The following is a 45709-nucleotide window of genomic DNA, read 5'->3' as shown; positions in this document are numbered from 1 at the left end:
GTCGCCATCGTTGTTACAGGTCTGCCGCATTCGCCAGCAAGCCGGCTCCCACGGCCTTCGGCCAGAATCAGAAGCGCCGGCGCACCACCCAACCTGTAGGAGCGCGCTTGCTCTGGGCGGCATTCCGACGAATGCGGTGTGTCAGTCGATGCTGGGGTGTCTGAACTGACGCTTTCGCGAGCAGGGCTCCCTCCCACGGATCGCGTTGATGCCCATCTCCTGCGGCTGACAATGATCCTGTAGGAGCCGGCTTGCTGGCGAACCGGGGTGTCAGTCGCCATCGTTGTTACAGGTCTGCCGCATTCGCCAGCAAGCCGGCTCCCACGGCCTTCGGCCAGAATCAGAAGCGCCGGCGCACCACCCAACCTGCAGGAGCGCGCTTGCCCGCGATGGGCGCCGACGCCGGCAAGCCGGACTGCTACGGGGAAAGCGCCCGCCGCATGACAGGCGACGGGCAATCGACCACAGACCTCAGTGCAACTTCATCCGTGGCTCGGTTCCACGACCGATACGGCTGCCGAGCATCAGCATCAGGGTGCGGAAGGTGCCGTACAGCGCCATCTGGTGCATGCGGTACAGCGACACGTAGAACATCCGCGCCAGCCAGCCTTCCAGCATCACGCTGCCGGTCAGGTTGCCCATCAGGTTGCCCACCGCCGAGAACTTCGACAGCGAGATCAGCGAGCCGTAATCCTGATAGCTGTATTCCGGCAGGGCGTTGTTGCCTTCGATCCGCAGCTTCAGCGACTTCACCAGCAACGATGCCTGTTGGTGCGCGGCCTGGGCCCGTGGCGGCACATTGCGGTCGGTGCCTTTCTGCGGGCAAGCCGCGCAATCGCCGAACGCAAAGATGTTGTCGTCGCGGGTGGTCTGCAGCGTCGGTTTGACCTGCAACTGGTTGATGCGGTTGGTTTCCAGATCGGCGATGTCCTTAAGGAACGCCGGCGCACGAATGCCCGCCGCCCAGACTTTCAGCGTCGCCGGAATCACCTGGCCGGTGCTGGTCACCAGACCTTCCGCCGTGACTTCGCTCACCGCCGAGTTGGTCAGCACGGTGACGCCCAGCTTCTCCAGGGTTTTATGCACCGGGCCGCCGATGCGTTCCGGCAGCGCAGGCAGCACCCGTGGACCGGCTTCGATCACGGTGATGCGCAGGTTTTCCGGCTTGATCCGGCCCAGGCCATAGGACGCCAGTTCGTGGGCGGCGTTGTGCAGTTCAGCGGCCAGCTCGACCCCGGTGGCACCGGCGCCGACGATGGCGACGTTGATCTCTTCGCTGGCGTCGATTTCGCTGGCGTGGGCACGCAGATAGCGATTGAGCAATTGCTGGTGGAAGCGCTCGGCCTGCTTGCGCGTGTCGAGGAACAGGCAATGCTCGGCCGCACCCTTGGTGCCGAAATCGTTGGTGGTGCTGCCGACGGAAATCACCAGCGTGTCGTAGTCCAGCGTGCGCGCCGGAACCAGCTCGGTGCCTTGCTCGTCGTAGGTCGCCGCCAGTTGGATGCGCTTGGTCTCACGGTCCAGCCCGGTCATGCGCCCGAGCTGAAACTGAAAGTGATTCCACTTGGCCTGCGCCACGTAGTTCAGCTCGTCCTCGTAGGAGTTGAGCGAACCGGCGGCCACTTCGTGCAGCAGCGGTTTCCAGATGTGGGTCAGATTGGCGTCCACCAGCGTGACGCTGGCCGTGCCTTTCTTGCCCAGGGTTTTACCCAGGCGGGTCGCCAGTTCCAGACCGCCGGCGCCTCCGCCGACGATCACGATACGATGAGTCATGGGGATATCTCATAAGGCTAGGGAATTCTCATCAGTGCCATCCGGGCGAGCGCAAGGCAGCTCATAGCGCCAGATAACTCAATAAACGGCTCAACAGACCGAGTCCGATCACCACTGCCAGCACGATCACAAGGAGCAGCCAGGGCCGGAAGGGCCGGCGCTCGACTTGGTGCTGGGGGGCGCGAAGGTACTCTTCGACACGCTTTTGGTCGTCAGGGTTCAGGCGACTGGTCATTCGAGCCTCGTCTTGAACATTGATCGGTGTCAGTAAACGACAGGGTCTGTTGCTTTAAGGTCGTAGACGGTCGACGGCGAAGATTCGTTACACCGCATGTCGACCGCGATAAGGCGCTTTGTAACATTCGCCGGGGAAATCCGCCATCACAGGCTGATGCCGACGTCGAACACCACGCTGCGGCCGAGGTTGGTGCGCAGAAAATCCGGCGCGTCCGGGTGGGCAAACAGCACCCGGGCAAAGGTCGGGCCGACCAGCGACAGTGAACGCCAGCCTTGGCGCAGATATTCGGTTGGCGGCGGGAAATGGCTGTTCAGGTCCAGCACTTCGCGCTTGAGACTGGCAAAGGCGATGATGTCCAGCTCGCCCAGGTCCAGCCCGCGTTCCTTGTAGTTGTGCGCCTTCTTGCGCAGGGTCGGCGCCAGCCGACGCAACAGTTCGGCCGCCGGAATTCGCCGTGGCCGGGCTTCGCGGCGCACCAATTGGCTCAAGGAAAACGCGCTGCGCCGACGCTGCAATTCCTCGCGCCATTCGTCGTTGAGACGGCGACCTTCGTCGAGCACGAAAAACACTTCAAAACAGGCATCGCGAAACAGTACGTCCGGCGGCTCCTGCCCGGCGGGCAGGAAATCGTCGGCGCGGTGAGCAATGTTCAGGCCCTGCAGCAAGCGCTGGCATACCCAGCGTTCACGTTCCCATTTACGTGCATTGGACAGAAACGTATTGGCTTGCTCGGCCTGGATCGTCAGTAGACGCAGATAGTCGGAGTCATCCATGGGGGAGAGCTTAGCTGTCGCAGGGAGAAAGAAAACCCGGATTCTCGTGATACCCCTGTGGGAGCGGGCTTGCCCGCGAAGGGGCGGCGCTGTCCACACATCTTTGGCGGATGAGCTTCCTCTTCGCGGGCAAGCCCGCTCCCACAGATTCAACGCAGCAGCCTGGCTTGCCAGCGGTGGCGCTCGTGAGGTGTAGGAGCTGGCTTGTCCTGCGACCGGCTACGTAGCAGTCGTAAAATCGGTAAACGCGGTGTTTCAGGCAAACCGCGTTTGCCGGGTTTGCTGCCGCTCCGCGCCAGGTCGCGGGACAAGCCAGCTCCTACAGGTAGCGCGGCGAACTCATAAATCCCGCTGCTTCCTGAACTGCCCCGGCGGCATGCCGTGGGCGTGGCGGAAGCGTCGGGAGAAATACGCCTCGTCGGCAAATCCACAGAGCCGCGCCACTTCGCCCACCGGTTTGCTGCCATTGAGCAGCAGCGTGCGCGCCAGGTGCATGCGCCGTTCCAGCACCAGCTCGCTGAAGGTCTTGCCGACTTCCTTGCGCAGCCAGTGGGTCAGGTAGTTGGGCGACAGAAACGCCGCCGACGCGGCCTTCTTCAGGCTCAGGTCCGGGTCGCTCAAATGCTTGCGCACGTATTCCGACATCCGCGCCAAAGCATCGCGACGACTGCGTTCGGCGGCGTTGTCGTCGGCCAGCAATTTGATCGGTTCGGCATACAACTGGCAGACCATGCCGATCAGCTGCAACAGACAGCCCTTGAGAATCTCGCGGGTGCCGAACTGGCGGTTGCGGTCCAGCTCGCGCATGCGGTCGAGCAACTGCTGCACTTCGGCAAAGTCGTCGGCACTCAAGGTGAAATCCAGGTGCTCCTGAAAACGGAACGGCGACAGCTCCGGAGCCAGGGCGATGGCGACGTCTTCCAGGTCCAGCGGGTCGCACTGCAACTGCGGCAGCAGAAAGGTCTGGGCGAAGTTGATCAGCAGGAAATTGCCTTCTGGCGGATGCGGGATCAGGTGCAGTTTGTGCGGCAGGATGAACGCCAGGGTGTTGCGCGGAAAGGGCCGCACCACGCCGCCGATGTGCTGCACGGTGTCGCCGCCGAGGTTGATCTGGATCTGGAAATACTCATGACGATGGGGCGCCGTCTCGCCTTTGCCCTCGGTCTTGTCGCGGATGTAGAAGTCCGGTCGTTCGCTGCGTTGCTGCATGCCGTAGGTGGGGATGCGGTGGGCAGAATCCATCATGCGGTCCTCGTTTCTTGTTCCTTATTGTCGGTTGTCGTATGACTGTATTCAAAACCTTTCTGCAGGTGAGCGCCAGTTTTCATGTCCAAAAAAGCGCGGCGCCTCTCCATAAAGTTGCAGTGCTCTAGAACGGCATTTACAGAAAGAAAATCCGGCAGATTGAGGCGCTTTGGCGCTGCCGGATTTCTTGGACAAATACTGACGCCGCAGGCCTGAAATTTAAAAACGTTCTAAGCAGCGGCTTGTTTAAAACCGGTCGTACGATAACTTAAAGGTGCGCTTCATCACTCGATTCCAATAAAAACAACGAGGAATTCTCATGTCGAGCAACCCTGACATTCAGGCGATCGATGCGGTCGTGGCCGCACCTGTTGCCGCCGCTCCGGCTCGCCCCACCTCTCACCGTCGCTGGTTCATGCTCTCGCTGTTGTTGATCGCGACGATCATCAACTACGTCGACCGCGTTAACATCTCCATCGCTGCACCGTTCATGGCCAAGGACCTGGGCCTGGACAAAGTCCAGATGGGCCTGATTTTCTCCGCATTCGCCTGGACTTACGCCTTCGCTCTGGTGCCGGCCGGTTTCATCGCCGACCGTTTCGGCTCGCGCCTGACCTACGGCGCTTCGCTGATTTCCTGGTCCGCCGTCACCGTCTGCCAAGGGCTGGCCGGCGGTTTCGCTTCGCTGTTCGGTTTGCGTCTGGCCATCGGCGCCATGGAAGCGCCGGCGTTTCCGGCCAATAGCCGCGCGGTGACCGTGTGGTTCCCGGCCCGTGAACGCGGCATGGCCAGCAGTATCTACGTCTGCGGTCAGTACCTGGGCACCGCGCTGTTCACCGGCCTGCTGCTGTGGCTGGCGACCACCTACGACTGGCGCCACGTGTTCTACAGCACCGGCATCGTCGGCATCCTGTTCGGCATCGCCTGGCTGTACCTGTACCGCGATCCGCTGAACTGCAAGAAAGTCAGCAAGGAAGAACTGGCCTACATCGAAGACGGCGGCGGTCTGGTCAAAAGCAGCCAGGAAAAGAACAAATTCAAGTGGGCGCAGATTGCCGAGTTGATGAAGTACCGGCAGGTCTGGGCGATCTGCCTGGGCAAGTTCGCCAGCACCTCGGCGCTGTATTTCTTCCTGACCTGGTTCCCGACCTACCTGATCGAAGAGCGTCACCTGACCATGGTCAAGGTCGGCATCTTCGCCGTGCTGCCGTTCATTGGCGCCACCGTCGGCGTGCTGCTGGCCGGAGTCATCGCCGACATGATGATCCGTCGCGGCTACTCGCTGTCGTTCTCGCGCAAACTGCCGCTGGTGGTGGGTTCGGCGCTGGGCATGTCGATCATGCTGGTCAACTTCACCGACTCCAATGAACTGTGCATCGCGCTGCTGACCATCGCCTTCTTCGCCCAGGGCATCGCTTCGTCGTCGTGGGCCGCGGTATCGGAAATCGCACCGAAAGAACTGATCGGCCTGACCGGCGGCATCACCAGCCTGGCAGCCAACATCGGCGGCATCGTCACCCCGATCGTCATCGGCCAGATCCTCCACGTCACCGGCAACTTCGCCTGGGCGTTCTGGTTTATTGGCGGTGTGGCGTTGATCGGAACCCTGTCTTATTCGCTGTTGCTCGGCAAGATTTACCGGATCGAATTGAAAGCGAAATAAACAGCCTCGAAAAGTCGGCGAGCGAAAGCCATGCAAGGCAAAAAGAGGCGAGGAACGGCCGGGGTCGCGTTCGACTTTAGGTACCTAAATGAGCATTCCGAGCCTGTTTTTAACGCAGCATGGGTGCGTTACGCCGAAGGCGTCCAGCCCGCAGCCACTTTTCAAAAGATGTGTGTGTGAACTTGAGCCAACTTAGGCAGGGCGTATGCAAATACGCCTTTTTTGTGGGCGAAAGATTGAGTGCTTTAGTCCAGCGTGAACACGGTTTTGTCCAACTTTGGCGAAGTTCGATCCCGTAGTCTCTGGATGAAACGGCCCTCTTTTTTGTAGGCCTTCGCTTGCTCGCGATCGCGGTCTTTCTGCGACGAACACACCTGATGACACACCGCTATCGCGAGCAAGCTCGCTCCTACAGGAGTCTGCGCAAGCCGTGAGACATGCATCACGCCTCACCGAACTGAAGGACATTACATGAGCAACTTTGTATTCGAACCCGCGCAAATCCCCAGCCTGCCGGTCAGTGGCAGCGATGCGCGCTTCCCCGTTTCCCGGGTGTTCTGTCTGGGCCGTAACTACCACTGGGGCGACTCGGCGAATGCAACCCGCGAAGTTCCGGCGTTTTTCATGAAGCCGGCGACCTCGGTGATCGATGCCACGGGCGAGCTGGACTTTCCGCCGCAGACCGAACAGTTCTGCCATGAAATCGAACTGGTCGTCGCCATCGGCAAGGACGGTTTCCAGATCGATGAAGACGACGCGCTGGCGCACGTCTGGGGCTATGCCGCCGGGCTTGATCTGACCCGCCGTGACCTGCAGATGGCAGCCAAGGCCGTCGGCAATCCGTGGGAGCCGGCCAAGGCGTTCGACGGTTCGGCCCCGATCACCGCCATCCAGCCGGCCAGCCGCGACGGTCATCCGCAGCAGGGCGCGATCTGGCTCGCGGTCAACGGTGTGGAGCGCCAGCGTTCCGACCTGGACAGCCAGATCTGGTCGGTCAGTGAAGTCATCAGCCAGCTGTCGCGTTCGGTCAGCCTGCGTGCTGGCGACCTGATCATGACCGGCACACCGCCGGGCGTTGCCGCGCTTGAAGCGGGCGACGTGATCAACGGCGGCATCAGCGGTATCGGCGAATTCGAAGTGCGCATCGGCCGCCGTCGCGCCGACTGACTTATCCACAAGCACAGCATTCAGACCCGCTACAGGAGAACAACAATGACAACTCAAGCCCTTTCGAAAATTGCCCTGGTCACCGGCGCCGGTAGCGGTATCGGTCGTGCCGTCGCCCTGACCCTGCTGGCCGACGGTTACAAGGTGGTGGTGACTGGCCGCCGTATCGAGCCGCTGGAAGAACTGGTGACGCTGGCCCGCGAGCAGGGCGGTGAAGCACTGGCGGTGTCCACTGACGTGCGTGACCCGGCCAGCGTCGATCAACTGTTCGCCACCATCGAAGAGGTCTACGGCCGTCTCGACGTGGTGTTCAACAACGCCGGCGTGAACGCCCCGGCGGTGCCGATGGACGAACTGCCCATCGAGAAATGGCTGAGCGTGATCGAGACCAATGTCACCGGCGTTTTCCTGTGCAGCCGAGGCGCCTTCGGCCTGATGCGCAAACAGTCGCCGCAGGGTGGCCGGATCATCAACAACGGTTCGATTTCGGCCCACGTGCCGCGCCCGTTCACCGCGCCGTACACCGCCAGCAAACACGCGGTGCTGGGCCTGACCAAGAGCCTGGCGCTGGACGGCCGCGAGTTCAACATCGCCTGCAGCCAGATTGACATCGGCAACGCCCTGACCGAGCTGTCGGTGCGGATGACCAAGGGCGTACGTCAGGCCAACGGCTCGATTGCCGTGGAACCGATGATCGACGTGCAGCACATCGCCGATGCCGTGCGCTACATCGCCGCGCTGCCGCTGTCGGCCAACGTCCTGAACATGACCGTGATGGCGACCAACATGCCTTTCGTGGGCCGTGGTTGAACGTCTTCCGAATCTGCCAAGAGTGATACCCAATGAAACCTGAAATCCTGCAGCTGAGCCCGATCCTGATCCCGGCAATCAACGCCCGTCTCAACGAGCTGTACACCGTGCGCCCGTACTTTCAGCAGACCGACAAGGCCGCTTACCTGCGCGAGCACGGCGCCAACATCCGCGGCGTGGTCACCGGCGGCCACACCGGCATCACCCGTGAAGTGCTGGAGCAACTGCCGAAGGTCGAAGTGGTTGCGGTCAATGGCGTCGGCACCGACGCGGTGGATTTGGCCTATGCGCGGGATCGCGGCATTCGCGTGACCGCAACCATCGGCGCGCTGACCGAAGACGTGGCTGACCTGGCAATCGGCCTGCTGATTTCGGCCTGCCGTGGCCTGAACACCGGCGACCGCTTCGTGCGTTCCGGCCAGTGGGCAACCAGCCCGACACCGCTGGCGCCACTGCCGCTGGCCCGCCAGTTCAGCGGCATGCGCATCGGCATCGTCGGCCTGGGCCGGGTAGGGCGCGCCGTCGCCACCCGTGCCGCCGCATTCGGCTGCCCGATCAGCTACACCGACCTCAACCCGATGAGTGATGTGCCGTACACCTTCGTCGGCGACCTGGTGGAACTGGCCCGCAATAGCGACGCGCTGATCGTCGCGGCGGCAGCCGACAAAGCCAAGGGCATCATCAACGGCAAAGTGCTGGAAGCGCTGGGCGCCGACGGTTACCTGATCAACGTCGCCCGTGGCAGCGTGGTCAACGAGCCTGAACTGATTGCTGCACTGGAAGCGGGCAGCATCGCTGGCGCCGGCCTGGACGTGTTCGTCGACGAACCCCGCGCACCGGAAGCGCTGTTCGGCCTGGAAACCGTAGTCCTGCAACCGCACCGCGCCAGCGCTACCGTACAGACCCGCACGCGCATGGGCGAAATGGTCCTCGCCAGCCTGGCAGCGGTGCTGGACGGCAAGGAGCCGGTGGGGGCGGTGGTCTAAGGATTGAGGTACGCGCCCCCTGTAGGAGCTGGCTTGCCCTGCGACCGGCTGCGCAGCAGTCGTAAAATCAGCAAATGCGGTGTATCAGACAGACCGCATTGGTAGGTTTTACGACGGGTTCCCCGCCGGTCGCAGGACAAGCCAGCTCCTACAGGGGTAAGGCAGCGCGACGTGTCGTAGGGATCAAATCCGCGCCGTGTCGATCGACAACCGCTCCACCAGAAAATCGATGAACGCCCGGGTCTTCAACGGCACCCGGCGTGCCGACGGATACACCGCGTTGACCGAAATCGCCGGGGCCTGCCATTCGCACAGCACCGGCTTGAGACGACCATCGGCAATCGCCCGTTCAACGATGAAATTCGGCAGCAGCGCAATGCCCATGCCGGACACCGCCGCCTGGGCCAGAATGTCGCCGTTGTTGGCGTGCAGCGGCCCGCTCACCGTCACCCGCTGGGTTTCCTTGCCGTTGCACAGTTGCAGGCTGACACCGCTCTGCAGATAGCCATACGTCAGGAATTTGTGATCAGCCAGATCCTTCGGCGACTGCGGCACACCCTCGCGCGCCAGATAGTCCGGCGAAGCGACCATGAACCGCGGTGCCGGTGCCAGCGAGCGGGCGATCATCGACGAATCCGGCATGCTGGCGATACGGATGGTCACATCAAAACCGCCCTTGACCGGGTCAACCTGCTGGTCGCTGAGCACCACCTGCAATTCCACATTGGGATGCCGTTCGTTGAACGCGGGGATCAGCGGCCCCAACCGACTCAAGCCAAACGACATCGGTGCGTTGACCCGCAACACCCCACGGATCTCGCCCATGCCGGTACGCGCCCGCTGCTCGGCTTCGTCCAGCGAGGCGATGACATCGCGACAAGCATCGTAGTACTCGGCCCCGGCTTCGGTCAGATGCAGGCTGCGCGTCGTACGTTGCAGCAACTGCACGCCAATGGCTTCTTCCAGCGCCTGAATCTGTTTACTGACTTTCGAGCGCGGTACGTCCAGTGCGCGGGCAGCTGCGGCAAAACCGTTGGCGCCGACCGTGGCGACAAACGCGCGCATGCATTCAATGCGATCCATGAGTGTCCCTGTATTGGAAACAATGAGTCTCAAGTTTAGGGAATTGTTCCTTAAACGGCTAGCCCGTAAATTTACTCCCAAGCCAGCAAACAACAGCCCAGAGCTGAACGCGGCGACCCATACAGACCATTATCAAAGGAACACACCATGTCTATTCGCGAACTGCTGAACCCATCGAACTCCGCTCTGATCCTGATCGACCACCAGCCTCAGATGGCGTTCGGCGTACAGTCGATCGACCGGCAAACGTTGAAGAACAACACGGTGGGCCTGGCCAAGGCGGCGAAGATCTTCAACGTGCCGACGATCTTCACTTCGGTAGAAACCAAGAGCTTCAGCGGCTTCATCTGGCCGGAACTGCTGGGTGTGTTCCCGGATCACCAACCCATCGAGCGCACCTCGATGAACTCCTGGGAAGACAAGAAACTGGTGGAAGCGGTCAAAGCCACCGGGCGCAAGAAACTGATCATCGCCGCGCTGTGGACCGAGGTCTGCCTGAACTTCCCGACGCTCGACGCACTGGCAGAAGGCTATGAGGTTTACATCGTCACCGACGCATCCGGCGGCACCACCAAGGAAGCCCATGACATGTCCGTACAGCGGATGATTCAGGCCGGCGCAGTACCGGTGACCTGGCAACAGGTGCTGCTGGAATTCCAGCGCGACTGGGCGCACAAGGACACCTACGAAGCCGTGATGGAACTGGTGTTGGAACACAGCGGCGCGTACGGCATGGGCGTCGACTACGCCTACACCATGGTCCACGGCGCTCCCCAGCGTAAGGTGAGCTGAGTTCGAGTCTGACGAAGGAGACACACATTCTTACACCCGGGGACGTGAATAAAATCACGTCTTCGGGTGTTATTGGTTTCGACACGCAGACTGTTTCATAAGGTGTAGGCTGCTTCCTTAATCCGCATCAGGAAGAACGTCGCCATGATCGGAGCCCAGGTTCTCACCCCCGAAACCATGATTCTCGGCTGGCTCATTTACCTGCCCGTCCTCCTGTGGGCGCTGTGGCGCAGTCCATGGCTCGAACTGCTCACCGACACCCGCCGCCAGCACGTGTTCTTCGGCACCGTGTTCGCCCTGTTTCTGCTCTGGCTGCTGCGCCGCGATTTCGACACCGGCGTGTCCTATCACTTCCTCGGCATGACCGCCGTCACCCTGCTTTTGAACTGGCCATTGGCAATCGTCGGCGGCTTGATTGCCCAACTGGGCATCATGGTCGTGGGGCATCAGGATCTGGCGCCGCTGGGCGTCAACGGTCTGCTGCTGGTGGGCCTGCCGGTACTGGTGACCGAGGGCTGCTTCCTGCTGGTCGAGCGCGCCCAACCGAAAAATCCCTTCACCTATATTTTCTGCTCGGGTTTCTTTGCCGCAGCGCTGGCGGCACTGTCCTGCCTGCTGCTGGCGATGAGCCTGCTGTGGTTCGACGGGCTGTTCGCGATGCCGGAATGGCTGGGCGACTTCATAGGCTACCTGTGGCTGATCATCTTCCCCGAAGCCTTCATCAACGGCATGGTCATCACCGCGTTGGTGGTGTTCTGTCCGGAGTGGCTGGAGACGTTCAACCGCACGAGGTATTTATCAGACCAATGGGTAGACGATGGCGACACCTGATAGCGCTCAGGTGTCGCATCGCGTCAGGTCAGTGGTGTTTCGGATCGAACTCGCCGGAAAACAGTTCATCTTCAGCATCCGGCGCTACCGGGATCGCATGTTCTTCTGACGCCCAGGCGCCCAGGTCGATCAATTTGCAACGGTCGGAACAGAATGGCCGGAACTTGCTCTCCGGGGTCCACTCCACCGGGGCTCCGCAGGTTGGGCATTTGACGGTCGTTGTCTGGCTCATCATTGGCCTCCACGCAAAGTTAGATAAAAGTGATGCAACCGTTCGACCTCGCTTTTCAGCCAGGCCGGATCGCGGTCGTTGACGATCACATCGTCGGCACGGCTCAGGCGCTCTTCGCGGCTGGCCTGGGCCTTGAGAATCGCCCGGACCTGCTCTTCGTTGGTCTTGTCGCGCAGCACCGTGCGCTGGATTTGTAAAGCCTCCGGCACATCGATCACCAGCACGCGCTGGACCATGGTGTGCTGAGTGGTTTCCAGCAACAGCGGCGACACCAGAATCGCGTAGGGCGACTCGGCACGGGCCAGATAGCGGGTGATCTCCTCACGAATCAGCGGATGCAGCAGGCCTTCCAGCCACACGCGCTGCTGCGGATCCTTGAAGATCAGTTCACGCAGCGCCGCGCGGTCCAGCGTGCCGTCCGCTTGCAAGACGCCGGCACCGAAATGCTCGGCAATCTGCGCAAGGGCAGGGCGCCCCGGTTCGACCACCCAGCGCGCGGCCTGATCGGCGTCGACCAGATGAATGCCCAGATCGACGAAACACTGCGCAGCGGCACTCTTGCCACTGCCGATGCCGCCAGTCAGGCCCAGAATCCAGGGGGAGGGTGTGCGAGAAGTCATCTGAAACCGGCGATCTGCAAATACGAAGTGGTTATTTGATCACCCCAGAGCAAGGCGATCCACCCCGCGATGGCCAGATACGGCCCGAACGGAATCGGCGTGCTGGTGTGGACGTTGCGCAGACGCAGCAGAATCAGGCCCAACACCGCACCAACCAGCGACGACAACAAAATCGTCAACGGAAGAATCTGCCAACCACCCCAGGCCCCAAGCATCGCCAGCAATTTGAAATCGCCGTAACCCATGCCCTCCTTGCCGGTGACCAGCTTGAACAGCCAGAACACACACCACAACACCAGATAGCCGAACACCGCGCCCCACAGCGCATCCGTCAGCGAGGCAAACAGGCCGAAGGCATTGACGATCAACCCCAGCCACAACAACGGCAACACGATTGCATCCGGCAACAACTGATGATCGGCGTCGATCAGACTCATCGACAACAAACCCCAACTCAACAGCAACACCGCACCCGCCTGCCAGCCAAACCCGAAATGCCAGGCCACAAATGCCGACAACACCCCGCACGCCAGCTCCACCAACGGATAACGCTTGCTGATCGGCGCCTTGCACGCCGAACACTTGCCGCCGAGCGCCAACCAACTCACCACCGGCAAGTTTTCCCAGGCGCGGATCTTGTGCGAACAATGCGGGCAGCGGGAGTGGGGCAGGATCAGATTGAAGGTTTCGGTTTGCGGCTCAGTTGGGAGCTCAAGCACCTCGCGCGCCTGAATCTTCCAGTCGCGCATCATCATCTTCGGCAGGCGGTAAATCACCACATTGAGGAAGCTACCCACCAACAGGCCTAAAACGAAGGTGCAGAAAACAAAGGCCAGCGGGGAGCTGGCCAGGAGGTCGAGGAAGGACATGGTTAGACAGTGTTTCCGAGCTGGAATATAGGTAGATACATGGCAATGACCAAGCCGCCAACAATGACGCCCAATACAGCCATGATCATCGGTTCCATCAGGCTCGTCAGACTGTCGACCATGTTGTCGACTTCTTCCTCGTAGTACGTAGCAACCTTATCGAGCATGGAGTCCAGAGCACCTGACTCTTCGCCAATTGAGGTCATTTGCACTGCCAACATTGGGAATACGCCAGTACTACGCATCGAAAAATTAAGCTGCATACCAGTAGAGACATCCTGCTTAACTTTGTTTACGGCATTTTTGAAGACCACGTTACCAGTCGCGCCCGCCACGGAGTCCAGAGCATCTACGAGGGGAACACCGGCAGCGAATGTTGTAGCAAGGGTTCGGGCATAGCGAGCAACTGCTGATTTGTACAGCAATGGGCCGATGACCGGAATTTTCAGTAGCAGGCGATCCAACCAGTCTCTGAATTTTTCTGACGTCTTGTAAGCGCGTCGAAAGACAACGAACGCTATGGCAATGCCGAACAAGAGCATGTACCAGTAATTTTGTACCAATTCTGAAAGCCCAATCACCATCAGGGTAAAGGCTGGAAGTTTGGCGCCAAAACCTTCAAACACAGTCTGAAACTGAGGCACGACCTTAAGCAATAGAATCGCAGAAACGACAAAGGCGACTACCACCACTGCGATTGGATAACTCATCGCTTTCTTGATTTTGGCTTTCAGTGATTCTGTCTTTTCCTTGTACATGGCTACTCGATCCAGCAAGGCCTCCAAGGCTCCCGCCTGTTCACCCGCGTCTACAAGGTTGCAGTAGAGGTCATCGAAATATTCCGGTTTGCGACGTAGTGAGGTCGCAAGGCTATGGCCAGCGGCCACTTCTTGCTTGATGTCGTCAACCAACTTTCGCATGTTCGGATTGCTGGCGCCTTCACTGATAATGTCGAAGGATTGGAGCAGTGGAACCCCGGCTTTCATCATCGTTGCCATTTGCCGACTGAAAAAGGCGATGTCCAGCGGTTTGATTTTTTTTCCGGCACCGAAAATTGAAACGGATTTTTTTCTGACTTTGGTCGGGTTGATACCCTGTTTACGGAGCTGGGCCTTGATCAGGGCAGGATTATGCCCGTTCAATTCCCCGGTCACTTTTGTCCCTTTTTTGTCCAGGCCTTCCCAGGCATAAACACTGGCTTTTACTGCTTTAGTCGCCATGTTCAGTCCTTGGTCACTCGGTTGACTTCTTCAAGACTGGTCAAACCTTGCATTGCTTTCAGAAGACCGGAAGTGCGTAGGTCGTTGAAGCCTTCCTTACGCATCTGTGCAGCAATTTCCAGCGCGTTGCCTTCTTCCATGATTATGCGCTCCAAGGCTGGAGTGTTTTTAACCACCTCATAGATGCCGACACGGCCTTTATAGCCTGCATTGCATTGCTCGCAGCCAACGGGCGAATAGAGGGTGAAAGTGCCAATTTTTTCTTCGGGAAAACCTTCGGTAAGCAGGGTCTCTTTAGGTACATCGATCTCTGCTTTGCAATGCGGACAAAGCTTACGGGCCAGTCGCTGGGCAATGATCAGGTTGATGGATGTCGCAATATTGAATGCAGCCAATCCCATGTGATGCAGACGTGTCAGCGTTTCCGCAGCGCTGTTGGTGTGCAGCGTAGATAAAACCATGTGTCCTGTTTGCGAGGCCTTGATGGCGATCTCGGCAGTTTCCAAATCTCGGATCTCACCTACCATGATCACATCCGGGTCTTGGCGCAGGAATGCGCGCAGCGCCTGAGAGAAGTCCATGCCTTGGCGAGGGTTGACGTTGACCTGGTTGATGCCTTCCAAGTTAATTTCGACAGGATCTTCAGCTGTGGAGATGTTGATGTCGGTGGTGTTGAGAATATTGAGACCGGTATAGAGCGAAACGGTCTTGCCGGAGCCGGTTGGGCCAGTCACCAGAATCATGCCCTGCGGTTTGCTCAACGCTTCGAGGTAGAGTGCTTTCTGATCTGGCTCATAGCCCAATGCATCAATACCCATCTGCGCGCTGGTGGGATCGAGAATCCGCATCACGATTTTCTCTCCCCACAGCGTGGGCAAGGTATTGACCCGGAAGTCTATGGCACGACTCTTCGATATACGCAGCTTGATTCGGCCGTCTTGCGGCTTGCGACGTTCGGAGATATCCAGGCCTGCCATGACTTTCAACCGGGCGGCAATGCGACCCGCCAGTTGGGTGGGCGGTTTGGCTACTTCGTGGAGAATGCCGTCAGTGCGCAGGCGCACGCGGAAGATCTTTTCGTAAGGTTCAAAGTGCAAATCCGACGAGCCAAGACGGATGGCGTCCATCAGCATTTTGTTGACGAAGCGTACGACTGGCGCGTCGTCAGCATCCTGGCCGACTATCGAGCTTTCCTTGCCTTCGTCGACCGTCTCGATTTCGAGGCCAAGGTCGACATCTGCCATTTCATTAAAGCCAGACGCGCTGTCGAAGAACTTTTCTATCGCCGTGGTGAGTTTATCGTCCTCGACGAGGATGGCCTCGGTGTTGAGCCCAGTGCTGAACTGGATATCGGTGATTGCCTGATGATTGGTCGGGTCTGACACACCGACGAAAAGTTTGTTGCCTCGACGCCATAAAGGTAGGGCGGAGTGCTGGCGTATCAGTTTTTCGCTGACAAGCCCTTTTGGCTGGCTTTCCTTGTCAAGCGTGTTCAGGTCTAAAAAGGGCAGTCCGAACTGATCGGATGCTAGCTCTGCCAACGTCAGGCTTTTGACCAGTTTGTTCTGCACCAGGTAGTTGACCAGTGAGACCTTGTCTCGGCGAGCCTGTTGATAGGCTTGCTGGGCAGTTTTTTCATTGAGGAGTTCGGCTACGACGAGTTGCTTCGCCAAACCGGTGAGGACGACATCAGTCATTACAGCCACCAGACACAGACATTGTGAGGGTTATAGCGTAGTCAGGCTTGGCTGCCAAATAGCGGTGAGGGATGTGACAAAAATTGTCAGTTATTGCGGTTGATAAGCGAGTCATTTTGGGAAAATATCAAGTCCGAGCCTGAAGATAGGGATCCGGCAATTGGCATGGCCTGTGCTACAGCTTGAAGGGGCATCACCAATTTGACGCTTGGAGTAGTAGCGATGAATTCACAAAAAGGTTTTACGTTGATTGAATTGATGATCGTGGTAGCGATCATCGGCATTCTGGCTGCAGTAGCATTGCCGGCGTACCAGGACTACACAGCTCGGGCTAAGGCATCTGAACTTATTCTTGCAGCTAGCAGTGCACGGACCTGTGTTACTGAAACAGCAGCTTCTAAGGGCGCCAAGTCCGGGTTGAGCGCGTGCTCCACTGGATTTGTTGCAACCAAATACGCCACGTCGATGGCTGTTGACGACACCACAGGTGTCATTACAGTTAAGGGCTTCATTAAAGCAGCTAACGACACGCAGGTTCAGATGACACCAACTTGGTCCGGTACCGACATCACTACTTGGGCTTGCGCGGGCACACCAACCAACTGGATGCCAGGCTCCTGCAAGTGATTCCGAGAGCGTTCAATGTTGTGCTTCTCGCTAGGAAGCAAAATTTGGGCGTAGTAGGCTAAGCAAGCAGGCCGAAATAGCTCAGTCGGTAGAGCAGCGCACTCGTAACGCGAAGGTCGCAGGTTCGATTCCTGTTTTCGGCACCAAGCTACAAAGAAAGCCCGGTCCAGCCTCTGGACCGGGCTTTTTCGTTTCTGACTACCGTCCATCCATCCCAAGCAAGCCATCGTTGTCCAGGCCAAATGCGTCAACCCCCATCCCGCAGCACAAACAAAACCGCCCCCGGAACCTGCATCCCGGGGGCGGTGTTTTGTCGTGCGTGAACCCTATTACCCGAAGGTGCTATCGGTCTGCAGGGTGGTCACGCCGCTTTGTTCGATGCCGGTGATGCCGGGCGAGCCGACGGAGGTGGGGTTGGCGGTCTGGGCGTAGGCGCCCAGTTGGCCGCTGACGGCGCCGACGTAGTGCGGGTTGCTGGTGGAAACGCCGTCCCACACGGCCGAGGCGGTGGCGGTGCTGCCGTAGGCGGCGCCGGCGTGTTGGGCGTCGGTGAAGGTGTTGGTGGCGGCGGAGGTCTTGATGACGGTGCCGTCGCTGGCGACGACGTCGGTCAGGTCGTAGTTGAAGGCGGTGGCCACGTTGCCGTTGCTGTCGAACAGTACCACGGCGTCTTCTTTGCCCAGGCCCGGTCCGTTGATGCTGATGACGTTGCTGGCAGCGCTCAGGCCCCATGCGGCCTTGAACGCGTCAAAGTCGCTGGATTTTACCGAGGCGATGACCAGGGTCTGGCCGGCGGCCAAGGTCAGGTTGTCGGGCAGGCCGACGGCGTCGGAGAAGGTGCCGGCTTCGTCGTTCATGCGCCAGCCGCTGAGGTCGATGGTGGTCGAGCCGTAGTTGTAGATTTCGAAGAAATCCCCGCCCGCGGCATTCGAGTTCACTTCGGTGATCAGCAGGTTGTAATGCGGCGATTCGCTGGTGGTGAAGTCGATGGTCTTGCTTGCCAGCGCATTGCCCGAGTGGTCGGTCACGGCGTTTTCGTTCAGCACCAGGTGGTACTCGTTGCCGGGCTGCAGCTTGTTGGTTGGCTGCAGGGTGATTTTGTTGTAGTCCACCTTCACACCGGCCTCACCGGACTGGAACGTCTGCACCAGGTTGTCGTTGGCGTCGCGCAGTTCGATGGTGCCGCTCCCCAGGGCCACGCCCTCATCGAAGGTCAGCGACAGGGTGGTGCCGGTCGACACGTTGGTGCTGTCATCGGCAGGCGTTGCGCTTACCAGCGAGGGCGCGGTTTTGTCGATGACCGGCGAGCCCAGTGTAATGAGGTTGCCTTTGAACTGCTGCTCGGCATCCGGAAGGTCCTTGGACACATCGGTCTGGCCCGGCCAGATGGTATCGCCGTTGTCTTGCAGGAGCTGGATCTGGGTGCCGGGCTTGATGCTGGTCGGCGAGACGATGGACTCGAAGCTGCCACCGGTGGCAGCCAGCAGGGCGTCGAGGTTGTTGTCCAGTTCCACGGGGGCGCTTTGCGCGTTGCCGTCCCAGGTGTACAGGCGGAAGTCGTTGGTCACTTCATCGGTTGCAGAGCCCGAAGGGCCGGCGATGATCAGGTAACCGCTGCCGTCGGTGGCCTTGTCGATGGAGCGAATGCCGCGGCCGCCCAGGTTGAGTTCGATAGCATCGCCGAATGTTGGCGCGCTGGCGTCACCGCTCAGCAGTGCCTGGTAGTTGGTCACCGGGATGATCAGCGCCTTGTCGCGGGTGACGCCATCCATCTGCGGTGCACGAAAGCCCAGCCACAATTCATCGTCGTTGACGGAGGTGGTCATGCCTTCGATGGAGAAGCCGTTGGTATTTTCCGGCGCGAGGCCTGGGCCCGAGGACGCCGCAAAGCCGTAATAGCCGGCCGGCTTGCCGCTGTCGCCGGAAGCATCCCAGGCGACCAGTGCCGCTTCCATGCCTTTGAACGCGGTGCCTTTCAGCTCGAACTGGGTGTCCTTGCCGGTACCGCTGACGGTGACGGCGAAGATGACTTCGCGGCTGTCGGCTTCGACGCCTTTTTTGGTGTTGCTGTGGGAGCCGGTCAGATACAGGGTGTTGCCGACCATGACCATCGCTTCGAAGTCGACTTCGTCCTTGACGCCAATGCCAAGCGCCTCGCTGTAGTTCCACTCAACGATCGCATCGCCGCCAGCGCGGTCATAGACGCGCAGTACGTTGGATTCATCGTCACCCACGATCATGTATTTGTCGCCCAGCGCCACGGCACCAGAGGCATCCGACGAGCCATCTGTCGTGCCGTCCTTCGGTGTGAAGGTCGCTTCGGTTGGCGTGGTGGGTGTGGTCGGCGTCGTCGGGGTGCTGCCGCCGTTGGTGAGCAGATCCTGCGCGGTGTCCTTGATCAGGTCTGTCAGTGACTTCTGACCTTTGTTTTGCAGGATGTTTTCCACTTCCGACTCGGTCGGAGAGCGGCCCAGCAGACCGTTGTAGGTCAGTACGATTTTGGTTTTGACGCCGGTGCTGGTCTGGCTCTCTTGAGAACCGCCGATCGAGGCGAGCACCTGTTCGCGGCTCATGCCGTTTTCCAGCTGGCTGTTCCAGTACGCCAGGCCTTCTGCGTCGGCGGTGCGACCCAGGGCGTTCTGGTACAGCGTCGAGAGGAATTCGGCGTTGCTGCCGGTGTTGCCAGTGGTGAATTCTGTGGACTGGGTGAAAGCTTTGGTGATGTCGCCCAGGCTCATGCCGTTCTGGTGTGCGTCCAGCCAGTACTGCAGACCGGCGGCGTCCGGTACGCGACCGAACGCGGTGAAATACAGGTCGATGATCGGCGAGACATTGCTGGAGGCTTCTGTCGACACCGCGAACGCCGAGACCACGTCAGCCACACTTTCCACGCCGCTGTCGATACGGTTGACCCAGTACGCCGATTCGCTGCTGGAAGCGTCGCGGCCAAGGATGTTTTTGTAGAGCGCAGAGACTGTTTCGAGTGTGCTAGCCATGTGTCGGTATCCGCTGGTGATATCAAAATGATCTCGGACAGTACCAAGCGGGATTTACCGAATTATTTCAGTGCGGATACGCGAAGGCGCCAGATAGACAGGCGGCAGTTGAGGCGAGGCCCTTCTATACAGCGCATTGCCGACGGTGAACGTGCATGTTCACCGTCGGCGGGCCGGGCTGTGTATGCGGTTCAGATACTCAGACGCATCGACAGATCCACCGCTTTTACGTCCTTGGTCAGCGTGCCGATGGAGATGTAGTCCACGCCGGTTTCGGCGATGGTGCGCAAGGTCGCGTCGGTGACGCCGCCACTGGCTTCGAGCTTGGCGCGGCCAGCGGTGAGGCGCACGGCTTCACGCATGTCATCGAGGCTGAGTTCGTCGAGCATGATGATGTCGGCACCGGCGACCAGGGCCTGATTCAGTTCATCGAGGCTTTCGACTTCGATCTCTACCGGTTTGCCCGGTGCGATCTTGCGCGCGGCATTGATGGCCTCGGCGATGCCGCCGCAGGCTGCGATGTGGTTTTCCTTGATCAGGAAGGCGTCGAACAGACCGATGCGATGGTTGTGGCAGCCGCCGCAGGTGACCGCGTATTTCTGCGCCAGGCGCAGGCCGGGCAGGGTTTTGCGGGTGTCGAGCAATTTGACCTGGGTGTCGGCGACCATGTCGGCGTAATGCTGCGCGCGGGTGGCCACGCCAGACAGCATCTGCAGGAAGTTCAGCGCGCTGCGTTCACCGGTCAGCAGCGAGCGGGCCGGGCCTTCGAGGTGGAACAGCGGCTGGTTGGGTTTGACCCGTTCGCCGTCAGCGACCTGCCAATGCACGGCAACGCGCTGGTCCAGTTGGCGGAAGACGCTGTCGACCCAGGCGGTGCCGGCGATCACGGCGGCATCGCGGGTAATCACCGTGGCCTTGGCCAGACGTTCGGCCGGGATCAACTGCGCGGTGATGTCGCCACTGCCGACGTCCTCAAGCAACGCACGGCGTACGTTGGCTTCGATTTCTGCGGTCAGCGCGGCGAGACGTAAATTCGGCATATCGGGCTCCACTCACTAAGTGCCGCGAGTATAAGGCAGTCAGCCGTACCAACCCACCGACATTCCCTCACCCATTCGGATGTTTCCGTTGCACTTTGTCGGTTTTTTTACCTCTCGTGCGACAGATTGCGATTTTCGTGGTCTATGCCTGCACGGGCAGCCTTGGCCGGTCCTACGCTTGAGAGAGTCAGAGAACTCGCTGGCGGGCCGACAGCTTTTGCAAGATAATACGCCTTGTATTTGACGTCATAGATTTGACGTTTGCCGTAGTACCTCCCAGGGACAAAATCGAGATTCGCTCAAACGAGGGTGATCCCCTCGTTTGCGTTCATGTTGTGGCTGTTGTGTCGATGGTTGAAAGGAGTCCTTGATGCAGAACGACAGTAAGGTGGTGCCGTTGGGCAAGGGTGGGCCGGATATTCCGGGGCCGTCGCCTGTCGCTCGGCTGCCCGTCGTTCTGCTGCAGGTGCGTGACAAGGCCGCCCAGCAACTCAAGGAAAGCCTGCAAACCCTGTTCGATAACGCCGACGACACGCTGTTCGAAATGGCCGACCGGGCGCGCAACAATGCCGAACAGAACATCTTCTTCGAAGCCATGCGCGACCTGCGCCTGAAGCGCAAAAGCATCGAGCGCAACTTCCTCGACAAATTCTTTGAATCCTTCCTGCGCCTGGGCCAATACGAAATCGCCGAGCCGATCCTTCCGGAGCCGGTGTCCTTCGACAAACTGGCGCTGGTCCACAACGATGACCTGGAGCGCACGGTGGCGGTCGACGCCATGGTGACCAAGGTCATGAACCGTGATGGCGTAGCCCTGAGCCAACTGACCACGCGCCTGAATGAGTTGATTCCTCAGCCCTTGAGCGACGAAACCAACCCGCTCGGGCCGACACTGCTGTGCGACTTTTTCCTTCTGGCCGGTCGCAGTCTCGGAGTCGAGATCAAGGTCAAGCTGATCATCCTCAAGCTGTTTGAAAAATACGCCCTGAGCAACGCCGACCAGCTGTACGAAGAAGCCAACCAGTTGCTGATTTCGGCGGGCGTGCTGCCGGATTTGAAGGTGGTGCCATCGCGCCGCTCCACTGACCGGGCGTCCTCGTCAGCCACCAGCAAGGAAGAGCAGCGCGCCGAAAATGCGGCGTTGGTGCAGGCTGCGGAGAAGCTCGACAAGAGCGTGCAGGAAGTCTTCGGTGCCCTGCAGGAATTGCTGGTGCATGTGCGCGGCAATCTGACCCCGCGTCCTGACAATGTCACCGAGGCGCGGCCGATTTCCAGCCAGGACCTGCTGCGCCTGCTCTCGCATTTGCAGCAATACGTGCCGCGTGCCGAGTCGCCGGAAGATTTCGACCTGCGCGCCCAGCTGGAACAACTGATCAGTCGCGTCAGCGTGCGTAGCGGCAAATTCCGCGTCGTCGGCACCGTCGACGAAGACGTGATCAACCTGATTTCGATGCTGTTCGAATTCATCCTTGATGACCGCAACCTGCCGGGTTCGCTGCGTGCGTTGATTGGCCGCCTGCAGATTCCGATGCTCAAGGTCGCGGTGATCGACAAGAGTTTCTTCAGTCGCGGCAGCCATCCGGCGCGGCGCCTGCTCAACGAGATAGCCTCGGCGGCGTTGGGCTGGGGCGGGCGTGACGACATGCAGCGCGACTCGCTGTACACCCGCATCGACCAGATCGTGCAGCGCCTGTTGCATGACTTCGTCGATGACCCGGCGATCTTCACCGAGCTGCTGGTGGACTTCCTCGCGTTCACCAGCGACGAGCGTCGCCGCAGCGAACTGCTCGAACAGCGTACCCGCGATGCCGAAGAAGGCCGCGCACTGGCCGAGCTGGCGCGCCAGCGGGTGCAGCAGGCGCTGAATGACCGGCTGCTGGGCAAGACCCTGCCGGAAGTGGTGGTGCGCCTGTTGCAGGAAGCCTGGAGCAAGGTGTTGCTGCTGACTTGTCTCAAGCACGGCGAAGCGTCGGCGGAGTGGCAGTCTGGCTTGCAGGCGATGGACGACCTGATCTGGAGCGTCGAACCCCACGAAGAGCCGGAAGCCCGCCAGCGTCTGCTGGAAGTGGTGCCGGGGCTGCTCAAGTCCCTGCGTGAAGGCCTGAGCAGCGCGGCGTTCGATCCGTTCGCCACCAGTGAATTCTTCAGCCAGTTGGAAGCCTTGCATGTGCAGGCGTTCAACAACGTCACCCGCGCGCCGGAAAGCGCCGCCGAGACAGTCGCCGAGTTGTTCGGCGAAGGCCCGTCGATGATGGCGGTGGTCGAGGAAATCGTCCTGGTGGCGCCGGGCGAGCAAGTCATCAGCGAGCCGGCGCTGCACCTGCCAGAGAACGACGAAGGTTTGCTGCAGGTCGACAAATTGCGTCTGGGCAGTTGGGTCGAGTTGCAGGAGGACGAAGAACACAAGTTGCGTTGCAAGCTGGCGGCCATCGTTCAGCCGAGCGGGCGCTACGTGTTCGTCAACCGCACCGGCATGAAGGTGCTGGAAAAGACCCGCATGGGCCTGGCTGTGGAGTTCCGTCGCGGCACCGTTCGCGTGCTGGACGATGCGCTGCTGTTCGATCGCGCGCTGGAGTCGGTGCTGGGCAATCTGCGCAAGCTCAAGGGTTGACCCTGGCGGTTCTGGTTGGGCCCCTCTGTGGGAGCGAATTTATTCGCGATGCGGCGGTACATTCAATCAATCTCTATCGGCCACACCGGCCCCTCGCGAATGAATTCGCTCCCACAAGGGCGAGATAGGCACTCTGGTCCATCAGGGGCATACTGACTGGCGTCGATTCACCGTAAGGAGCTTCACCATGCAACTGGACCCTGCCACCGGCTGGTGCCAAGGCGCGCACCATTGCCCCTCGCCCAATTTCAATTCCCGTCCCGCCGCTGAAATCTCGCTGCTGGTGATTCACAACATCAGCCTGCCGCCCGCGCAGTTCAAGACCGGCAAGGTGCAGGAGTTCTTCCAGAATCGCCTGAACATCAGCGAACACCCCTACTTTGAAGGCATTGCCCAACTGACCGTGTCCGCGCATTTTTTGATCGAACGTGATGGCGCGCTGACCCAGTTCGTCTCCTGTCTGGATCGCGCCTGGCATGCCGGCGTTTCGTTGTTCGACGGTCGGGAAAATTGCAACGATTTCTCCATCGGCATCGAGCTGGAAGGCACCGACAGCCAGCCGTTCGAGGACGCGCAATATGACGCGCTGATCGCGCTGACCCGGCAGATCCAGTCCGCTTGGCCGGCCATCACCACGCAACGGATCACCGGTCACAGCGACATCGCGCCGGGGCGCAAGACCGATCCGGGGCCACACTTTGACTGGGAGCGTTTTCGTGCCGGTTTGCAGGTTTGATTCAAGGAGTTGTTCATGAGTTTTCTGGTGTTGCTGCTGGCCGTGTGGATCGAGAAGTTTTCCGCCCTGCGTCAGCGTGTTCAGCATGATGCGCCGTGGCTGAACCAGCTGTGGCGGATGGAATCGAACCCGCGCACGGCCAAGCGGCCGTGGTGGATTCTGGCGATGACCATCCTCTTGCCGTTGTTGGTTCTGGCGCTGGTGCTGGTGATCGTCGGGTCCGTGGCCTACGGCTGGCTGGCCCTGCCGATTCACCTGCTGGTGCTGATCTACAGCCTCGGTCGCGGTGATATCAAAGCCAATCTGGGTTCGTTCCGCGACGCCTGCCGGCGTGGCGATCAGGAAGCGGCGGTGCTGGTGGCCGAACGCGATCTGGGGATCAAGGCCGAGAACGAAGAGCAACTGCTCGGCGGCGCGCAGACGTATTTGCTGTGGCAGGTCTATCAGAGTTTCTTCGCCGTGATCTTCTGGTATTTCGTGCTCGGGCCGGTGGCGGCGCTGGCCTATCGCTTGCTGGCGCTGGCCTCCGAGCGCGGCAAGACGCCCGCGCTGATCGAGCGCGCCACGCAGCTGCGCCATGCCTTCGACTGGGTACCTGTGCGCCTGTTGGCGGCCAGTTTTGCTCTGGTCGGCAATTTCGTCGCAGTCAGCCGGGTGATGCTCGGTGAGCTGCTCAACTGGAACATCAGCGCGACCAGCCTGATCACCCGTGCCGGCTGTGTCGCCGGTGAGGTGCCTGCGCCGGTTGTCGGTGCCGAAGGCGTCAACAGCCTCGACGTGCTGTGGGAATTGCTGATCCGCGCGGCGATCGTCTGGTATGCCGGGTTTGCCTTGTGGACGTTGTTTATCTGATGCCCGATAACATCATGTAGGAGCGTGGCTTGTCCCGCGACCGGCGGGGAGCCCGTCGTAAACCCTGCGCATGCGGTCTGTCTGTTAGCGGTTTTACGACTGCTTCGCAGCCGGTCGCGGGACAAGCCGCGCTCCTACAGGTCCGCGACAACATTCATCACTGTTTTTACCTGCCCTAGGAGAACCCCATGTCCGCCCCGCGAATCGAGAGAATCCTGATCACCAACGACGACGGCATCGACGCCCCGGGGCTGGAAGTCCTCGAAGCGGTGGCCCGTGAATTGGCCGACGAGGTGTGGATTGTCGCGCCAGCGCAGGATCAAAGCGGCATTTCCCATGCGCTGAGTCTTCACCATCCGTTACGGGTCAAGGAATTGGGCGAGCGGCGTTTTTCGGTGTCCGGCACGCCTGCTGATTGCGTTGCCATCGGCCTGCGCCAGTTGATGGACAAACCACCGCAACTGCTGCTGTCCGGGGTCAACAAGGGCGCCAACCTCGGCGTTGAGACCATGTTCTCCGGCACCGTTGGCGCGGCGATGGCGGGCCTGTTGCTGGGCGTGCCGTCGATTGCCCTGAGCCAGTTTTTTACCCGCCGCGACGCGGTGAAGTGGGGCACGGCGCGGGCGCTGGCGCCGGATGTGATTCGCCGGGTGATCGGCATGGAGTGGGCGGCAGATGTGTGTCTGAACATCAACTTCCCGGACGTCGAACCGGAGCAGGCCGGGCCGCTGCAGATCACCCGTCAGGGCATCGGGCGCATGGATGGCCTGAACATCCATCAGCGTACCGACATGCGCGAGCAGGGCTATTCGTGGCTGAGCATCGATCGTCATGAGCGTCCTGATTACGACGACAGCGAAACGTACGTGGTGACCCACGGCGGGGTTTCGGTGACGCCGCTGCGCTTCGAGCGGACCGATCTGGATGTGATGGCCCGGATGAAAGCCACACTGGCGGATTGAGCGCTCGTCCCGTCTTTCACCCCCGGATTTCTCTTTTGTAGGAGCCGGCTTGCTGGCGAACCGGTCAGCCAATACCGATGTGACTGACCTGACCCGTTCGCCAGCAAGCCGGCTCCTACAATGGGTGGCGATCTTGAGGGGCGCTACATAAACAACCCGTTCGAATATGTTTTAAAACAATCCTCCCGCTCTTGTTGAATGCCTCGCTACTTGTTTTGCAGTGAATGAAAGTGGCTTTTGGCTAGCAAGCTGAATGGTCAAACTTTCTTGCTTAGTGAGAAAGTTTTGCTATAGCTAAACGCACTCACTTCATGCAAATGAGGCAACGGAATGTCAGTCGCGAAGAAAATGAGCGTGGGGCAACTGACGATGTTGACGGCCGTCAACATGTTGGGTTCCGGCATTGTGTTGTTGCCGACCAAACTCGCCGAAGTCGGCGGAATTTCCATCCTTTCCTGGCTGATCACCGCCACCGGCTCACTGGCGCTGGCCTACGCTTTCGCCCGTTGCGGCATGCTCAGTCGCAAGACCGGCGGCATGGGCGGGTATGCCGAATATACCTTCGGCAAATCCGGCAACTACATCACCAATTACACCTATGGCCTGTCGTTATTGATTGCCAATGTGGCGATCAGTATTACCGCCGTCGGTTATATCCAGACCCTGTTCGATATAAAACTGGGCGCCCTGCAAGTAGGCCTGGCAACCATTGCGCTGTTGTGGATTACCACGTTCGCCAACTTCGGCGGCGCGAGTATTACCGGCAAGATCGGCGCGGTGACGGTGTGGGGCGTGATTGCACCCGTGGTACTGGTCTCGACCATCGGCTGGTTCTGGTTCGACAGCAACGTTTATGCGACGGGCTGGAACCCCCACGACAAGAGCTGGTACGACGCCGCGGGCGCATCGGTCGCCATCACGCTGTGGGCATTCCTTGGCCTGGAATCGGCCTGCGCCAACGGCGATGCCGTGGAAAACCCGGAGAAGAACGTGCCGATTGCGGTGCTCGGCGGCACGCTGGGCGCAGCGATGATCTACATCGTCTCGACCAACGTCATCGCCGGCATCGTCGACAACGCCGAACTGGTGGCCTCTACCGCGCCGTTCGGGCTGGTCTTCGCGAAGATGTTCAATCCCATGATCGGCAGCATCGTCATGGGCCTGATGGTGCTGGCCTGCATCGGCTCGCTGCTGGGCTGGCAGTTCACCGTGGCGCAGGTGTTCAAGAGTTCGGCGGACACGGGTTACTTTCTGCCGATCTTCGCCAAGGCCAACAAGCATGGCGTGCCGATCATCAGCATGCTGATCCTGCTGGCGATGCAGACGGCCATGGCGCTGCTGACCATCAGCCCGGATCTGTCCAAGCAGTTCGACACCCTGGTCAATCTGGCGGTGGTCACCAATCTGGTGCCGTACATCCTGTCCATGGCGACGCTGATGACGTTGCAGAAAGTCTCCAACGTGCCGCCGGACAAGGCCCTCATCACCAACATCGTCGCGTACATCGCCGCGGCCTACAGCTACCTGGCGCTGTACAGCTCCGGCGCCCAGGCACTGATGCTCGGCGGCGTGGCGACCATCGTCGGCTACACGCTGTTCGGCTTCGTCAACACCCGGCTGATCCGGCTGGAGGCGCTCAACAACAGCGTGCCGACCCAGACCGTGGCGGCGCAGCACCTGCGCGGTGAGGCGGTGCCGGTGAACGACCTGACCATGACTGCCCTGCCTGTGGAGGCTCGACCATGACGGAATACAGACACCTGCTCGGCATGCTGGCATTGCTGGTCTGCAATCAGCCCAACAAACGCAGCGTGTTCGGCCGCGCGCTGGTGCAACTGATCAGCGATGTGGAAGAGCGTTCCATCAGCGTGCTGACCTCGGAAAGCCTGAGCGACGCCAAGTCGATTCTCAGCTCCGACCCGGCCGTGCAATGCGTCTTGCTCAGTTGGGAAATGGACACCAGCAACGACCATCAGGCCTGCATCGATCTGCTGACCACGCTGCGCGAGCGCAACACCCGGGTACCGGTGTTTCTGATCAGCGACCGCAGCACGGCGTCCAACGTGCCGTTGATCGTCATGCAGCATGCCGACGACTTCATCTGGCTGCCGGAAGACACCAGCCGCTTTCTCAGCGGTCGGATTCTGGCGGCCATCGAGCGCTATCGCCAGGCGGTGCTGCCGCCGATGTTCGGTGCGCTGCTCAAGTTCGCCCGCAGCTACGAATACTCCTGGCACACGCCGGGCCATGCCGGCGGCACGGCGTTTCTCAAGAGCACGGCGGGGCGCGCGTTCTATGAGTTTTTCGGGGAGAACCTGCTGCGCTCCGACCTGTCGATTTCCGTCGGCGAACTGGGCTCGTTGCTCGATCACAGCGGGCCTATCGGCCAGGGCGAACGCTATGCGGCCAAGGTGTTCGGCGCCCATCGCACGTACTACGTGACCAACGGCTCGTCGATGTCCAACCGTGTCATCCTCATGGCCAGTGTCACCCGCGATCAGATCGCCCTGTGCGACCGCAACTGCCACAAGTCCGCCGAGCATGCGATGACCCTGTCCGGGGCGATTCCGACCTATCTGGTGCCGACCCGCAACCGCTTCGGCATCATCGGCCCGATCCTGCCGCAGACCCTCAGCGCCGAAGGCGTCAGAACCGCGATTGCCAACAACCCGCTGGTACACAGCGGCATCGACCCGACGCCGGTTCACGCCATCATCACCAACTCCACCTATGACGGCCTGACCTACAACGTCACTCGGGTCGAAGAGCTGCTGGGGCAGAGCGTCGACCGTCTGCATTTCGACGAGGCCTGGTACGGCTACGCGCGCTTCAATCCGTTGTACAAGAACCGGTTCGCCATGCACGGCAGCCCGGACGATCACGACGCGTCGAAGCCGACGGTGTTCGCCACCCAGTCCACTCACAAACTGCTGGCGGCGTTGTCCCAGGCGTCGATGATTCATGTGCGCAACGGGCGCAATCCGATTCCCCATGGACGCTTCAACGAGTCGTTCATGATGCACGCCTCGACCTCGCCAAATTACGCGATCATGGCTTCGTGCGACGTCAGCTCGGCGATGATGGAGGCACCGAGCGGGCAGATTCTGACCAATGAATCCATCGAGGAAGCCATCGCATTCCGTCAGGTGATTTCGCGCATGCAGAGTGAAATGTCGCGGCATGACGACTGGTTTTTCTCCTGCTGGCAGCCGCCGACAGTGCAGGTCGGTGGGCTGGCGGTGCCGTTTCATGAAGTCGATCTGGTGGAGCTCAAGCGCAATCCCGATTGCTGGGTGCTGCACCCGAACGAGGTCTGGCATGGCTTCGGCAACATCGAAGACGGCTACTGCATGCTCGACCCGATCAAGGTGTCGATCCTCAGCCCCGGCATGGGCGACGACGGGCAATTGCTCGACTTCGGCATTCCGGCGTGCGTGCTCAGTGCATACCTGGGGCGGCAGGGCATCGTGGTGGAAAAAACCACCGACTTCACCATCCTCTTTCTGTTCTCCATCGGCATCACCAAAGGCAAATGGGGCACGCTGGTCAACGCCTTGCTCGACTTCAAGCGCGACTACGACAACAACCTCGAACTGGAAATGTGCCTGCCTGAACTGCTCGCGGCCAACCAGTTGCGTTACGCCGGCATGGGCCTGAAGGATCTGGCCCAGGAAATCTTCGCCGCCATGAAAAAGACCCGCACCACCGCCGCCATGGCGCAGGCGTTCGGCATGCTGCCCAAGGCAGAGTTCAGTCCGGTGGAGGCTTACGAAAAACTGGTCAGGAACGAGGTCGAGCAGGTCACCCTGGAAGCGTCCGCAGGGCGCATTGCCGCCACCGGCATCGTGCCGTATCCGCCAGGCATTCCGTTGTTGATGCCGGGCGAGCACATCGGATCGGCCGAAGGGCCGGTGCTGGCGTATCTCAAGGCGTTGGAGAGCTTCGATCGCTCGTTCCCCGGCTTCACCCATGACACCCACGGCATCGAGAACGAGGCGGGGGTCTATCGGTTGTTGGTGTTGAGATAAAGGCGTATCTCCGCGATCCCTGTAGGAGCTGGCTTGTCCTACGATCGGCTGCGAAGCAGTCGTAAAACCGGTGAATGCGGTGAATCAGACAAAACGCATGCACAGGATTTACGACGGGTGCCCCGCCGGTCGCAGGACAAGCCAGCTCCTGCAGGGGGTGGGTTTGCTGTCGAATCAATTGCTCTGCAATTTCTGCAACGCTTGTTGCGTCAGTGCCACGCACTCCCGCGCGCCGTCGTCGTTGTGTCGCGCCAGCGCCGATTCGGCGCGATGCACGGTGGTGTCGACATCGCTTTTCACCGCATCGCTGAGGTCGGCACGGGCGACTTTGGCATCGCGGATCTTGCTCAGGTTTATCTGACACATGTTGTTGTCGTCGTTGGCAGACGCCGCGAAGGGCAGGGCGAATGCGGTCAGGAGCAGGCCGGTGAGCAGCGCGTGTTTCATGGTGTGTTCCACAAAAGAAGTCAGTAAGCGACTCGCACCCCGTGCGAGCCTGCCATATGAGACAGCAGATTTCGGATTTATGCACGAAGGCTGCGCTACCATGGCCCGGCTTTCATGATGCTGGATGCCGAGCCGCGCCAATGGACATTGACCTCGCCCGTACTTTTCTCGAAATCGTTCGCCAGGGCAGCCTGATGGCCGCCGCCGAAAAGCTGCACGTCACCCAGACCGCGATCACCGCGCGGGTGCAGAAACTGGAAAGCCATCTGGACTGCAAGCTGTTCATCCGCAACCGCACCGGCGCGCGCCTGACGGCCGATGGCGAAGCGTTTGTGGTCTACGCCAACCAACTGGTGCAGACCTGGGACGCGGCCAGGCGCAACGTGCCATTGCCGGGCGGCTATCACCACGTGCTGCACGTCGGCGCTGAAATGAGCCTGTGCAACCCGCTGTTGCTCGGCTGGGTGCGCGAGATCCGCCAGTCCATCGCCGATTACGCCGTGCATGCCGAGGTCAAGGAAGGCGTGACCTTGATCAAGGATGTCGAAAGCGGCGTGCTGGATGCGGCGCTGGTTTATCAGGCTGATTACTGGCCCGGCCTGCAGGTCGAAGAGGTGCTCGAAGAAAAGTTGATTCTGGTGCGTGTGGTCGAGCGTCCCGAACCCTACGTGTACATCGACTGGGGGCCGGCGTTTCGTCAGCAACACGACGCGGCGATGCCGGAAAAATCCAAGGCAGCGGTGGCATTCAACCTCGGGCCACTGGCTTTGCAGTATCTGCTCGACAATGGTGGCTCTGGCTACTTCCGGACTCGCGTGGTGCAATCCTATCTGGATCGCGGTGTGCTCGAACGGGTGCCGTTGGCGCCGGAGTTCAGCTATCCGACCTACCTGGTCTACTCACGCAACAACCACTCGGCGGCCTTGCCGAAAGCCTTCGCCTTGCTGCGCGAACTGGCCGCGCGCGAGGGCGACTGGTCGCAGCGCTGGGAGCCGCCGATCTGATCTCAAGGTGGCTGGCTTTCCGCTGCCCCTTGTAGGAGCTGGCTTGTCGCCGGTCCCTGTAGGAGCTGGCTTGCCCTGCGACCTGCCGGGAACCGGCAGTAAATTCGGACAACGCGGTGTATCAGGTGGACCGCATGCACAGGTTTTACGACCGGTCCCCGGTCGGTCGCGGGACAAGCCGCGCTCCTACATGAGTGTGCGTAGATGCTCACTCCACCAACGTAATGATGCCAATCACCTTCTTCTCCGCATCCAGCACCGGCAAGTATTTGCTGCCGTGGCTGGCGAGCAGTTTCATGGCGTCTGCCACCGAATGCTCCAGCGACAGGCTCTGGCTGCTGCGGGCGAGGATCTGTTCGGTGTCGATGTCGTCGCGGCTGCGGCGCAGGGCGTTTTCTTCGGTCTTGTGCAGAATGGTTTCCAGATCGTCCCGCGACACATCGACGAACTCGCCCATCTCGTCCAGCGCCTTGTCCAGGTCGGCAGCGTTGAAGCCGGCACGTTCAGGCAGCGCGATCTCATGGGACGCTGCCGGTTGTTCGGCCGGCTTCGCTTGCAGGCGCGGATAACGCACCAGGGTCAGGTTGTTGTAGACCAGCGCGGTGAACAACAGCGTTGCGGCGTTGAGCATCACCGGCGCCAGCACGTGCAGGCCCATGGCCGAGAGGTCGTATTTCGAGGTGACGATGCTGATCGCGATGGCCGCTCCTGGCGGGTGCAGGCAGCGGAACACGCACATGATCAGGATCGATGAACACACCGCAGCGCCAGCCGCGAAGATGGTATTGCCCAGCAACTGAATGCATAGCAGGGCAACCAGCGCCGAAATCAGATAGCTGCCGATGATCGACCAGGGTTGCGCCAGCGCGCCGGTCGACACGGCAAACAACAGCACCGCCGAGGCGCCAAGTGGGCCGAGCAGGTGCAGGGTGATGTCCATGCCAAACAGCTGCTGACAGCACAGCGCGCTGACGAAAATACCCAGGCATGCACCGATGGCCGCACGGGACCACTCGGCCGGGTGGGTATTCAGGGAATGAGGGATGAAGCTGCGCAGAATATTCTTCACGGTCGGTCGGTATCACAGGGCAGAAAAAAAGGAGCTCGCGGGTATCGCCGAGCTCCTGTGCATAGAAATGCTAATAGTTTTTCAAAGGGCAGAACGACATGGAGGGCTGTTGCGGCAGCCTTCCGGTCGCACTCAAAGCACGCCGATTGTGGTCAGGAAACGCCTCGGAGGCAAATTCGAAATAATGCAGTCACAGTGCAATATTTTTGAATTTAATGCTCAGAGGATAACGATTGAAAAGAAAAGCCTCACCAAAATTGAATTTTGGTGAGGCTTCGGGGGTGTCGATGAAGCTGGCTGGCCGCAGGCGGTGTCGGGGGCACACCCCCTGCGGCCGATACAGCGTCAGAGACTGCGGGCCTGCGCCGAAGGACGGGCTTTACGGGCAGGACGCGCGGCTTCGACTTCCAGCAGATGCATGGCCAACACATCAGTCAGAAAACGGAACTGATCGTTGAAACCGACCACCTCATTACTGAAGTGGTTTTCCGCCGACGGCATCATGAACGCATCGAAACGAGTGTCTTCGATCAGGCTCTGGCGGTGTTTACGAGTCACGACATGTTGTGAGTAATAGTTTCGACCAAACTTGGGGAAACTGACGTGCAGGGTGACGGCTCGGGTCATGTCGAGTGCTCCGCATCAAACAGAAAGTTGAAGTAGAAAGTTGCTGATAAGTGTCAGCTACTGGGGCCTTAGTTGGCCCGGGCCATAACACGTTCGACGTTTACGTCAGCGGTGACATGCACCGACTCCTGAGCGAAAAGTTTGAGGGCAAAGACATACGTGGTCAGCGCAGTCAGCGACAAGCAAGTCAGAAGATGAATAACCATTTTTCCTGCCCTCGGTTCGTGTTTGGGTGTGACTTGATAGTACGCCGATGGATTTTTCGCGGAAGGCAATCAGGAGAATGTTGGATATCGACAGGAATGATGGTTGGGGCGGGAACCCTGAAATGACGCGGGGTAGACGCATCTGCTGATGGTGCAGAGGGCCAGGCAGCGGCGATAACCCTGTGGGAGCGAATTCATTCGCGATGCGCTATTCCAGTCGGCGTGGGTCTATCGCCTGAAACACCGCATCGCGAATGAATTCGCTCCCACGGATAATCTCTGTTGAATCAATAAAATAGTTATGTCGTGCCGTGATCAGGCACGAATACTCTCGCCATACCGATACGTCGCCAGGCAGCACAACAGCAGGCCGCTGAGCGCCACCAGGCCGCCGACCAGGCCGATATTGGCGATGCCCAACTGGCTGATCACCATGCTGCCGAGCAGGGCGCCGCCGCCGATGCCGATGTTGTAGATGCCCGAGTGCAACGACATCGCCACATCGGTGGCGTCCGGTGCCATGGCCAGCACCTTGGCCTGCATGACCAGACCGAAGCACATGATTGCCATGCCCCAGATCACGCTCAGAGTGGCGATCCACGACGCCTTGCCGGACAGCGGCAGCAGCAGCGCCAGACACAACGCCAACGCGGCGATGGCGGTGATCAACAGGCCGCGTGGATAACGGTTGTTGTAACGGCTGAACACGATCGAACCAAGAATGCCGGCGCCGCCGAACAGCAGCAGAACCAGCGTGGTCATCTCGCCGCTCATCTTCGCCACCACCTGCACGAACGGTTCGACATAGCTGTAGGCGGTGAATTGCGCGGTGATCACCAGCGCCGTCAGCATATACAGCGATACCAGCGCCGGACGTTTGAACAGGATCGGCAGGCTGCGCAGCGAGCCCGAATTCTGGCTTGGCAGCAGCGGCAGGGACTTGATCAGCACCAACACCGTCAGACCCGAAGCAATGGCGATGGACAGGAACGTGGTACGCCAGCCCAACGCCTCACCCAGCACGCGCCCCAGCGGAATCCCCAACACCATTGCCAGCGAAGTGCCAGTCGCCAACAGGCCCAGCGCCTGCACCTGCTTGCCAGCCGGCGCCACGCGCACCGCCAGCGACGCCGTGATCGACCAGAACACCGCGTGGGCCAGGGCAATGCCGACACGGCTGACCAGCAACATGCCAAAGCTCGACGCCACGCTCGACATCACATGGCTGGCGATGAACAGCATGAACACGAACGTGAGCAGCTTGCGCCGCTCGATATTGCGGGTCATCAGCATCATCGGCAGCGACGTCAACGACACGATCCACGCATACACCGTCAGCATCAGGCCAACCTGCGCGGTGGTCATGTCGAAACTGTGGCCGATGGCACTCAGCAACCCCACGGGCACGAACTCCGTGGTGTTGAAAATGAAGGCCGCGAGGGCCAGCGCAATCACGCTGAGCCAACTTCCAGTGCGAGCATCGGTGGTGTTCATGTGCAGGACGCGCCAGCCTCAAAAAGAAGAATCGTCAGGATGCCGCACTGCCCTGGAACAAAACGCCGACAAGCCAAAACGCCGCGCGAGGCCGGAGCCAGGGCGGTGCGTGCGGTCAGCAAAATATTATGAGTATGGGGAGATACGACGAGATGGGGCGGATTCTACGCGTTTGTTAACGTTGTCACAACGTGCGACGTCCGGTCGCAGGTCAGGTCTTGTGGGTGTCATCGGCCTGCTTTTATCCACTGTGTTCATCACCGCTTGTTTGCGTAAATTGGCCGCTAACTTGACATGCTGGCGAGCTTACTCTTAGCTCAATAAGCGTCAGGAGTAACAACTCGGTGTTTTTCGAAAAGAAAATCGCACCGGTGTCTAAAGGGAATTAACAGGTCGGGTCATCCCCGCCGGAGTATTCTGATGAAGCAGCCCATTCGGGCGAGCGTCAGCAATATTCTCTATATGTCTTGCGTATCTATGTTGTTATTGCCAGCCACGGAGATTAAGGCAGCCTGCACGCTGACAGCGGGTGCAGGCAATGACAGCTACGTCTGTGACAGTAATACCAGTCCCGCACTTACCGATTTATTGGGTAACAACACACTCACTTTTCCCGCCGGCGGCACAGGCACCGTGACCGGCAATGTCACGTTCGGGCCCGGTGCCGATCAGGTGCTGATGAACTCCGGCACCGTTCAGGGCGCGGTCAATCTGGGCGATGGCACCAACACCTTTCGCATCAGCGCCGGCACCGTGACTGGCGCTGTCATTCAGGGTGAAGGTGTGGACAGTTTCCAGATGACCGGCGGCACGATTCTGTCGCTGTCCCAGGGCAACTCCCCCGATGTCTTCAATATGAGTGGCGGCACCATCACCGGCGCTTTCGAGGACGGCGATGTCGCGACCATGACCGGCGGCAGCATCGGCCGGGTCGACATGAAGCTCGATGACAACATCTTCAACATGTCGGGCGGGCAGATCATCGGCAACCTCGTCACTGGCTTCGGGCGCGACACGATCACGATTTCCAATGGCAGCATTGGCGGCAACATCAGCGTCAGTGGCGGCGACGACATCGTAAGTATCAGTGGCGGCACGGTCTCCGGCCAGATCCGCTTCAGCACCGGCAACGACACCTTCAACTGGACCGGCGGCGGAGTGCTTCGCTCGGCAGTTTTGCTGGGCGACGGCGATGACGTCGCGCGCATCACCAACCTCACCGAGAGCACGCTCTCCGCGACGCCGCTGGTAGACGGCGGGCTGGGCAACGACCAACTGACCTTCAGCAACACCACTTCAGGAGTGCCTGAGCGTTACCTTGGCTGGGAAACCGTCAACCTCAACAACCAGTCGCACTTCGACCTGCCGGGGGACTTCTTTCTTGGTGACAGCGTGAGCGGCACCGGGACGTTCAACATCGATGCAACCAGTACGCTGGCGCCCGTCCAGGGCGCCATCCGTCCGTATGCGGCGGGGCAACTGGCGACCCTCAACAACGCCGGCATCATCGACATGACCACTGGCAGTTCGACGGCGACCGACAGCCTCACCGTGTACGGCAATTACGTCGGCAACGCCGGCCAGTTGCGGCTGCAGACGGTGTTGGGCGATGACACCTCGGCCACGGACAAACTGATCGTGTCGCAGGGCACTATCAGTGGCGGCACACAACTGGCGGTGAGCAACCTCGGTGGCCTCGGCGGCCTGACTCAGTCCAACGGCATCGAAGTGGTACAAGCCACCAATGGTGCGACCAGCACCACCAGCGCATTTGCACTCGCCGGTTCGCTGTCAGCCGGCGCCTATCAGTACTACCTGTTCAAAGGCGGTGTGAACGCCGGCACGGAAAACAACTGGTACCTGCGTTCCTCCGTGGTGGCACCAGCGCCCGCGGCCTCGCCTGTGCCGTTCGCCGCGCCGCCGGTCATTCCCCAGGCCGCAGCGCCCATACCGGCTGCAGCGCCTACCGTCAGCGCCGACGAGCCACCTGTCGAAGCCCCCACTGCGACGCCCGTGGCGCCCGCCACCCCGGCAACGCCGACGCCACCGGCCGACACCGCCGCCGTCGCCCCGGAACCGGCCGCCACCACGCCGCCGCTGCCGCAGCCCGCAGCCGGATCCGATCCCGTTCCGCTGTACCGGCTCGAAGTGCCGGTCTACTCGGTCATCGTCCCGGCTGCACAGATGATGACCCTCAACAGCCTCGGCACCTTCCACGAACGCCAGGGCGAACAGAGCCTGCTCACCGAACAAGGAGTCGTGCCCGCCGGCTGGGCACGTGTGTACGGCAGCGACTTGAAAAAAAGCTGGTCCGGCACCGTATCGCCGAAACTCGACGGCTCGACCAAGGGCTACCAGATCGGCCACGACCTGTACGCCGCCACCACCGATTCCGGCCAGTTGCAGCGACTGGGCTTCTTCGTCGGACAGAGCACCCTGCGCGGCGACGTCGACGGCTTCGCCGAAGGCTTCCAGCACCGCAAATCCGGCCACATCAAACTCGACGGCGACAACTTCGGCGCCTACTGGACCCTCGTCGACCCCAAAGGCTGGTACATCGACACCGTCGCCATGGGCACCCGCCTGAGCGGCACCAACCGCTCCGATCGTGGCGTCAAACTCGACACCGAAGGCCACGCCGTCACCCTCTCACTGGAGGCCGGCTATCCAATGCCCGTCTCCGAAAACTGGGTCGTCGAACCGCAAGTGCAAGTCATCCACCAAAGCATCGACCTCGACAAACAGAACGACGGCATCTCCGACGTCTCCTTCGACGCCCAACCCTACTGGACCGGCCGCGTCGGCGCCCGCCTCAAAGGCCGCTACACCGTCAGCAACATCCCCGTAGAACCCTACCTGCGCGCCAACACCTGGCACACCTTCGGCGGCAAAGACACCACCACCTATAACGGCGTCGACCGGATCAAGACTGATCACAAGGCTTCGTCGGCGGATGTGGGAGCGGGGGTTGTGGCGAAATTGTCGAGCGGGGTGAGTGTGTATCTGGCGGTGGATTACGACACGAGTCTGGACAGTGAGAAGCTGGATGGGACGAGTGGGACGGTGGGGGTTAGGGTGAGTTGGTGAGGGAGGCATCAAGCCGGTGACGGCTTAGCGTCCAGGAGGTGCCATATGAAAACCGACACTACCCTGCGACTTGGTCGCGTTCAGTATAGGCAGCTCGCCGAGCTAACCAAGCAATCAGGTTGCTGCCTCGCGATTGGCACGCATGAAGAGTTACGAGGCGCTTGGGGGATCTTTAATCCCTTCGTCCAAGCCGTGCATGCAGATGCATGTGTTGATACTCCATTTCTGCAGGAAAAGGGCGTGATTCAAATAGCTCGTAGTGTTGACGCCGGTCGACTCAGAAGTGTGCAGCGACCTGAAATTGATTGGAGTCAGCTTGAAGATGACGAAATTTATGAATTCATCGTGCAGCATGAGCTTGGCCACTATCGCAGCAATCATTGCATCTTCAAAATTTTTGAAATCCATGATCGGGATATTCACACAGCGTGTCATCGGGTCATCCGGGCGGTGAATGAAGTTCTCGCCGATCGTTTTGCCTGGAACGCTATCCGGCCCAGCGAACCAGTGCCGCTATGCGAAACCGGAAAGCGCCTTCAAGAACAGATGGTTGAAGCATTGGCTCTCTTGGACAAGCACGCTCCGCGCTCACGGATCACACCCCATGTCTTGCCAGCAGGTCAGTATCTTTACGTGCCACGATCCATGCTTCTGACAGATTGGCGCTTGGCTTATGTTGGCCCACTCGTCTCTCCTGAACTGGTAGAGCGGGGCCGTTCTTATGAGCGAGCTCGGCGGGGTGGGCATCAGTGGATTGTGTAGGCGGTGGTACCGTGTAGCCGTAAAAAAATCGAAGTAGTGAGCATGGTCTTAGAGCAGGCTACGAAACTGCTTCGGGCTATTGGTTTTGGAGAGGTTCAGCACGTTGGGAGTGTCCAGTGTCCGGATCAGAAAATAGCTTGTAGTGCCGGGGTAATCTGAACTGGCTTTGTAAGCTATTGATATAAATCGCATATTTCGGTTAAGAAATTTGTATGGAATACTGTTTGGAATACAGAGTTTTGATGCTGTTGCTTCAAGGCAGTGTCGGGGGTGGGTGCGCCGCCTAATCAACGAGAGGAAGGCTCGTGGGGGCTGCTAGTAATCAAGGTGTATCCCTGCTTCGAACTCGCCTGTTATCAGGCGCTCTATGACTTGCGGTCGCTTCAGTTTGTGCCTTGCGGCTAATTCATCCAGCTGGGCGATTACCGCGATCGGGATCATTACGTTGAGCTGTTTCTTGTCAGGGTTGCGCACGTCGAGCTGCTTACGATTCCATCTCTTTTTGATCTCATTGATGATCGCCTTTTGCTCGTTACGTCCGAGCTCCGCTCCATCGAAGAACATCAGCAACTCTTTGTAGTTGGTAATGGGAATGGTCCGTCTGGATACGAGGCTGTTGTCCTTCACTAGCCACTCCCAGGCGCAAGCACAGCGTGAAGCGCTTTCCTTCTTTTCTGCGAACCACTCGAATGCACTGTCCTTTGCTTTGTGCTTCAGCCACTCCCTGCGAAGAAGCTCAATCTCTTCCGACTTCTCCTCCAAGTATGCGTCCCAGCTATCAATTAGAGCTATCAGTAGCTTCCTACCTGTGAGATGAACAAGCCCCCTGGGCAGTCTCAAATTGGCGAGTTTCTCGATCCTGCCAAGTAGCCATTGATGCTGCCTTTCGTCTTCGTCTATCCATGCGAGTGATTCATCTGGAATCAGGCTTTGGTCCTTCTCACGTGCAATCCGATGCAGGGGGTATTTCTTCGTCTTCAAAAAAAAGGCGATTTCGTCACGCATCGTCAAGCCGCCGCAGGTGCTTGGATCAAACGAAGCATCACGGTCCATCTGGAGATGTAGCCATAGCCAGATGTCATAGCGCGCATTGCGTCCTGGATCGCCGAGTAGCTCGCTAAGGGCATCTGACACTTTTCGGTTGTCGGTATTTGCCATAGTTAATTTCTACCATATTGATTTAGCTTATAAATATAAACTATTGTATAATTTAGTTATAGCTTTGCTCTATAAAATAAAAAATATAGATCTATAAACGATATAGTAAAGATCTAAAGATACTCTATCAGTACTGTAGCAGATTTCTACTATTATTCTATGGTTTTAGTTTTGAATATTTCTACGTTTTTACTGGGCTGTAGATGATTTTAATCTGATTTCTAGCTGATTTTTTAATGATTGATAGGCGTTAAGGATTTCCGCATATTCATGCTGCCACTAAGCTTATGCGCGTGAGGTGGAAGATTTACCGTGATGAGCCAGGACTACCTATGTCCTTAACAGAGGAGCGGTTGGTCATCGGGCAAGGCTAGGGCAGCATTTTAGAAACGATGTTGAGCGAACTTTAGGAGCGGACATGAGGGGCGCGGTTGGATCGTGATAGGTGGCTGAGATGTGGCTCGGAGGGGGGGCGGCCGGCGACGCCAAATGACATCAGAAGCGGTCTTCCCGATGAACTCCTCGGCCAAGTCAGTCTCTGGCTTCTCGCTTTAGGCCCAGGTCTATGGCGCGACGTTAATCAGGTGTTTTTTTACAACCCCGGGTAATCCTTTGAGCCATACAGAGGAGCCTGCTCATGCGAATCATCCGTCTGAAAGAAGTCATCGACTCGACTGGCCTGGCACGGTCGACCATTTACAAGTACATCGCCGAGAACACCTTTCCGAAGCCGGTTTCATTGGGAGATCGCTGCGTCGGCTGGGTCGATAGCGAGGTACACGATTGGATCCTAGCCAGGGTCGAAGAGCGTGACCAAGCCGATGCCGGCCCCGCTCGCGTCAGTCGGCTGGGGGTTGCCGTCTAAATTAGCCATAAACGCCACGACCACCGCAGGTTGGTCGTGGCGTTTATGCCGGGCGGGCTGTCGACCAATGGGGATTTGTAAGTCTCTCTTCAGACCGAGCGATGGCACTCTTCAGTGCACGGCTTATCGGGGCCCGAGATCGCCTGACTTATGGCCATCTCCGGGCGTGCGGAGTTGGTTTTCTTCCGGAGCAGGGCGCTGGCAGAAATGATCCGGCCAGGCTGGGAAATTGGGGCTTCGTTTCCCTAGCCAGTCGAGAGCGTCATTCTCGGTAAAAGTAATATGCTGTAAGCGGTCATCACTACCTAAAGGGTTCCAGGACTACTCATCAGGTCATTGGAATATCAACGGTATCTACGGCGATTGAGCATCAAGAGGTAACGGTTAAAAAATACTCAATGGGCACAGGTTATGAACCTTACCCAGGAGTAGTAACCATGCACCTTGATACCCCCTGCACCAAACGCCCTCTGCGTCGTCATCGCGATAACACCAACCTTCACCTGCACGACTTACCTACCTTCGATGGCTTGCCCGTAATGCTTGCCGTAGGGCCCTTCATCCGCGAATACCTTTTCCGCCTGAAGCAGACCATTGACCTAGCGCTAGATCAGCACTCCAGGGTGCTGGCATTCCGAGTGGATCTACGCCTACCGGTTGGTATTGATCTGCCTGACTACGCTTACACCAACGAAGTCATCAGCCGGTTTATCGACTCATTCAAGGCTAAGATCGAGCACAACCGCGCCAAGGCCCGTCAGCGCAACCCGTACGCCCATGACAGCAAGGTGCGTTACGTCTGGGTCAGAGAAATCGGAGAGATGGGGCGCCCGCATTACCACCTGCTGATCCTGCTCAATCAGGAGGCCTACTACACGGTGGGGTGGCTCAAGTCTAAAGCCAGCAATATCAATAACCGCATGAAAGAGGCCTGGGCAAGCGCTCTGGGACTGTCCATTGATGGCGTGAGAGGACTGGTGAATATCCCGCCAAACGCTGAATACCGAATAGACCGAGATGTCCGCCCTGGTGATGTGGATGAACTGCCTGCACTGTTCTTTAGGGCAAGCTACCTCTGCAAAGCCGCTACGAAGTCCTACGGTGATAATCATCATGGATTCGGATGCAGTCGGGGATAACTGCCTTCATGCTACGCAATGCACCATGCCCATGGAATCCTGGCCTGCCAATGGTTTAGGCTCCGGCCAGGAATCTAAGGCTGACATGAGCGCTGCGAGATGACGGACAAAGGAGAGCGCTGCCGGCAGCATTATCAGTCGGTATACGAACGAAATCAGCCAGAGATCAGCAAGGGCCGTGCTCTTGATGAAGGCCTGCATCATTTCCTCGATCAACGCCCGGCGGGTAAGAACCTGTCAGCAATTGATCGTGCGCAAGGCCTGGCAACGGCATCGTTTTGGCTTGATGTGGATGCAGTAGCTGGGGCCGATCTCGCCAGCCTGGCCCTCAGCCGGGTGTTGCATTTCGATAATGCAGCCAGTGTCGAGCTGCTGTTGCACCTCGCAACCCATAACCCGGAAACCCTCAGATGGGCGATTCGCTACGCGAAGCTGTTTGAGCGTACAGAATCGCCGCTGTGGCTTGCGCTGCGTGCGGCGCTCGTCGGGGATGAGTGGCAAGTTTTCTTCGGTGTCTGTGATCGCCTGCTTGATCAGCTCAAGCCTTTTGATGAGCTGATAGCCATGGCTGAAAAACAGCTTAAGCACTTATCGCTGCTGGAGCTGTTTTCCTACCTGAGTGTTCTGGCCTACCACGCATTTACCGAATACGGTTCCGATGATCCTTCCGGTCAGCAGTGGAAAGTCTACAACCGCATTATTCTGAACAAGCTCCATGCTTGCTCGGAAGAGGATTTCCGCCTAAGCGAATCACGACTCGGACAATCGCTGAAACGGCACCTGTCACCGATTATCTTTCCCGGATCCAGCAATTCTGACGTGGTGAAATGTCGTCAAAATCTTGAGTCTTTAGCCCTTTTGATCGGGTCCACCCAAGAGCGAATCGACTACGAAGATTCCATCGACTGGTTCTGCTTCGATCCGGAATGCCGTTATCAGCTAAAACCGGGCGAGTCGGTTATCTACAACCAGTCGAAGGCGGGAACAGAGCGCTGGCAACGAACCGGGCGCAAGAGTGATCTGCTTTGGCACTACTGGATGAATCGTGCCGTGCACGAATTCGCCCTCTCCGGTATGGCTGAACAAATCATCGGCTCACCTGAGAATCATGAGCTAAACCAGCTGGCCTTTATCAAGGCGGTTCGCAGCCAGCTGCAGTTGCAGCAGATTTACGGCTTGGATGATCGCGTCTCGCTCAATGATGGTTCCCAGGTGCAGGTACATCACTTGCTGCTGGCAAGCGAGCTGACCTCGGTTTTCTTTCAGAAAGAGTTCATCCAGCCATTCCAGAGTCATCTGCGAGAATCGGGCGTGCTTACTCAGGCGCTAGGGCGTTTGGCCATGAATGGCCTGCTTACCGGGGAAAACCGGTTCCCAATGACCTGGTCCGAAGAGCAAGAAAAGATCCGCAAGATCACAGGCTGGACTGTTTGCGACGAACACCCGAAAGGCAGCGCAGATTCAGCCAAGGCCATCCTTACGTTTTGGACCAGCGACTTCAAAGCGCTATCCCAGCAATTGAAGCAGCAACCCCGTATGCCTGCGCCGCGCCTGTACGAGCAGCCCTTCTACAAAATCGGACGCTATAGCTTTCAGTTCCCTTGGGTTGGCGCGCCGCAGAACAACCTGACGGCGGCCATCAATAACCTTCGGCGGGTAAATACCCGTCGGGCCGACATGCAGACTGAAACCCAGCGCGTAGAACTCGCACTGGCCGAGAGTCTTCGGCAACGAGGCTTTGCCGTTGAGGTGGGTTATCGGCCACTGGCGACCGAAGATGACGATGCCGGCGAAGTGGATCTGATCTGCCACCAGGATGGTGTGCTACTGCTGCTTGAGGTCAAGTCAGGCTATATCCGCTCGACTAGGCATGAGGTTTGGCTGCATCGCACCAACACATTACGTAAGGCAGCCTGGCAGTTACGCCGCAAGCAGGTGGCGGTACTCAGTGCGCTGATGACTGATCAAGACCTACGCGCCAGATTGGGCTATCACGGCCAGCAGCCTGAAGCGGATCTGCGTGCCTGGATCGTCGACACATCCATTGAGCTAGATGGGCAGTCGGTCGATGGCTTCAGGGTGGTATCCCGTGAGGGGCTGGAGGTCATTCTTCGTGATGAGAAGCAGCTCCTCAGGCCGATAGATCAGCTTGAAGAGGGGAGTCAGGATTCGTTGTTTCCTAACGGGTTTACTGCTGGCCAATTTGTCGCAGTTGTCGAGTCCAACGAGCTGTGGCGGGGCATTTGCTAGTACTTGGATGGCAATGCTTTAGGTTCGGCCTGCTGTCTGCCCTGGGGTGGGGTATTTGGCGGCAGTAGACGCTCTGATATCTGTTCTCGTGGTTATCAAAATGCAGCGCATTGGTGATCAATATGGGGTAATGTGCGTGCTCTAAGGAAGGGTATTTGCCATCCCGCTAACGAAGCACAAGGATTCGCTAACCCGAACGAGCCAGTCACGATGTCGAACGAACAGCTTGTAGATTTAACCCAGCCACAGCGCGATCGGCTCGCGTTTGTGGAGTTGCGCGTGCGATTCATTGGGGAGATACGCCGCCAGGACTTGGTCATGCGGTTTGGCATCCAGTCTGCCGCCGCATCCCGGGATCTGGCGCTGTACAAGGAGCTGGCCCCCGGCAACATCGATTACGACTCCAAGGCTAAGTCCTACGTCCTGGGGCAACGCTTTCAGCCGCTCTTCGACTTCCCGCCGGAGCGGGTGCTCTCGTGGCTGACTCAGGGGTTTGGTGACGGCGAGCCGATGCGGCTCAAAGCGTGGGTTGCCAGCGAGAGTCCATCCCGGCTCACCCTCCCAGATCTGGACGTCCTTGCGAGTGTGACTCGGGCTATTCACCAGGAGTGTCCTCTTAGCATCGAGTACCACTCCATCTTTAGTGGCCGCTCCAAGCGGGAGGTTGTCCCGTTCGCGCTGATCGACAATGGCCTGCGCTGGCATGTCCGCGCCTTTGACCGGAAGTCGCAGGAATTCCGCGATTTCGTCATCACCCGGATCAGGCACCCCATTGTCCTCAAGCGCCAGTCAGTGGCGGCTCATGAAATGAGCGATCAAGACATCCAGTGGACCCGGATCGTCGAGTTGGAGTTGGTGCCGCATCCGGATCAACCCCGAGCAGAGATCACCGAGATGGATTACGGCATGCGTAACGGCGTGCTGCGAATGAAACTGCGCGCCGCCACTGCCGGATACATCCTGCGCAAATGGAGTGTCGACTGCTCGCCGGATCATAGTCTGCACGGGCACGAATTTAGACTCTGGCTGAAAGATCACCTGGCGCTGTATGGCGTCAAGAACGCTGTGTTGGCGCCGGGCTACCGCGCGCCCGACCAGAATAAGGGAGAGTAATAACGTGGCCTACGACCCAATACGTGCACTGGAGCTTCTTCGAATCGGTTCCGGACGTGCAGACGCAACCTTCCGCGATGACCAAGAAGATGCCATTCGCCACATTGTCGAAGGCAAAGGTCGTCTGCTGGTCGTGCAAAAGACCGGGTGGGGCAAGAGCTTTGTCTACTTCATCGCGACAAAGTTGCTGCGGGAGGCTGGGGCTGGGCCCGCGCTACTGATCTCGCCTTTGCTGGCGCTGATGCGGAACCAAATCAGTGCGGCCGAGCGAATGGGAGTTCGCGCCGCCACGATCAACTCCGATAACCAGGATGAATGGAGAGCGGTTGAAGCCAAGCTCCGCAGGAATGAAGTTGACATTCTGTTGATAGCGCCAGAGAAGCTGGGTAACGACTGGTTTAACACTGAGGTGCTGGCAGGAATCGCAGGGCAAATCTCGCTAATGGTTATCGATGAGGCCCATTGCATCTCGGATTGGGGGCACGACTTCCGTCCTCACTACCGATTGCTGGAGCGTATCGCCAGAACGCTACCGGCCAATCTGCGCCTGCTGGCAACAACTGCAACGGCCAACGACCGGGTTATGGAAGACCTTGTGGCTGTGCTAGGCCCGAATATGAAGGTGCTGCGCGGTGAC

Annotated in this window: 38 protein-coding genes and 1 tRNA gene (1 of these 39 running past the window's edge); 22 read left to right on the top strand and 17 right to left on the bottom strand. The window is 59.2% G+C overall.

Going from position 1 to position 45709, the window contains the following annotated elements; all coding sequences use genetic code 11:
• Positions 1 to 471: 471 nt before the first annotated feature.
• The 4 genes from ACIPL0_RS21210 to ACIPL0_RS21195 form a co-directional block, all read right to left on the bottom strand.
• The gene (locus tag ACIPL0_RS21210) at positions 472 to 1773 is read right to left on the bottom strand and encodes an NAD(P)/FAD-dependent oxidoreductase (protein WP_400596395.1); all 1302 of its coding nucleotides are present in this window, start codon (positions 1771 to 1773) and stop codon (positions 472 to 474) included.
• A 61-nt stretch (positions 1774 to 1834) separates the two neighbouring features.
• Positions 1835 to 2008: a DUF3094 family protein gene (locus ACIPL0_RS21205; RefSeq protein ID WP_400596393.1), complete on the bottom strand. Its 174-nt coding sequence runs from the start codon at positions 2006 to 2008 to the stop codon at positions 1835 to 1837.
• A gap of 146 nt (positions 2009 to 2154) precedes the next feature.
• Positions 2155 to 2784 (bottom strand): DUF1780 domain-containing protein, encoded by a 630-nt coding sequence (locus ACIPL0_RS21200; RefSeq protein ID WP_400596391.1) that lies wholly within the window; start codon positions 2782 to 2784, stop codon positions 2155 to 2157.
• Between the two features lie 339 nt (positions 2785 to 3123).
• On the bottom strand, positions 3124 to 4026 hold the full coding sequence (locus ACIPL0_RS21195) for a helix-turn-helix transcriptional regulator (protein ID WP_400596550.1): 903 nt from the start codon (positions 4024 to 4026) through the stop codon (positions 3124 to 3126).
• A 322-nt stretch (positions 4027 to 4348) separates the two neighbouring features.
• Between ACIPL0_RS21195 and ACIPL0_RS21190 the strand changes: the two genes are divergently transcribed.
• The 4 genes from ACIPL0_RS21190 (at position 4349) to ACIPL0_RS21175 (ending at position 8655) form a co-directional block, all read left to right on the top strand.
• Positions 4349 to 5692: an MFS transporter gene (locus ACIPL0_RS21190; protein ID WP_400596389.1), complete on the top strand. Its 1344-nt coding sequence runs from the start codon at positions 4349 to 4351 to the stop codon at positions 5690 to 5692.
• A 471-nt stretch (positions 5693 to 6163) separates the two neighbouring features.
• The gene (locus ACIPL0_RS21185) at positions 6164 to 6859 is read left to right on the top strand and encodes a fumarylacetoacetate hydrolase family protein (RefSeq protein WP_400596387.1); all 696 of its coding nucleotides are present in this window, start codon (positions 6164 to 6166) and stop codon (positions 6857 to 6859) included.
• Between the two features lie 45 nt (positions 6860 to 6904).
• Positions 6905 to 7669: an SDR family oxidoreductase gene (locus ACIPL0_RS21180; RefSeq protein ID WP_400596385.1), complete on the top strand. Its 765-nt coding sequence runs from the start codon at positions 6905 to 6907 to the stop codon at positions 7667 to 7669.
• 32 nt (positions 7670 to 7701) lie between these two features.
• Positions 7702 to 8655, top strand: a complete 954-nt coding sequence (locus ACIPL0_RS21175) for a 2-hydroxyacid dehydrogenase (RefSeq protein ID WP_400596383.1) — start codon at positions 7702 to 7704, stop codon at positions 8653 to 8655.
• Positions 8656 to 8838: 183 nt separating this feature from the next.
• Here ACIPL0_RS21175 and ACIPL0_RS21170 read toward each other — a convergent pair whose 3' ends face one another.
• The gene (locus tag ACIPL0_RS21170; protein ID WP_400596381.1) at positions 8839 to 9738 is read right to left on the bottom strand and encodes a LysR substrate-binding domain-containing protein; all 900 of its coding nucleotides are present in this window, start codon (positions 9736 to 9738) and stop codon (positions 8839 to 8841) included.
• Between the two features lie 147 nt (positions 9739 to 9885).
• On the opposite strand from ACIPL0_RS21170, the gene ACIPL0_RS21165 reads away from it, so the two are divergent.
• Positions 9886 to 10530: a hydrolase gene (locus ACIPL0_RS21165; RefSeq protein ID WP_400596379.1), complete on the top strand. Its 645-nt coding sequence runs from the start codon at positions 9886 to 9888 to the stop codon at positions 10528 to 10530.
• A gap of 144 nt (positions 10531 to 10674) precedes the next feature.
• Positions 10675 to 11361, top strand: a complete 687-nt coding sequence (locus tag ACIPL0_RS21160) for an energy-coupling factor ABC transporter permease (protein WP_400596377.1) — start codon at positions 10675 to 10677, stop codon at positions 11359 to 11361.
• Between the two features lie 28 nt (positions 11362 to 11389).
• Here ACIPL0_RS21160 and yacG read toward each other — a convergent pair whose 3' ends face one another.
• Genes yacG through pilB form a run of 5 tightly spaced genes read right to left on the bottom strand, consistent with a single transcriptional unit; the run spans position 11390 to position 15999 of the window.
• A complete protein-coding gene (yacG, locus tag ACIPL0_RS21155; RefSeq protein ID WP_400596375.1) occupies positions 11390 to 11593 on the bottom strand; it encodes a DNA gyrase inhibitor YacG in 204 nt (67 codons plus the stop codon).
• The gene (coaE, locus tag ACIPL0_RS21150; protein WP_400596373.1) at positions 11593 to 12213 is read right to left on the bottom strand and encodes a dephospho-CoA kinase; all 621 of its coding nucleotides are present in this window, start codon (positions 12211 to 12213) and stop codon (positions 11593 to 11595) included. Before coaE ends, yacG begins: the two co-directional genes overlap by 1 nt.
• A complete protein-coding gene (locus ACIPL0_RS21145) occupies positions 12210 to 13082 on the bottom strand; it encodes a prepilin peptidase (RefSeq protein ID WP_400596371.1) in 873 nt (290 codons plus the stop codon). Before ACIPL0_RS21145 ends, coaE begins: the two co-directional genes overlap by 4 nt.
• A 2-nt stretch (positions 13083 to 13084) precedes the next feature.
• A complete protein-coding gene (locus ACIPL0_RS21140) occupies positions 13085 to 14302 on the bottom strand; it encodes a type II secretion system F family protein (protein WP_400596369.1) in 1218 nt (405 codons plus the stop codon).
• Positions 14303 to 14304: 2 nt separating this feature from the next.
• Positions 14305 to 15999, bottom strand: coding sequence for a type IV-A pilus assembly ATPase PilB (gene pilB, locus ACIPL0_RS21135; RefSeq protein ID WP_400596367.1), 1695 nt, complete (start codon positions 15997 to 15999; stop codon positions 14305 to 14307).
• 222 nt (positions 16000 to 16221) lie between these two features.
• On the opposite strand from pilB, the gene ACIPL0_RS21130 reads away from it, so the two are divergent.
• Both ACIPL0_RS21130 and ACIPL0_RS21125 read left to right on the top strand, forming a co-directional pair.
• Positions 16222 to 16626 (top strand): prepilin-type N-terminal cleavage/methylation domain-containing protein, encoded by a 405-nt coding sequence (locus ACIPL0_RS21130; protein ID WP_400596365.1) that lies wholly within the window; start codon positions 16222 to 16224, stop codon positions 16624 to 16626.
• A gap of 70 nt (positions 16627 to 16696) precedes the next feature.
• Positions 16697 to 16772: transfer RNA gene (locus ACIPL0_RS21125), tRNA-Thr, on the top strand.
• Positions 16773 to 16955: 183 nt separating this feature from the next.
• Here the strand turns inward: ACIPL0_RS21125 and ACIPL0_RS21120 are convergent.
• Both ACIPL0_RS21120 and nadC read right to left on the bottom strand, forming a co-directional pair.
• A complete protein-coding gene (locus tag ACIPL0_RS21120) occupies positions 16956 to 19622 on the bottom strand; it encodes a DUF3616 domain-containing protein (RefSeq protein ID WP_400596362.1) in 2667 nt (888 codons plus the stop codon).
• Positions 19623 to 19813: 191 nt separating this feature from the next.
• Entirely contained in the window at positions 19814 to 20662 is an 849-nt protein-coding gene (nadC, locus tag ACIPL0_RS21115; protein ID WP_400596360.1) for a carboxylating nicotinate-nucleotide diphosphorylase, read from the bottom strand.
• A 370-nt stretch (positions 20663 to 21032) separates the two neighbouring features.
• Between nadC and ACIPL0_RS21110 the strand changes: the two genes are divergently transcribed.
• From ACIPL0_RS21110 to ACIPL0_RS21085, 6 genes are all read left to right on the top strand, one after another.
• Positions 21033 to 23273 carry a DUF1631 domain-containing protein gene (locus tag ACIPL0_RS21110; protein WP_400596358.1) on the top strand — a complete coding sequence of 747 codons (2241 nt, stop codon included), beginning with the start codon at positions 21033 to 21035 and terminating at the stop codon, positions 23271 to 23273.
• A 187-nt stretch (positions 23274 to 23460) separates the two neighbouring features.
• Positions 23461 to 24009 carry a 1,6-anhydro-N-acetylmuramyl-L-alanine amidase AmpD gene (gene ampD, locus ACIPL0_RS21105; protein WP_400596356.1) on the top strand — a complete coding sequence of 183 codons (549 nt, stop codon included), beginning with the start codon at positions 23461 to 23463 and terminating at the stop codon, positions 24007 to 24009.
• A gap of 15 nt (positions 24010 to 24024) precedes the next feature.
• Complete coding sequence (ampE, locus tag ACIPL0_RS21100; RefSeq protein WP_400596354.1) at positions 24025 to 24861, top strand: regulatory signaling modulator protein AmpE; 837 nt, start codon at positions 24025 to 24027, stop codon at positions 24859 to 24861.
• Between the two features lie 188 nt (positions 24862 to 25049).
• Positions 25050 to 25823 carry a 5'/3'-nucleotidase SurE gene (surE, locus tag ACIPL0_RS21095; protein WP_400596352.1) on the top strand — a complete coding sequence of 258 codons (774 nt, stop codon included), beginning with the start codon at positions 25050 to 25052 and terminating at the stop codon, positions 25821 to 25823.
• Positions 25824 to 26153: 330 nt separating this feature from the next.
• The gene (gene potE / locus ACIPL0_RS21090; RefSeq protein ID WP_400596350.1) at positions 26154 to 27569 is read left to right on the top strand and encodes a putrescine-ornithine antiporter; all 1416 of its coding nucleotides are present in this window, start codon (positions 26154 to 26156) and stop codon (positions 27567 to 27569) included.
• Complete coding sequence (locus tag ACIPL0_RS21085; protein WP_400596348.1) at positions 27566 to 29851, top strand: Orn/Lys/Arg decarboxylase N-terminal domain-containing protein; 2286 nt, start codon at positions 27566 to 27568, stop codon at positions 29849 to 29851. Before potE ends, ACIPL0_RS21085 begins: the two co-directional genes overlap by 4 nt.
• A 174-nt stretch (positions 29852 to 30025) precedes the next feature.
• Here ACIPL0_RS21085 and ACIPL0_RS21080 read toward each other — a convergent pair whose 3' ends face one another.
• Positions 30026 to 30298, bottom strand: a complete 273-nt coding sequence (locus ACIPL0_RS21080) for a hypothetical protein (protein ID WP_400596346.1) — start codon at positions 30296 to 30298, stop codon at positions 30026 to 30028.
• A 140-nt stretch (positions 30299 to 30438) separates the two neighbouring features.
• Between ACIPL0_RS21080 and ACIPL0_RS21075 the strand changes: the two genes are divergently transcribed.
• Positions 30439 to 31302: a LysR family transcriptional regulator gene (locus ACIPL0_RS21075; RefSeq protein ID WP_400596344.1), complete on the top strand. Its 864-nt coding sequence runs from the start codon at positions 30439 to 30441 to the stop codon at positions 31300 to 31302.
• 208 nt (positions 31303 to 31510) lie between these two features.
• On the opposite strand, the gene ACIPL0_RS21070 is transcribed toward ACIPL0_RS21075, so the two are convergent.
• From ACIPL0_RS21070 to ACIPL0_RS21060, 3 genes are all read right to left on the bottom strand, one after another.
• Positions 31511 to 32371 (bottom strand): HPP family protein, encoded by an 861-nt coding sequence (locus ACIPL0_RS21070; protein ID WP_400596342.1) that lies wholly within the window; start codon positions 32369 to 32371, stop codon positions 31511 to 31513.
• Between the two features lie 345 nt (positions 32372 to 32716).
• Positions 32717 to 32998 carry a hypothetical protein gene (locus ACIPL0_RS21065; RefSeq protein ID WP_400596340.1) on the bottom strand — a complete coding sequence of 94 codons (282 nt, stop codon included), beginning with the start codon at positions 32996 to 32998 and terminating at the stop codon, positions 32717 to 32719.
• Between the two features lie 521 nt (positions 32999 to 33519).
• Complete coding sequence (locus ACIPL0_RS21060) at positions 33520 to 34698, bottom strand: sugar transporter (RefSeq protein ID WP_400596338.1); 1179 nt, start codon at positions 34696 to 34698, stop codon at positions 33520 to 33522.
• A gap of 420 nt (positions 34699 to 35118) precedes the next feature.
• Here ACIPL0_RS21060 and ACIPL0_RS21055 point away from each other — a divergent pair, with 420 nt between their 5' ends.
• Together ACIPL0_RS21055 and ACIPL0_RS21050 are read left to right on the top strand one after the other, a co-directional pair.
• A complete protein-coding gene (locus ACIPL0_RS21055) occupies positions 35119 to 37785 on the top strand; it encodes an autotransporter outer membrane beta-barrel domain-containing protein (protein WP_400596336.1) in 2667 nt (888 codons plus the stop codon).
• Positions 37786 to 37830: 45 nt separating this feature from the next.
• Positions 37831 to 38547 (top strand): hypothetical protein, encoded by a 717-nt coding sequence (locus ACIPL0_RS21050; protein WP_400596334.1) that lies wholly within the window; start codon positions 37831 to 37833, stop codon positions 38545 to 38547.
• Positions 38548 to 38862: 315 nt separating this feature from the next.
• Here ACIPL0_RS21050 and ACIPL0_RS21045 read toward each other — a convergent pair whose 3' ends face one another.
• Positions 38863 to 39705, bottom strand: a complete 843-nt coding sequence (locus ACIPL0_RS21045; protein WP_400731600.1) for a hypothetical protein — start codon at positions 39703 to 39705, stop codon at positions 38863 to 38865.
• A 637-nt stretch (positions 39706 to 40342) separates the two neighbouring features.
• On the opposite strand from ACIPL0_RS21045, the gene ACIPL0_RS21040 reads away from it, so the two are divergent.
• The 5 genes from ACIPL0_RS21040 to ACIPL0_RS21020 form a co-directional block, all read left to right on the top strand.
• Positions 40343 to 40570 carry a helix-turn-helix transcriptional regulator gene (locus ACIPL0_RS21040; protein WP_400731599.1) on the top strand — a complete coding sequence of 76 codons (228 nt, stop codon included), beginning with the start codon at positions 40343 to 40345 and terminating at the stop codon, positions 40568 to 40570.
• Positions 40571 to 41007: 437 nt separating this feature from the next.
• Positions 41008 to 41709: an inovirus Gp2 family protein gene (locus ACIPL0_RS21035; RefSeq protein ID WP_400731598.1), complete on the top strand. Its 702-nt coding sequence runs from the start codon at positions 41008 to 41010 to the stop codon at positions 41707 to 41709.
• A 99-nt stretch (positions 41710 to 41808) separates the two neighbouring features.
• Positions 41809 to 43959, top strand: coding sequence for an NERD domain-containing protein (locus ACIPL0_RS21030; RefSeq protein ID WP_400731597.1), 2151 nt, complete (start codon positions 41809 to 41811; stop codon positions 43957 to 43959).
• 210 nt (positions 43960 to 44169) lie between these two features.
• The gene (locus tag ACIPL0_RS21025) at positions 44170 to 45072 is read left to right on the top strand and encodes a WYL domain-containing protein (RefSeq protein WP_400731596.1); all 903 of its coding nucleotides are present in this window, start codon (positions 44170 to 44172) and stop codon (positions 45070 to 45072) included.
• Positions 45073 to 45076: 4 nt separating this feature from the next.
• Positions 45077 to 45709, top strand: partial view of a RecQ family ATP-dependent DNA helicase gene (locus ACIPL0_RS21020; RefSeq protein ID WP_400731595.1) — the 5' end (the start) only. 1446 nt of this gene lie beyond the right edge of the window; the window shows 633 of its 2079 coding nt (coding positions 1-633); the start codon lies at positions 45077 to 45079; the stop codon falls past the right edge of the window.

It is taken from the genome of Pseudomonas sp. NPDC090208 (assembly GCF_044746785.1).
Classification (GTDB): Bacteria; Pseudomonadota; Gammaproteobacteria; order Pseudomonadales; family Pseudomonadaceae; genus Aquipseudomonas.
The sequence above is the reverse complement of the archived record's forward strand: the minus strand, read 5'-3'. Positions and strand labels throughout refer to the sequence as shown.

Excerpts from the sequence above, each read along its gene's own strand:
- ACIPL0_RS21175 (WP_400596383.1), top strand. The coding sequence starts at position 7,702 with ATGAAACCTGAAATCCTGCAGCTGAGCCCGATCCTGATCCCGGCAATC.
- coaE (WP_400596373.1), bottom strand. The coding sequence starts at position 12,213 with ATGACTTCTCGCACACCCTCCCCCTGGATTCTGGGCCTGACTGGCGGC.
- ampE (WP_400596354.1), top strand. The coding sequence starts at position 24,025 with ATGAGTTTTCTGGTGTTGCTGCTGGCCGTGTGGATCGAGAAGTTTTCC.
- ACIPL0_RS21130 (WP_400596365.1), top strand. The coding sequence starts at position 16,222 with ATGAATTCACAAAAAGGTTTTACGTTGATTGAATTGATGATCGTGGTA.
- ACIPL0_RS21110 (WP_400596358.1), top strand. The coding sequence starts at position 21,033 with ATGCAGAACGACAGTAAGGTGGTGCCGTTGGGCAAGGGTGGGCCGGAT.
- ACIPL0_RS21045 (WP_400731600.1), bottom strand. The coding sequence starts at position 39,705 with ATGGCAAATACCGACAACCGAAAAGTGTCAGATGCCCTTAGCGAGCTA.
- ACIPL0_RS21165 (WP_400596379.1), top strand. The coding sequence starts at position 9,886 with ATGTCTATTCGCGAACTGCTGAACCCATCGAACTCCGCTCTGATCCTG.
- surE (WP_400596352.1), top strand. The coding sequence starts at position 25,050 with ATGTCCGCCCCGCGAATCGAGAGAATCCTGATCACCAACGACGACGGC.
- ACIPL0_RS21185 (WP_400596387.1), top strand. The coding sequence starts at position 6,164 with ATGAGCAACTTTGTATTCGAACCCGCGCAAATCCCCAGCCTGCCGGTC.
- ACIPL0_RS21210 (WP_400596395.1), bottom strand. The coding sequence starts at position 1,773 with ATGACTCATCGTATCGTGATCGTCGGCGGAGGCGCCGGCGGTCTGGAA.
- ACIPL0_RS21075 (WP_400596344.1), top strand. The coding sequence starts at position 30,439 with ATGGACATTGACCTCGCCCGTACTTTTCTCGAAATCGTTCGCCAGGGC.
- ACIPL0_RS21085 (WP_400596348.1), top strand. The coding sequence starts at position 27,566 with ATGACGGAATACAGACACCTGCTCGGCATGCTGGCATTGCTGGTCTGC.
- ACIPL0_RS21060 (WP_400596338.1), bottom strand. The coding sequence starts at position 34,698 with ATGAACACCACCGATGCTCGCACTGGAAGTTGGCTCAGCGTGATTGCG.
- ACIPL0_RS21180 (WP_400596385.1), top strand. The coding sequence starts at position 6,905 with ATGACAACTCAAGCCCTTTCGAAAATTGCCCTGGTCACCGGCGCCGGT.
- potE (WP_400596350.1), top strand. The coding sequence starts at position 26,154 with ATGTCAGTCGCGAAGAAAATGAGCGTGGGGCAACTGACGATGTTGACG.
- ACIPL0_RS21200 (WP_400596391.1), bottom strand. The coding sequence starts at position 2,784 with ATGGATGACTCCGACTATCTGCGTCTACTGACGATCCAGGCCGAGCAA.
- ACIPL0_RS21205 (WP_400596393.1), bottom strand. The coding sequence starts at position 2,008 with ATGACCAGTCGCCTGAACCCTGACGACCAAAAGCGTGTCGAAGAGTAC.
- ACIPL0_RS21035 (WP_400731598.1), top strand. The coding sequence starts at position 41,008 with ATGCACCTTGATACCCCCTGCACCAAACGCCCTCTGCGTCGTCATCGC.
- ACIPL0_RS21195 (WP_400596550.1), bottom strand. The coding sequence starts at position 4,026 with ATGGATTCTGCCCACCGCATCCCCACCTACGGCATGCAGCAACGCAGC.
- ACIPL0_RS21190 (WP_400596389.1), top strand. The coding sequence starts at position 4,349 with ATGTCGAGCAACCCTGACATTCAGGCGATCGATGCGGTCGTGGCCGCA.
- ACIPL0_RS21065 (WP_400596340.1), bottom strand. The coding sequence starts at position 32,998 with ATGACCCGAGCCGTCACCCTGCACGTCAGTTTCCCCAAGTTTGGTCGA.
- ampD (WP_400596356.1), top strand. The coding sequence starts at position 23,461 with ATGCAACTGGACCCTGCCACCGGCTGGTGCCAAGGCGCGCACCATTGC.
- ACIPL0_RS21170 (WP_400596381.1), bottom strand. The coding sequence starts at position 9,738 with ATGGATCGCATTGAATGCATGCGCGCGTTTGTCGCCACGGTCGGCGCC.
- ACIPL0_RS21145 (WP_400596371.1), bottom strand. The coding sequence starts at position 13,082 with ATGTCCTTCCTCGACCTCCTGGCCAGCTCCCCGCTGGCCTTTGTTTTC.
- nadC (WP_400596360.1), bottom strand. The coding sequence starts at position 20,662 with ATGCCGAATTTACGTCTCGCCGCGCTGACCGCAGAAATCGAAGCCAAC.
- ACIPL0_RS21055 (WP_400596336.1), top strand. The coding sequence starts at position 35,119 with ATGAAGCAGCCCATTCGGGCGAGCGTCAGCAATATTCTCTATATGTCT.
- ACIPL0_RS21160 (WP_400596377.1), top strand. The coding sequence starts at position 10,675 with ATGATCGGAGCCCAGGTTCTCACCCCCGAAACCATGATTCTCGGCTGG.
- ACIPL0_RS21080 (WP_400596346.1), bottom strand. The coding sequence starts at position 30,298 with ATGAAACACGCGCTGCTCACCGGCCTGCTCCTGACCGCATTCGCCCTG.
- ACIPL0_RS21040 (WP_400731599.1), top strand. The coding sequence starts at position 40,343 with ATGCGAATCATCCGTCTGAAAGAAGTCATCGACTCGACTGGCCTGGCA.
- ACIPL0_RS21140 (WP_400596369.1), bottom strand. The coding sequence starts at position 14,302 with ATGGCGACTAAAGCAGTAAAAGCCAGTGTTTATGCCTGGGAAGGCCTG.
- pilB (WP_400596367.1), bottom strand. The coding sequence starts at position 15,999 with ATGACTGATGTCGTCCTCACCGGTTTGGCGAAGCAACTCGTCGTAGCC.
- ACIPL0_RS21050 (WP_400596334.1), top strand. The coding sequence starts at position 37,831 with ATGAAAACCGACACTACCCTGCGACTTGGTCGCGTTCAGTATAGGCAG.
- ACIPL0_RS21030 (WP_400731597.1), top strand. The coding sequence starts at position 41,809 with ATGACGGACAAAGGAGAGCGCTGCCGGCAGCATTATCAGTCGGTATAC.
- ACIPL0_RS21025 (WP_400731596.1), top strand. The coding sequence starts at position 44,170 with ATGTCGAACGAACAGCTTGTAGATTTAACCCAGCCACAGCGCGATCGG.
- ACIPL0_RS21120 (WP_400596362.1), bottom strand. The coding sequence starts at position 19,622 with ATGGCTAGCACACTCGAAACAGTCTCTGCGCTCTACAAAAACATCCTT.
- yacG (WP_400596375.1), bottom strand. The coding sequence starts at position 11,593 with ATGAGCCAGACAACGACCGTCAAATGCCCAACCTGCGGAGCCCCGGTG.